The organism is Caulobacter sp. FW305-C-30-S16, assembly GCF_058783025.1.
This window is the reverse complement of record NZ_JBYSYH010000002.1, coordinates 391300-447200: the sequence shown is the minus strand read 5'-3', so window position 1 is coordinate 447200 and position 55901 is coordinate 391300. Positions and strand designations below refer to the sequence as shown.

53 protein-coding genes (2 of these 53 only partly in view) are annotated in these 55901 nt (G+C 68.5%); 41 read left to right on the top strand and 12 right to left on the bottom strand.

What is annotated here, in order from left to right; translation table 11 throughout:
- Window positions 1–330, top strand: partial view of a YciI family protein gene (locus tag AC3WJT_RS09100; RefSeq protein WP_492342789.1) — the 3' portion only. The gene continues 12 nt to the left of window position 1, outside the view; 330 of the gene's 342 nt are visible here — the last part of the coding sequence; the start codon falls outside the window, past its left edge; its stop codon occupies window positions 328–330.
- 16 nt (window positions 331–346) lie between these two features.
- Here AC3WJT_RS09100 and glmM read toward each other — a convergent pair whose 3' ends face one another.
- Window positions 347–1699: a phosphoglucosamine mutase gene (gene glmM / locus AC3WJT_RS09095; protein ID WP_492342788.1), complete on the bottom strand. Its 1353-nt coding sequence runs from the start codon at window positions 1697–1699 to the stop codon at window positions 347–349.
- A gap of 145 nt (window positions 1700–1844) precedes the next feature.
- Between glmM and glmS the strand changes: the two genes are divergently transcribed.
- From glmS to AC3WJT_RS09075, 4 genes are all read left to right on the top strand, one after another.
- Window positions 1845–3665, top strand: coding sequence for a glutamine--fructose-6-phosphate transaminase (isomerizing) (glmS, locus tag AC3WJT_RS09090; protein ID WP_492342787.1), 1821 nt, complete (start codon window positions 1845–1847; stop codon window positions 3663–3665).
- A 164-nt stretch (window positions 3666–3829) separates the two neighbouring features.
- A complete protein-coding gene (locus AC3WJT_RS09085; RefSeq protein ID WP_492342786.1) occupies window positions 3830–4696 on the top strand; it encodes a UTP--glucose-1-phosphate uridylyltransferase in 867 nt (288 codons plus the stop codon).
- Between the two features lie 139 nt (window positions 4697–4835).
- A complete protein-coding gene (locus AC3WJT_RS09080; protein ID WP_492342785.1) occupies window positions 4836–5714 on the top strand; it encodes an SDR family oxidoreductase in 879 nt (292 codons plus the stop codon).
- A complete protein-coding gene (locus AC3WJT_RS09075) occupies window positions 5711–6574 on the top strand; it encodes a patatin-like phospholipase family protein (RefSeq protein ID WP_492342784.1) in 864 nt (287 codons plus the stop codon). The genes AC3WJT_RS09080 and AC3WJT_RS09075 overlap by 4 nt, the downstream gene beginning before the upstream one ends.
- Window positions 6575–6721: 147 nt before the next feature.
- Here the strand turns inward: AC3WJT_RS09075 and AC3WJT_RS09070 are convergent, their stop codons facing one another.
- Entirely contained in the window at window positions 6722–7474 is a 753-nt protein-coding gene (locus AC3WJT_RS09070) for an alpha/beta fold hydrolase (RefSeq protein ID WP_492342783.1), read from the bottom strand.
- Window positions 7475–7540: 66 nt separating this feature from the next.
- Between AC3WJT_RS09070 and AC3WJT_RS09065 the strand changes: the two genes are divergently transcribed.
- The 3 genes from AC3WJT_RS09065 to infC all read left to right on the top strand — a co-directional run bounded on the left by AC3WJT_RS09065 (window position 7541) and on the right by infC (window position 10466).
- Entirely contained in the window at window positions 7541–8707 is a 1167-nt protein-coding gene (locus tag AC3WJT_RS09065; protein ID WP_492342782.1) for a glycosyltransferase family 4 protein, read from the top strand.
- Entirely contained in the window at window positions 8704–9675 is a 972-nt protein-coding gene (locus tag AC3WJT_RS09060; RefSeq protein ID WP_492342781.1) for a glycosyltransferase family 9 protein, read from the top strand. The genes AC3WJT_RS09065 and AC3WJT_RS09060 overlap by 4 nt, the downstream gene beginning before the upstream one ends.
- Window positions 9676–9932: 257 nt before the next feature.
- A complete protein-coding gene (infC, locus tag AC3WJT_RS09055) occupies window positions 9933–10466 on the top strand; it encodes a translation initiation factor IF-3 (protein WP_488899725.1) in 534 nt (177 codons plus the stop codon).
- Between the two features lie 76 nt (window positions 10467–10542).
- On the opposite strand, the gene AC3WJT_RS09050 is transcribed toward infC, so the two are convergent.
- Window positions 10543–11340, bottom strand: coding sequence for a hypothetical protein (locus tag AC3WJT_RS09050; RefSeq protein WP_492342780.1), 798 nt, complete (start codon window positions 11338–11340; stop codon window positions 10543–10545).
- Between the two features lie 143 nt (window positions 11341–11483).
- On the opposite strand from AC3WJT_RS09050, the gene AC3WJT_RS09045 reads away from it, so the two are divergent.
- The 11 genes from AC3WJT_RS09045 to AC3WJT_RS08995 all read left to right on the top strand — a co-directional run bounded on the left by AC3WJT_RS09045 (window position 11484) and on the right by AC3WJT_RS08995 (window position 19909).
- Complete coding sequence (locus tag AC3WJT_RS09045) at window positions 11484–12701, top strand: MFS transporter (RefSeq protein ID WP_492342779.1); 1218 nt, start codon at window positions 11484–11486, stop codon at window positions 12699–12701.
- Between the two features lie 254 nt (window positions 12702–12955).
- Window positions 12956–13156 (top strand): 50S ribosomal protein L35, encoded by a 201-nt coding sequence (gene rpmI, locus AC3WJT_RS09040; RefSeq protein ID WP_492342778.1) that lies wholly within the window; start codon window positions 12956–12958, stop codon window positions 13154–13156.
- A 16-nt stretch (window positions 13157–13172) separates the two neighbouring features.
- Window positions 13173–13529, top strand: a complete 357-nt coding sequence (gene rplT, locus AC3WJT_RS09035) for a 50S ribosomal protein L20 (RefSeq protein ID WP_492342777.1) — start codon at window positions 13173–13175, stop codon at window positions 13527–13529.
- 92 nt (window positions 13530–13621) lie between these two features.
- A complete protein-coding gene (locus tag AC3WJT_RS09030; RefSeq protein ID WP_492342776.1) occupies window positions 13622–14548 on the top strand; it encodes a polysaccharide deacetylase family protein in 927 nt (308 codons plus the stop codon).
- A 35-nt stretch (window positions 14549–14583) separates the two neighbouring features.
- On the top strand, window positions 14584–15696 hold the full coding sequence (pheS, locus tag AC3WJT_RS09025) for a phenylalanine--tRNA ligase subunit alpha (protein WP_492342775.1): 1113 nt from the start codon (window positions 14584–14586) through the stop codon (window positions 15694–15696).
- Window positions 15696–16085 carry a hypothetical protein gene (locus AC3WJT_RS09020; protein ID WP_492342774.1) on the top strand — a complete coding sequence of 130 codons (390 nt, stop codon included), beginning with the start codon at window positions 15696–15698 and terminating at the stop codon, window positions 16083–16085. The genes pheS and AC3WJT_RS09020 overlap by 1 nt, the downstream gene beginning before the upstream one ends.
- The gene (gene pheT, locus AC3WJT_RS09015; protein ID WP_492342773.1) at window positions 16082–18481 is read left to right on the top strand and encodes a phenylalanine--tRNA ligase subunit beta; all 2400 of its coding nucleotides are present in this window, start codon (window positions 16082–16084) and stop codon (window positions 18479–18481) included. The genes AC3WJT_RS09020 and pheT overlap by 4 nt, the downstream gene beginning before the upstream one ends.
- A 66-nt stretch (window positions 18482–18547) precedes the next feature.
- Entirely contained in the window at window positions 18548–18679 is a 132-nt protein-coding gene (locus AC3WJT_RS09010) for a hypothetical protein (protein WP_492342772.1), read from the top strand.
- A gap of 105 nt (window positions 18680–18784) precedes the next feature.
- Window positions 18785–19072, top strand: a complete 288-nt coding sequence (locus tag AC3WJT_RS09005) for a hypothetical protein (RefSeq protein WP_492342771.1) — start codon at window positions 18785–18787, stop codon at window positions 19070–19072.
- Entirely contained in the window at window positions 19069–19350 is a 282-nt protein-coding gene (locus AC3WJT_RS09000; protein WP_492342770.1) for an ACT domain-containing protein, read from the top strand. Before AC3WJT_RS09005 ends, AC3WJT_RS09000 begins: the two co-directional genes overlap by 4 nt.
- Before the next feature lie 22 nt (window positions 19351–19372).
- Window positions 19373–19909 carry a TIGR00645 family protein gene (locus tag AC3WJT_RS08995; protein WP_492342769.1) on the top strand — a complete coding sequence of 179 codons (537 nt, stop codon included), beginning with the start codon at window positions 19373–19375 and terminating at the stop codon, window positions 19907–19909.
- Window positions 19910–19999: 90 nt separating this feature from the next.
- Here the strand turns inward: AC3WJT_RS08995 and AC3WJT_RS08990 are convergent, their stop codons facing one another.
- The 3 genes from AC3WJT_RS08990 to AC3WJT_RS08980 all read right to left on the bottom strand — a co-directional run bounded on the left by AC3WJT_RS08990 (window position 20000) and on the right by AC3WJT_RS08980 (window position 24819).
- Window positions 20000–20581, bottom strand: coding sequence for a DUF1134 domain-containing protein (locus AC3WJT_RS08990; protein ID WP_492342768.1), 582 nt, complete (start codon window positions 20579–20581; stop codon window positions 20000–20002).
- 83 nt (window positions 20582–20664) lie between these two features.
- Window positions 20665–23766, bottom strand: a complete 3102-nt coding sequence (locus AC3WJT_RS08985; protein ID WP_492342767.1) for an efflux RND transporter permease subunit — start codon at window positions 23764–23766, stop codon at window positions 20665–20667.
- A gap of 6 nt (window positions 23767–23772) precedes the next feature.
- Entirely contained in the window at window positions 23773–24819 is a 1047-nt protein-coding gene (locus AC3WJT_RS08980; RefSeq protein WP_492342766.1) for an efflux RND transporter periplasmic adaptor subunit, read from the bottom strand.
- 205 nt (window positions 24820–25024) lie between these two features.
- Here AC3WJT_RS08980 and lepA point away from each other — a divergent pair, with 205 nt between their 5' ends.
- The 5 genes from lepA to AC3WJT_RS08955 all read left to right on the top strand — a co-directional run bounded on the left by lepA (window position 25025) and on the right by AC3WJT_RS08955 (window position 30409).
- Window positions 25025–26830 carry a translation elongation factor 4 gene (gene lepA, locus AC3WJT_RS08975; RefSeq protein ID WP_492342765.1) on the top strand — a complete coding sequence of 602 codons (1806 nt, stop codon included), beginning with the start codon at window positions 25025–25027 and terminating at the stop codon, window positions 26828–26830.
- 213 nt (window positions 26831–27043) lie between these two features.
- Window positions 27044–27451 carry a VOC family protein gene (locus tag AC3WJT_RS08970; protein WP_492342764.1) on the top strand — a complete coding sequence of 136 codons (408 nt, stop codon included), beginning with the start codon at window positions 27044–27046 and terminating at the stop codon, window positions 27449–27451.
- Window positions 27452–27503: 52 nt separating this feature from the next.
- A complete protein-coding gene (dcm, locus tag AC3WJT_RS08965) occupies window positions 27504–28736 on the top strand; it encodes a DNA (cytosine-5-)-methyltransferase (protein WP_492342763.1) in 1233 nt (410 codons plus the stop codon).
- Window positions 28729–29205, top strand: a complete 477-nt coding sequence (locus tag AC3WJT_RS08960) for a very short patch repair endonuclease (RefSeq protein WP_492342762.1) — start codon at window positions 28729–28731, stop codon at window positions 29203–29205. The genes dcm and AC3WJT_RS08960 overlap by 8 nt, the downstream gene beginning before the upstream one ends.
- Complete coding sequence (locus tag AC3WJT_RS08955) at window positions 29183–30409, top strand: type II restriction endonuclease (protein WP_492342761.1); 1227 nt, start codon at window positions 29183–29185, stop codon at window positions 30407–30409. The genes AC3WJT_RS08960 and AC3WJT_RS08955 overlap by 23 nt, the downstream gene beginning before the upstream one ends.
- Before the next feature lie 171 nt (window positions 30410–30580).
- Here AC3WJT_RS08955 and AC3WJT_RS08950 read toward each other — a convergent pair whose 3' ends face one another.
- Window positions 30581–31531 carry an HNH endonuclease gene (locus AC3WJT_RS08950; RefSeq protein ID WP_492342760.1) on the bottom strand — a complete coding sequence of 317 codons (951 nt, stop codon included), beginning with the start codon at window positions 31529–31531 and terminating at the stop codon, window positions 30581–30583.
- Between the two features lie 271 nt (window positions 31532–31802).
- On the opposite strand from AC3WJT_RS08950, the gene AC3WJT_RS08945 reads away from it, so the two are divergent.
- From AC3WJT_RS08945 to clpB, 3 genes are all read left to right on the top strand, one after another.
- On the top strand, window positions 31803–34037 hold the full coding sequence (locus AC3WJT_RS08945) for an arylsulfatase (protein ID WP_492342759.1): 2235 nt from the start codon (window positions 31803–31805) through the stop codon (window positions 34035–34037).
- A gap of 121 nt (window positions 34038–34158) precedes the next feature.
- The gene (locus tag AC3WJT_RS08940) at window positions 34159–34857 is read left to right on the top strand and encodes a DUF4893 domain-containing protein (protein ID WP_492342758.1); all 699 of its coding nucleotides are present in this window, start codon (window positions 34159–34161) and stop codon (window positions 34855–34857) included.
- A 217-nt stretch (window positions 34858–35074) separates the two neighbouring features.
- Window positions 35075–37657 (top strand): ATP-dependent chaperone ClpB, encoded by a 2583-nt coding sequence (clpB, locus tag AC3WJT_RS08935; RefSeq protein ID WP_492342757.1) that lies wholly within the window; start codon window positions 35075–35077, stop codon window positions 37655–37657.
- A gap of 166 nt (window positions 37658–37823) precedes the next feature.
- On the opposite strand, the gene AC3WJT_RS08930 is transcribed toward clpB, so the two are convergent.
- Complete coding sequence (locus tag AC3WJT_RS08930; protein WP_492342756.1) at window positions 37824–38072, bottom strand: hypothetical protein; 249 nt, start codon at window positions 38070–38072, stop codon at window positions 37824–37826.
- 159 nt (window positions 38073–38231) lie between these two features.
- Between AC3WJT_RS08930 and AC3WJT_RS08925 the strand changes: the two genes are divergently transcribed.
- Window positions 38232–39218 carry an alpha/beta fold hydrolase gene (locus AC3WJT_RS08925; protein WP_492342755.1) on the top strand — a complete coding sequence of 329 codons (987 nt, stop codon included), beginning with the start codon at window positions 38232–38234 and terminating at the stop codon, window positions 39216–39218.
- On the opposite strand, the gene AC3WJT_RS08920 is transcribed toward AC3WJT_RS08925, so the two are convergent.
- Window positions 39215–39742: a GNAT family N-acetyltransferase gene (locus AC3WJT_RS08920; RefSeq protein WP_492342754.1), complete on the bottom strand. Its 528-nt coding sequence runs from the start codon at window positions 39740–39742 to the stop codon at window positions 39215–39217. The genes AC3WJT_RS08925 and AC3WJT_RS08920 overlap by 4 nt on opposite strands.
- 130 nt (window positions 39743–39872) lie before the next feature.
- Here AC3WJT_RS08920 and AC3WJT_RS08915 point away from each other — a divergent pair, with 130 nt between their 5' ends.
- Together AC3WJT_RS08915 and AC3WJT_RS08910 are read left to right on the top strand one after the other, a co-directional pair.
- Entirely contained in the window at window positions 39873–40214 is a 342-nt protein-coding gene (locus tag AC3WJT_RS08915; protein ID WP_492342753.1) for a hypothetical protein, read from the top strand.
- Window positions 40215–40404: 190 nt separating this feature from the next.
- Entirely contained in the window at window positions 40405–40614 is a 210-nt protein-coding gene (locus AC3WJT_RS08910; protein WP_488899127.1) for a cold-shock protein, read from the top strand.
- Window positions 40615–40701: 87 nt separating this feature from the next.
- Here the strand turns inward: AC3WJT_RS08910 and AC3WJT_RS08905 are convergent, their stop codons facing one another.
- Complete coding sequence (locus AC3WJT_RS08905) at window positions 40702–41391, bottom strand: TorF family putative porin (RefSeq protein WP_492342752.1); 690 nt, start codon at window positions 41389–41391, stop codon at window positions 40702–40704.
- A 138-nt stretch (window positions 41392–41529) separates the two neighbouring features.
- Between AC3WJT_RS08905 and AC3WJT_RS08900 the strand changes: the two genes are divergently transcribed.
- The 5 genes from AC3WJT_RS08900 to AC3WJT_RS08880 all read left to right on the top strand — a co-directional run bounded on the left by AC3WJT_RS08900 (window position 41530) and on the right by AC3WJT_RS08880 (window position 47787).
- Window positions 41530–43197 carry a sensor histidine kinase gene (locus AC3WJT_RS08900; protein WP_492342751.1) on the top strand — a complete coding sequence of 556 codons (1668 nt, stop codon included), beginning with the start codon at window positions 41530–41532 and terminating at the stop codon, window positions 43195–43197.
- A 187-nt stretch (window positions 43198–43384) separates the two neighbouring features.
- Window positions 43385–45316: a cobaltochelatase subunit CobT gene (gene cobT, locus AC3WJT_RS08895; RefSeq protein ID WP_492342750.1), complete on the top strand. Its 1932-nt coding sequence runs from the start codon at window positions 43385–43387 to the stop codon at window positions 45314–45316.
- Window positions 45316–46314 carry an esterase-like activity of phytase family protein gene (locus tag AC3WJT_RS08890; protein ID WP_492342749.1) on the top strand — a complete coding sequence of 333 codons (999 nt, stop codon included), beginning with the start codon at window positions 45316–45318 and terminating at the stop codon, window positions 46312–46314. The genes cobT and AC3WJT_RS08890 overlap by 1 nt, the downstream gene beginning before the upstream one ends.
- Window positions 46311–47450: an L-lactate dehydrogenase gene (locus AC3WJT_RS08885; protein WP_492342748.1), complete on the top strand. Its 1140-nt coding sequence runs from the start codon at window positions 46311–46313 to the stop codon at window positions 47448–47450. Before AC3WJT_RS08890 ends, AC3WJT_RS08885 begins: the two co-directional genes overlap by 4 nt.
- 67 nt (window positions 47451–47517) lie before the next feature.
- Window positions 47518–47787 carry a hypothetical protein gene (locus AC3WJT_RS08880; protein ID WP_492342747.1) on the top strand — a complete coding sequence of 90 codons (270 nt, stop codon included), beginning with the start codon at window positions 47518–47520 and terminating at the stop codon, window positions 47785–47787.
- Window positions 47788–48087: 300 nt separating this feature from the next.
- On the opposite strand, the gene rpmB is transcribed toward AC3WJT_RS08880, so the two are convergent.
- On the bottom strand, window positions 48088–48387 hold the full coding sequence (rpmB, locus tag AC3WJT_RS08875; protein WP_492342746.1) for a 50S ribosomal protein L28: 300 nt from the start codon (window positions 48385–48387) through the stop codon (window positions 48088–48090).
- 433 nt (window positions 48388–48820) lie between these two features.
- Between rpmB and AC3WJT_RS08870 the strand changes: the two genes are divergently transcribed.
- The 5 genes from AC3WJT_RS08870 to AC3WJT_RS08850 all read left to right on the top strand — a co-directional run bounded on the left by AC3WJT_RS08870 (window position 48821) and on the right by AC3WJT_RS08850 (window position 54632).
- Window positions 48821–50482 carry an amidohydrolase gene (locus AC3WJT_RS08870; protein ID WP_492342745.1) on the top strand — a complete coding sequence of 554 codons (1662 nt, stop codon included), beginning with the start codon at window positions 48821–48823 and terminating at the stop codon, window positions 50480–50482.
- A gap of 90 nt (window positions 50483–50572) precedes the next feature.
- Window positions 50573–53080, top strand: coding sequence for a helicase-related protein (locus tag AC3WJT_RS08865; RefSeq protein ID WP_492342744.1), 2508 nt, complete (start codon window positions 50573–50575; stop codon window positions 53078–53080).
- A complete protein-coding gene (locus tag AC3WJT_RS08860; protein ID WP_492342743.1) occupies window positions 53077–53367 on the top strand; it encodes an RNA-binding S4 domain-containing protein in 291 nt (96 codons plus the stop codon). Before AC3WJT_RS08865 ends, AC3WJT_RS08860 begins: the two co-directional genes overlap by 4 nt.
- A gap of 118 nt (window positions 53368–53485) precedes the next feature.
- Window positions 53486–53827 carry a ferredoxin FdxA gene (gene fdxA, locus AC3WJT_RS08855; RefSeq protein ID WP_488899137.1) on the top strand — a complete coding sequence of 114 codons (342 nt, stop codon included), beginning with the start codon at window positions 53486–53488 and terminating at the stop codon, window positions 53825–53827.
- A 301-nt stretch (window positions 53828–54128) separates the two neighbouring features.
- The gene (locus AC3WJT_RS08850; protein ID WP_492342742.1) at window positions 54129–54632 is read left to right on the top strand and encodes a CarD family transcriptional regulator; all 504 of its coding nucleotides are present in this window, start codon (window positions 54129–54131) and stop codon (window positions 54630–54632) included.
- Between the two features lie 105 nt (window positions 54633–54737).
- On the opposite strand, the gene AC3WJT_RS08845 is transcribed toward AC3WJT_RS08850, so the two are convergent.
- Complete coding sequence (locus AC3WJT_RS08845) at window positions 54738–55343, bottom strand: transposase (protein ID WP_492342741.1); 606 nt, start codon at window positions 55341–55343, stop codon at window positions 54738–54740.
- Window positions 55344–55429: 86 nt separating this feature from the next.
- Between AC3WJT_RS08845 and AC3WJT_RS08840 the strand changes: the two genes are divergently transcribed.
- A protein-coding gene (locus AC3WJT_RS08840) for a DUF938 domain-containing protein (protein ID WP_492342740.1) crosses the window boundary here: on the top strand, window positions 55430–55901 show its 5' portion. It continues 125 nt past the right edge of the window; only the first 472 of its 597 coding nucleotides appear in the window; the start codon lies at window positions 55430–55432; the stop codon falls past the right edge of the window.

Genomic DNA, 55901 nt, shown 5'->3' with positions numbered 1-55901 from the left:
CTCGCCCTGTACATGGGCTCGATGTCGACCAGCGCGCCGACCCCTGCCGATCTCGGCGAAGAGACTATCGCCGCCGGGATGCAGGCCTGGAACGACTGGATGACCCGGCACGCGGACATCATCGTCGTCGCCGGCGGCCCGGTCGGCAAGACCCTGAAGGCCTCGGCGCAGGGCGTCGCCCCAACGCGGAACGCGGTGAGCGGCTACATCATTGTCCGGGCGGAGACGCATGAAGCGGCGACCGCCCTGTTCGAGGGCCATCCCCACTTCGCGATCTTCCCCGGCGAGTCGGTGGAGGTGATGGAATGCCTGCCCAATCCGGGAAGCTGACGGCGGATTCCGACGGCTAGGCCGCCGCCTTCACCGCGCCGGCGATGTCGCTGACCAGCTGCTGGACCAGGGCCTCGTCGTCGCCTTCGGCCATAACGCGGATCAGCGGCTCGGTGCCCGAGGCGCGGACCAGGACGCGGCCTGAACCGTTCAGGCGCGCTTCGGCGGCGGTGATCGCGGCCTTGACGGAGTCGTTGTCGAGCGGCTTGCGGCCCTTGGCGAAGCGAACGTTCTCCATCAGCTGCGGCACGGGCTCGAACTGACGGGCCAGGGCGCTCATCGGCTTGCCGGCCTGGACCAGCACGGCCAGCACCTGCAGCGCCGCGATCAGGCCGTCGCCGGTGGTCGAGAAGTCAGACAGGATCACGTGGCCGGACTGTTCGCCGCCGACGTTGAAGCGGCCGGCGCGCATGCGCTCCATGACCGCGCGGTCGCCCACGGCGGTGCGTTCCAGCGTCAGACCCTTGGCCGACATGAACCGCTCGAGGCCCAGGTTCGACATCACCGTGGCGACGATGCCGCCGCCGCTGAGACGGTCCTCGGCGGCCCAGGCCCCGGCGATGATGGCCATGATCTGGTCGCCGTCGACCACCTGTCCGGTCTCGTCGCAGATCGCCACGCGGTCGGCGTCGCCATCCAGCGCGATGCCGATGTCGGCGCCCTTTTCGCGAACCGCCGCGACCATCGTCGAGGGGTGGGTCGAGCCGCACTCGGCGTTGATGTTGAAGCCGTTCGGCCCGACCCCGACCGCGGTGACTTCAGCGCCCAGTTCGTAGAGCACTTCGGGCGCGACCTTGTAGGCGGCGCCGTTGGCGCAATCGATGACCACCTTCAGGCCGTTCAGGTTCAGCAGCCGGGGGAAGCTGGCCTTGGCGATCTCGATGTAGCGGGCCTGGGCGTCGTCGATGCGGCGCACGCGGCCGAGGTCGCCCGGCGCCACCAGGCCCTCCTGCAGGCCCTCGCCCATGTGGGCCTCGATCTCCAGCTCACGGGCGTCGCTGAGCTTGTAGCCGTCGGGGCCGAACAGCTTGATGCCGTTGTCGGTGAAAGCGTTGTGCGAGGCGCTGATCATCACGCCGAGGTCGGCGCGCATCGAGCGCGTCATCATCGCCACCGCCGGGGTCGGCAGCGGCCCGAACAGGCGCACGTCCATACCCATGCTGGTGAAACCCGCGACCAGCGCCGGCTCGATCATGTAGCCCGACAGACGGGTGTCCTTGCCGATCACCACCAGCGGCCGGCGGCCGTGGTCGCGGCGGAACAGCTTGCCGGCGGCGAGGCCCACCCGCAGCGCGACCTCGGCGGTCATCGGGTGGCTGTTGGCCTGTCCCCGGATGCCGTCCGTGCCGAAATAGGTCCGCTTGCTCATGAAAGGCTCCCCGCCCCGAAAAAACACGCAACAGTGTGCAACGCAGTTTTATGCCGTCTCAACCTTGGCCGATGATAAACGCCGACCCGGGGACGATCCGTTCCCGACAATTCTACCCCTTCTGGCAGCGACGGCGAAATCCAGCATGTGCGGCATCATCGGCATCGTGGGCAAGACGCCCGTCACGGACCGCCTCATCGAGAGCCTCAAGCGGCTCGAGTATCGCGGCTATGACTCGGCCGGGGTGGCGACCCAGACCGGCGGCAAGGTCGACCGTCGCCGCGCCCAGGGCAAGATCCGGGCGCTGGAAGCGGTGCTGGCCGAAAGCCCCCTGACCTCGACCGTCGGCATCGGCCACACGCGCTGGGCCACGCACGGCGTGCCGTCGGAGCGCAACGCCCACCCGCAGCGCGGCGGCCGGGTCAGCCTGGTCCACAACGGCATCATCGAGAACTTCGCCGAACTGAAGGCCGAACTGCAGAAGGCCGGCCGGGTGTTCGAGAGCGAGACCGACACCGAAGTCATCGCCCAGTTGATCGATTTCTACATTGAGGCGGGCCAGGCCCCGCTGGCGGCGTTCAAGTCGGCGCTCGACCGGCTGACCGGCGCCTACGCCCTGGCCGTGCTGGTCGAGGGGCAGGACAACGTCATCATGGGCGCCCGCAAGGGCAGCCCGCTGGTCGTCGGCACGGGCGACGGCGAAATGTTCCTCGGCAGCGACGCCCTGGCCGTCGGCCCGTTCACCAACAAGGTCACCTACCTCGAAGAGGGTGACTATGTGGCCATCGATCACGACCGCGCGCAAATCTACGACCAGTCCGGTCAACCGGTCGAACGGGCGATGAAGACCGTCTCGGCCTCGGCCGCCCTGGTCGAAAAGGGCAACTACCGGCACTTCATGGAAAAGGAGATCCATGACCAGCCGGAGGGCTGCCAGCACACCATCAGCGCCTATGTCGACGCCGTCAGCGCCCGCACGAAGATGCCGGGCGACATCGACTTCGCCGCGCTGGAGCGGATCCAGATCGTCGCCTGCGGCACCAGCTACATCGCCGGCATGATCGGCAAGTACCTGATCGAGCGGCTGGCCGATCTGCCGGTTGATATCGAGATCGCCTCGGAGTTCCGCTATCGCGAGCCGGCCCTGCGGCCGGGATCGCTGGCGATCGCCATGTCGCAGTCCGGCGAGACCGCCGACACCCTGGCCGCCCTGCGTCTCTGCCAGACCAAGGGCATGAAGACCGCCGCCGTGGTCAACGCCCAGGAGTCGACGATGGCCCGCGAGGTCGACGTCGTCTGGCCGATCCACTGTGGTCCGGAAATCGGCGTCGCCTCGACCAAGGCCTTCACCGCCCAGGTCAGCGTGCTGACCGCCCTGGCCGTCGCCGCCGCCCGGGCGCGCGGCAGGATCGATGCGGCCGAGGAGCAGCGGCTGGTCAAGGTGCTGCTGGAAGCGCCCCGCCTGATCGCCGAATCCATCGGCCTGGAGGACGCCGTTCGCGCCGTCGCCGTCGACATCGCCAAGGCCCGGGACGTGCTCTATCTGGGTCGTGGACCGATGTCAGCGCTGGCTCTAGAGGGAGCCCTTAAGCTGAAAGAAATCAGCTATATCCATGCAGAAGGTTATGCGGCAGGCGAACTGAAGCACGGACCGATCGCGCTGGTCGACGAACATACGCCGATCATCATCCTGGCACCCTACGACAGCTATTTCGAGAAGTCGGCCAGCAACATGAGCGAGGTCATGGCGCGCGGCGGCCAGGTGGTGTTCATCACCGATCCCGAGGGCGCGAAGCACGCGCCGGCCGGGGCCAAGGTGGTCATGACCGCCCCCGCCAGCGATCCGCTGATCTCGGCTCTCGTCATGTCCGCGCCGATCCAGCTGCTGGCCTATCACGTGGCCGTCCTGAAGGGCGCGGACGTCGATCAGCCGCGCAACCTGGCGAAGTCGGTCACGGTGGAATAGCGCCAGATCCTCCCCATCGGGGGCGGTGGCGCTGCGCAGCAGCGACGGAGGGGGTCCGCCCGGATTTCGGGTGACCCCCTCAGTCGTCCCTGCGGGCCGACAGCTCCCCCGATGGGGAGCATCTCAACTGGATTTACCCCCTACGCTCGGATAAGCCCGCACCCATGAGACCTGTCCGCAAAGCCGTCCTGCCCGTCGCCGGTCTGGGCACCCGCGTTCTCCCCGGCGCCAAGAACACGCCCAAGGAGATGCTCAACGTCGTGGATCGGCCGATCCTCAGCTACATCGTGGCCGAGGGCCGGGCCGCCGGGATCGAGCACTTCGTGTTCGTCACCGGCCGCGGCAAGGAGGCGATCGAGGACTACTTCGATCACCACCCCGAGCTCGAATCCCAGCTGGAAGCCAAGGGCAAGCTGGAGATGCTCGAGGAAATCCGCGCCGAACTGCCGCGTCCGGGCGAGATGAGCTTCGTGCGCCAGATGGCCCCGCTCGGCCTCGGCCACGCGGTCTGGTGCGCCCGCGACGTGATCGGCGACGAGCCGTTCGCCGTGATGCTGCCCGACATGCTGATGGACGCGAAGGTCCCGGCCCTCAAGCAGGTGGTCGACGCCTACAACAAGGTCGGCGGCAACATCATCGCGGTCGAGCCCTGCCCGCCCGGCGAGGCGCACAAGTACGGCATCGTCGCGCTGGACGGCCAGGAGGGTCGCCTGAACCGCATGACCGGCATGGTCGAAAAGCCCGCGCCGGGGACCGAGCCCTCAAACCTGTTCATCTCGGGCCGCTACATCCTGCAACCGGAAATCTTCAAGCTGCTGGCCGCCCAGCAGAAGGGCGCCGGCGGCGAGATCCAGCTGACCGACGCCATGGCGCGCCTGATGGCCGTGGAGAGCTTCCACGCGCTGGAATACGACGGCGTGACCTACGACTGCGGCGACAAGATCGGCCTGCTGCGGGCCAACGTGGCCTTCGCGCTGAAGCACCCGGACCTGGGCGCGGACGCCCGCGTGGCGATCGAGAAGCTGCTGTAGGTTTTTGCGTGGTTCGAGACGCTCGCCTGATGCTCGCTCCTCACCATGACGAACACTGTTGCAGTCCAGCCCTTTGCGTCATCCTGAGGAGCGATCCCTCAGGATCGCGTCTCGAAGGACGCACGGGCGCGCCGCAGCCATGACCCACCTCCTCACCTTCGGCTACGGGTTCACCGGTCAGGCGCTGTCCCGGCGGATGATGGCTGAGGGCTGGCGCGTCACCGCCGTGGTCAGGTCCGATGCGACCGCCACCAAGGCTCGCGCGCAGGGCGTGACGCCCGTCGCCACCGAGGACCGGGCCGGCCTGGTCGAGGCGCTGAAAACCGCCACCGCCATCCTGATCACAGCCCCGCCGAGCGAGGCCGGCTGTCCGGGGCTCAACACCCTGATTCCCGCGCTGGCCGAGGCCAACGCGTTTCCCGACTGGATCGGCTACCTGTCGACCACCGGCGTCTATGGCGACCGCGAAGGCCGCTGGGTGTTCGAGGCCGGGCCACTGAGCGCGCGATCGGTGGAGAGCGCGCGGCGGGTCTCGGCGGAGCGCGACTGGCGGCAGGTCGGCCGGGGCATGGGCCTGACCGTCACCGCCTTCCGCCTGCCCGGCATCTATGGTCCCGGCCGCTCGGCGCTGGACCGGGCGCGGGACGGCACCGCCCATGGCATCGTCAAGCCGGGCCAGATGTTCAGCCGCATCCATGTGGACGACATCGCCGCCGGCCTCGCCGCCTCGATCGCCCGGCCGCGCGCGGGCGCCAGCTACAATCTCTGTGACGACGAGCCGGCGCCTTCGCACGAGGTGAACGCCTTCGCCGCGAAGCTGGTCGGGATGCCGCCGCCGACGCTGGTCGCGTTCGACGACGCCGACCTGACGCCAGCGGCGCGACGGTTCTGGAGCGAGAACAAGCGCGTCTCCAATGCTCTGGCCAAGGCCGAGCTGGGTTGGCGTCCGCAATATCCGACCTATCGTGAAGGCCTGACGGCGATCCTCGCCGCCGAGGGCGGGGGAAACGCATCATGACGACACGGGCTCTGGTTCTGGGCGGCGGCGGGCCGGTGGGCATCGCCTGGGAGACGGGCCTGATCGCCGGTCTGGCGGAGTCGGGGGCCGACGTCAGCCACGCCGACTGGATCCTCGGCACCTCGGCGGGATCGGTCTGCGGCGCGCTGCTGGCGACGGGACATCGGCCGGCGCAGATGCTGGACGCCGAGTTCGCCAACGCCGCGCGGGCGAAGGAGGCCCAGGCGAAGGGCCCCGGCGCCGCGCCCGACATGATACCGCTGATGAGCGTGATGGCGCGCCGGCCGGCCCAGGGCGACATGCCGCATGAGCTGATGCTCGAGCTCGGCCAGATCTCGCTGAACGGCCAGACCGTCAGCGAGGAGGTGTTCATCAAGGGCTTCGGCCCGATCGCCGAGGAACAGCCCTGGCCGGCGCGCTATGCCTGCACCGCTATCGACACGGCCACCGGCGAGTTCGTGCTCTGGAGCCAGGACACCGCCGCGCCGCTGGGACGGGGCGTCGCCTCGTCCTGTTCGGTGCCGGCCATCTTCCCGGCCATCACCATCGACGGCCGCCGCTACATGGACGGCGGCATGCGCTCGGGCACCAACGCGGACATGGCCAAGGGCCACGACAAGGTGATCATCGTCTCGGTCATGCCGCCGGCCTTCGCGCCGATGGTGCTGCCCCGGCTCGAAGCCGAGGCCGACGTGATCCGCGCCCACGGCGGCGAGGCGCTGTTGCTGGTTCCCGATGCGGCGTGTGGAGAAGCGTTCGGCAGCAACCTGATGGACAGTTCCAACCGCGAGGCCGTCGCGCGGGCCGGCTTCGCGCAGGGGCAGGCGGAAGCGGCGCGGGTCGCGGCGTTCTGGGGCTAAGCCTTCCTCTCCGCGTAGCGGGGAGGGGGACCATGCGGCGCATGGTGGAGGGGCAGCTCCGGGCCAACCGGAAAGACCGGAGTTCAGGATGGGGCCGCTCGCGTCAGCGCCGCCCCTCCACCGCGCGCTGCGCGGTCCCCCTCCCCGCTACGCGGAGAGGACTTCCTGGACCGTCGCGATCAACCGCGCGATGTCCTGATCGCGGCTCAGCCGGTGGTCGCCGTCCTTGATCAGGGTGAAGACCACGTCCTCGCTGCGGATCGCGTTGGCCAGTTCGAGCGCGTGCAGCCAGGGCACGTCCGGATCCTCGCGGCCCTGCAGGATGCGCACGGGGACATCGATCGGCACGGGCGCGCCGAGGACCGTCCAGCGGGCTCCGTCTTCCAGCAGGGTGCGGGTGATCGGGTAGCCGGTCGGCTCGTAGAGCGATGGCCGGATCCACTCCCCGTCCCGCGCGAGCGCGTCGTGCGCCTCGGGCGGCAGGCCTGGCTTCATCAGGGCTTCGGTGAAGTCCGCGGCGGGGGCGATCAGCACCATGGCGTGCAGCCGCTCGGGCATCACGGCGGCGACGAGGCAGCTGATCCAGCCGCCCATCGAGGAGCCGACCAGCACCAGCGGCCCCTCGGTCAGGGCCTCGATCGCGGCGATGGCGTCGGCCCGCCAGCGGCTGATCGTGCCGTCGCGAAACGCGCCGCTCGATTCGCCGTGGCCCAGATAGTCGAACCGCAGGAAGGCCCGGCCCTCGGCCAGCGCCCGGTCGGCCAGAGCCTGGGCCTTGGTCCCGGCCATGTCGGACATGAAGCCGCCGAGCCAGACCACCGTCGGCCCGCGCCCCGCCACCCGCCGCCAGGCGACCTGCTGGCCGTCGCCGCGATCGAGGAATCCCGTGGTTTCGGCCATGCCGCTCCCCAATACGTGTTTAACGGCGACAGTTTACCTGACCGCGTTACGAGGTATGCAAGGGCGGTGACCAAACTCCCCCCCGATTTCACGCTCCTGCAGGTGACCCCCGAACTCGAAACGGGCGGGGCCGAGCAGACGACGATCGACGTCGCCGAAGCGGTGATCGCGGCGGGCGGCAAGGCGCTGGTCGCCTCGCGCGGCGGCCGGATGACCAGCCGGCTGCTGGCCGACGGCGGGCGGCTGCACGAAATGCCGGTCCAGTCGAAGAACCCGCTGGTGATTCTGGGCAACGCCGCGCGGCTGATCGACCTGATCCGCACCGAGAAGGTCAGCCTGGTCCACGCCCGCTCGCGCGCGCCGGCGTTCAGCGCCCTGTGGGCGGCCCACGCCACCGGCGTGCCGTTCGTGGCGACCTATCACGGGGTCTACAACGCCCGCAGCGGCCTCAAGCGCTGGTACAACGCGGTGATGACGCGGGGCGACCTGGTGATCGCCAACTCCGACTACACCCGCGACCATGTGCTGGCGCAGCACCATCTGGACCCGGGCAAGATCGTCACCATACCGCGCGGCGTGGACCAGACACGGTTCGACCCGCGCAAGATCACGCCCGAGCGGATCGAGTCGCTGCGCGTCGCCTGGGGCCTTCCGGCGGACCGGGCGAAGCTGGTCTTCCTGCTGGGCGGGCGGCTGACGCGGATCAAGGGGCACCTCCTGATCATCGCTGCGGCCGCGCGGATGAAGGCGGAGGGGCGCGACGACTTCGTCATCGTCTTCGCCGGCGACGACCAGGGCCGCACCGACTATCGCCAGGAGATCCTGACCGCCATCGCCGACGCCGGCCTCACGGATGTGGTGAAGGTGGTCGGTCACTGCGACGACATGCCGGCCGCCTTCCGCCTGGCCGACGTCGCGCTGCTGCCGACGCTGAAGCCAGAGTCGTTCGGTCGGGCCGCCGTCGAGCCGCAGGTGATGGAGCGTCCGGTGATCGTCTCCGACCATGGCGGCGCGCGCGAAACCGTGGTCGAGGGCGAGACCGGCTGGCGCGCCCCGCCGGGCGACCTCGAGGCCTGGGCCCGGGCCATGACCACCGCCATCACCGTCGGCGGCGCGCGTCGCCGGGCGATGGGCGAGACCGCCGCCTCCCGCGCGAGACGCCTTTATTCCGTCGACGCCATGTGCGAGGCCACGCTTGAGGTCTATGCACGCGTGCTGGAGGCGAGAGCGTGAGCCGCGACATCAAGAAGGTGCTGATCATCCAGGCGGGCTCCATCGGAGAGTTCGTCCTGTCGCTGGCCGCGATGAAGCGGATCCGGCTGGCGCACCCGCACGCCAAGATCACCCTGCTGACCGCGCCGCAGTTCGAGGCCCTGGCGAAGGCCAGCCCCTACTTCAACAGCATCGAGACCAACGCCCGCCCCGGCTCGCCCGGCGAGTGGCTGGCCCTGCGCGGCCAGATCAAGAGCGCGCGCTATGACCGGGTCTATGATCTGGAAAGCTCGTCGACCAGCCGGTTCCTGTTCCAGCTGCTGCGGCCGTTCCCGCCGGCCTGGTCGGGCGCGGCGCCGGGCGCGCGGCTGCAGCACCGCAATCCCGACCGCACCCGGATGCACACCCTGGAGCGGCACGCCGAGCAGCTGATGGTCGCCGGCGCCTGGCCCGACGCCCCGACCGCGCCGGGCGACGCCCCGCCGCCGGACCTGAGCTGGGTGCTGCGGCGCGCGACCGAGCCCCGGCCCGTGCCCGGCGCGGCGGCCCCCAGGCCGTTCGTTCTGATGGTGCCCGGCGGCGGCGAGAACCGTCCCGAGAAGCGCTGGCCGATCAACCGCTACGCCGAACTGGCCACCCAGCTGAAGGCGCGCGGCTATGACATCGTCATCATCGGCGGGCCGCAGGAAAGCGCCATGGCCCGCACGATCCAGAAGACCGTCGGCCAGGCCCGCGATCTGACCGGCCGCACCGACTTCGCCCAGATCGCCGTGCTCGGCGCGCGGGCGGCGCTGGCCATCGGCAACAATACCGGCCCGATGCATCTGATCGCCGCCGCCGGGGCGCCGACCATCGCGCTGTTCGACGGCGCGGCCGACACCCTGCTCAACGCCCCGCGCGGCCATGTGGCGGTGATCCAGTCGCCGACGCTGGCCGAATTGCCGGTCGAAACGGTCGCCACCGCGGCGTGGTCGCTGCTGCCGAGGTAGGGAGTAGGGAGTAGGGAGTAGGGAGTAGCCGATCGCGGTTGCGGAGACGGCGGCGTCAACCGCCCGGCCTCGATGCCGATCGCCCCACCGGCCAACTACTCCCTACTCCCTACGCCCTCCCCACCTGCATTTCCCCCTCCCCTGTGTCCTGACCACGCTTGATCGCAAACGGGGGGAGGGTCATATAGCAGGCAGGAGTCACGGAACGCTTCGGCGAGCCGCGCTCTATTGCGTAGATAGCCACCGGAGCACCGCCTATTCGCCGTCCCAATAATACGCCGCCCGTCAAGGACGGGCCGCGCATCAACGATGAGATCCGCGTCCCGCGCGTCCTGCTGATCGACCAGAATGGCGAGAAGCAGGGTGAGATGCCGACCTCCGCCGCCCTCGAGGCCGCCGAGGAAGCCGGCCTGGATCTCGTTGAGATCGTTCCGAACGCTGACCCGCCCGTCTGCAAGATCCTGGACTACGGCAAGTTCAAGTTCCAGGAGCAGAAGAAGAAGAACGAAGCGCGCAAGCGTCAGAAGGTTGTGGAAATCAAGGAGATCAAACTCCGTCCCAACATCGACGTGCACGACTACGAGGTGAAGGCGCGCTCGATGACCCGCTTCTTCGAAGAGGGCGACAAGGTGAAGGTGACCCTCCGCTTCCGTGGCCGCGAAATGGCGCACCCGGAACTGGGGATGAAGCTGCTCCAGAAAGTCCGCGCCGACTTCGAGATCGTGGCCAAGTGCGAGTACGAGCCCCGCATGGAAGGCCGCCAGATGATCATGATCCTCGCGCCGCGATAGGCGCGCGTTTCATCCGACAGCGCAGCGCCCCGGCCTCACCGCCGGGGCGTTTTGCGTTTGGGGCCCGCGAAGGCGCCTAAGCGGCCACCGAGAAGGTCATGCCGGCCGACGGGGCGTCGTGGCGGATCTGGCGTTCCATGTCGTTCATGGTTTCGTTCAGCTCCTTGAGCGCCTTGTCGGCCGCCTCGAAGGCCTCGTCGGTATCCTTGTCGCGGCGGCGGATGGCGGCCTGACCGCGCGCGGCCTCCAGCAGCTTTCGGATGTCGTCGACCATGCCGCGGACCTCCTTGAGGAAGTCGAGCCCGTCCTCGCCGAGCTGCTTGCGCACCTCCTCCACCACGGCGGCATACAGCGAGGCGCCTTCGGAGGGTCTGGTCGCGGGCCCGGCTTCCCCGGACTTTTCCCCTGCGTCCTCGACCTTTGCCACGGCGTCGTCACCCGCGGTCGCCGCGACGTCGGCCGCCTCGCCCTCTTCGGCGCCCACCGCCTTGTCGTCGCCGGCAGGCCGGGGCGGCGGCGGGGGCATAGCGACCGCCGCGCCGCTCGCGCCCATCGCCTGGCCGCCGGCGTCGCGATAGGCCGCGACCGCCGCCTTCAGGTCCTTGAACACCTGGGCGAGCGTCTTGGCCATGCCGACGGGATTCTGGGCATAGAGCTTGCGGACGATCTTCAGCCACTCGCGGACCTGCTGCAGCTTCGCCTTGGCCTGCTGCTTGCGCGACTCGGACGCCGCCATGCCGGGACCCGAGCGGACCCGCGTCGCCGCCTCGGAGACGGTCGCCGCACGGGCCTCTGCGGCCTCTTTCAGCGCGGCGCGGCTTTCGACCCGCGGCGCGGCCGTCGCCGTCGCGCGGACGGCGGAGGAAATGTTCATGCGCCGGAAGCCTTCTGCCTTGCGATGCCAGGAACAGCCTAGGCGCAGCGGCTTAACGGTCGGTGTCCCTGAAGCGCGGAGGGAAATCCGAAATCCCCGCCGGTTTGCCGGTCCGGCTGAACAGGCGTAAACCCCCGCCCCTCATGACCGAAGCCCCCACATCCCCCGCCGCCCCCTCGCAGGGGGACAGCAAGGCGCTCTACGTCCTGCTGGCGGTGGTGTTCGTGAACATCGCCGGGTTCGGGGTGATCATTCCGCTGCTGCCGTTCTACGCCAAGTCGTTCGGGGCGCCGGACTGGCAGGTGTTCGTGCTGTTCGCGGCCTATTCGGTCGGCAACTTCTTCGCCGAGCCGCTGTGGGGCAGGCTGTCGGACCGGATCGGGCGGCGGCCGGTGCTGATCATCACCATCTTCGGCAACGCCCTGACCTATGTGCTGCTGGCGTTCGCGCCGAACCTCTGGGTCGCCTGCCTGATCCGGCTGACCGGCGGGGTGCTGACGGGCAACATCTCGACCATCCAGGGCTATATCGCCGACGTCACCCCGCCCGACCGGCGCGCCGGTCGGCTGGGGCTGATGGGCGCGGCGTTCAGCCTGGGGTTCATGACCGGCCCGTCGATCGGCGGGCTGCTGGCGCGCGAGGACCTGGGCACCGTCGGCTTCCGCCCGCCGCTCTATTTCGCCGCCTGCCTGGCGCTGGCGGCCGGCATCGGCATTACCCTGTTCGTGCGCGAGACACGGCATGGCCACAAGGACGCGCCGCAACGCGGGCGGCTCGAGGGCCTGGGCGACGCCGTGGCCCATCCGGTGATCTGGCGCACCCTGCTGGTGACCCTGATCTCGATGGCCGGCTTCGCCGGAATGGAGGCGACGTTCGGTCTGTGGGCGCACGCCAAGTTCGCCTGGGGCCCGAAGGAAATCGGCTTCTGCTTCTTCGCCATCGCCATCACCGCCGCCACGGCCCAGGGGCTGCTGACCGGCTTCCTGGCGCGCCGCATCGGCGAGACGATGACCATGATGATCGGCCTGTCGCTGATCTTCGTCGGCTTCGCGATCCAGCCGCTGGTGCAGCACTGGCAGCTGGCCGTGGTCGGGATGGTGACGGTTGCGCTCGGCCAGTCGCTGGCCTTCCCCAACATCGGCGCGATCATCTCCAAATCGTCCTCGCCCGACCGGCAGGGCGAGATGATGGGCCTCAACACCGCCGCCGGCGCCCTGGCCCGGATCATCGGCCCGCTGATGGCCGCCCCGCTGTTCATGAACTTCGGCCCGAGCGCACCGTTCGCCGTCGCCGCCGGCCTGTGCATCCCGGCGCTGTTCATGGCCTGGCAGGTGAGCAAGGCCGTGCGGCGGAGCGCCTAGGCGCCATCAATCCTCCCCACGCAATGGGGTGGGGGACCGCCGGAGGCGGTGGAGGGGAGTCCGTGCACCGACTCCCCTCCACCAGCTTCGCTGGTCCCCCTCCCCGCGTTGCGGGGAGGATTGCTGCGGAGCATCCCTTGCCCCCGACGCTGCTTTCACGTAATAGCCGCGCCTTCGTGAACCGCCGGGCCAAAGGCATGCCTTGGCGGTTCCAATGCGTCTCTACAGAGGACAGGGTTCACACCCTGAGCAAAATGCCCAAACTGAAGACCAAGTCTGGCGCCAAAAAGCGCTTCAAACTGACGGCCACCGGCAAGCTGAAGGCCGGCGTCGCCGGCAAGCGCCACCGGCTCATCAGCCACAACGGCAAGTACATCCGCCAGCAGCGCGGCACGAAGGTCATGAGCGCTTCGGATACGAAGACGATCAAGTCCTACCTGCCCTACGGCCTGTAAGAAGGAGCGCTGAACAATGGCTCGCGTCAAACGGGGCGTCACCGCCCACGCCAAACACAAGAAGGTTCTTGAACAGGCCAAGGGTTTCTACGGCCGCCGCAAGAACACCATCCGCACGGCCAAGGCCGCTGTCGACAAGGCCGGCCAGTACGCCTACCGCGACCGCAAGGTCCGGAAGCGCAACTTCCGCAGCCTGTGGATCCAGCGCATCAACGCCGCCGCGCGTCTGGAAGGCTTCACCTACTCGCAGTTTATCCACGGCCTTGATCAGGCCGGGGTCGAAATCGACCGCAAGGTTCTCTCCGACATCGCCGGTCAGGACCCCGTCGCGTTCAAGGCCATCGCCGACAAGGTTCGCGCCGCGCTGGCTTAAGGTCACGGGACTTACGTCCCCGGAACTTGAAAGGCCCTCCGGTGTGAGCCGGGGGGCTTTTTGTTTTTCACCGACCCGACCGGATCACCGCCATGACCATCCGCATCGTTCTGGGACTGCTGCTCGCGCTGATGCTCGGCGCCGCCAATCCCGCCGCCGCCCAATCACGCGCCGTCGCCGTGACCTTCGACGACCTGCCCTACCAGGCGTCGGCGGCGGAGCTGTGTGATCCGGCCACGCTGGAAAAGCTCGCCGCCGACTTCGTCGCCATGCTGAAGCCTCTGAAGGCCCGGCCCACGCTGTTCATCAATCGCGGCAAGGTCTGCCTGCCGTCGTCGCGCCGCCTGGACACCTTGCTGGTCCGCTGGAGCGAGGCCGGGTTCGTGTTGGGCAATCACACCGCCAACCACCCCAGCATCCACCGGATGACGGTCGACGCCTGGTTGGCCGATGTCGACGCGGGTGATGTCGGCGGCCTGGACGATGCGCCGAAGTACTTCCGCCACCCCTTCCTCTTCACCGGCGAGACGCCGGAGAAGAAGGCCGCCATGTCCGCCGGCCTCGCCGCGCGCGGCTACACGGTCGCGCCGGTGACGATCGACAACAACGACTGGATGTTCGCCGCCGTCTATCGCAAGGCGGACCTGGCCGGCGACACGGCGCTGATGAAGCGCATCGGCGAGGCCTACGTCCAGCACATGGCCGACGTGCTCGATCACTACGAGCCCTACAGCGCCGAGCTGACCGGCGGCCGCGAGCCCGCGCAGGTTCTGCTGTTGCACGCCAACCACCTGAACCGCGACTGGTACCCGCAGATCCACGCCCTCTTCCTGAAGCGCGGATATCGTTTCGTGTCGCTGGACGAGGCGCTGAAGGATCCGGTCTACGCCCTGCCGGAGACCTATGTGAAAGCGAACGGCGTCTCGTGGCTGCATCGCTGGACCTTCAGCGCCGGTCGGCCGATCCGCTGGGAGCCCGACCCGCCGGACTGGATCGTCAAAGCCTACGAAGCCAAGTGACGAACCCCCTTTGGACCGCTAGACCACAGCCGCACATGACCGATCTCACCACACTCGAAGCCGAGCTTTCGGCACAGGTCGCCGCCGCGCCGGATGTCGCCGCGCTGGAGGCCATCCGCGTCGCCGCCCTGGGCAAGTCCGGCTCGATCTCCGGCCTGCTCAAGACCCTGGGCGCGATGAGCCCCGACGAACGCCGCGAGGCCGGGCCGGCGATCAACGGCCTGCGCGACCGCGTCGCCGCCGCCCTGGCCGAACGCAAGGCGGCCCTGGAGGCGGCCGAACTCGACGCGCGACTGGCCGCCGAGACGCTGGACCTCTCCCTGCCCGCCCCCGCCCGCCGCAAGGGCTCGGTGCATCCGACGATGCAGGTGCAGGACGAGATGATCTCGATCTTCGCCGAGATGGGCTTCGCCGTCGCCGAAGGCCCGGACATCGAGACCGACTTCAACAACTTCACCGCCCTGAACTTCCCCGAGAAGCACCCGGCGCGGGAGATGCACGACACCTTCTTCTTCAATCCGGGTCCGGACGGGGAGCGCAAACTGCTGCGCACCCACACCAGCCCGGTGCAGGTGCGCGCCATGCAGCGGACCAACGAGAAGGCGGCCGCGCCGTGGATCGCCACGACCATGGATCCGCCGATCCGCATCGTTGTGCCCGGTCGCACCTATCGCTGCGACAGCGACGCGACCCACACGCCGATGTTCCACCAGATGGAAGGCCTGGTGATCGACAAGGGCATTCACATGGGCCACCTGAAGTGGACCCTCGAGACCTTCATCGCCCGCTTCTTCGAGGTCGAGGGCGTGGTCAGCCGCTTCAGGCCGCACCACTTCCCGTTCACCGAGCCCAGCGCCGAGATGGACATCGGCTGCGACCGCTCGGGCGGAGAGATCAAGATCGGCACCGGCAGCGACTGGCTGGAAATCCTCGGCTGCGGGATGGTGCACCCCAATGTGCTGCGCTTCTGCGGCATCGATCCCGACGTCTACCAGGGCTTCGCCTTCGGCCTCGGGATCGACCGTCTGGGAATGCTGAAATACGGCATGCCGGACCTGCGAGACATGTTCGAAGGCGATACGCGCTGGCTGAGCCACTACGGCTTCTCCGCCTTCGCCGCCCCCAACCCTGCGACAGGACTGAGCTGATGTCGGACGATCAACAAATGCCGTGGACGATCGCCACGGACCTGACGGCCAAGACCTTCAACGGCAAGGCCATGACCCTGTCGGACCTGTACCGCGAGTGCGTACGGGGCGGTCAGACGATCATCGAGGACCGCATCTTCACCAACTGCCGCCTGGAAGGGCCGGCGGTGGTCGCGATCCTCGGCGGGGTCAAGTTCGACACCACCGACTTCGGCTACACCGGCGGCGACATCGGCCGGCTGGTCTGGCGGTCGGCCTCGTCGACCGGCGTGGTCGGCGCCATCCCGTTCCGCAACTGCGTGTTCAGCGGCTGTTCGTTCTTCGCCACGGGGTTCACGGGCCCCGAGTCCTTCCTGCAGCAAATCCTGGCGTTGAAGACCCTCTCATGAAGTTCACCCTCTCCTGGCTGAAGGATCACCTCGACACCGACGCCACGACCGCCCAGGTCGTCACGGCCATGACCATGGCCGGTCTGGAAGTCGAGCATGTGCTGGATCCGGCGACGAAGCTGGCCCCGTTCACCGTGGCGAAGATCGTCGAGGCCGTTCAGCATCCCAACGCCGACCGCCTGCGCGTCTGCCAGGTCGACACCGTCGACGGCCGCAAGGAAATCGTCTGCGGCGCGCCGAACGCCCGCGCGGGCCTGACCACCATCTATGCCCCGATTGGCAGCTATGTGCCGGGCCTGGGCGTCACCCTGGTCGAGAAGCCGGTGCGCGGCGTGGTCTCCAACGGCATGCTCTGCTCGGCCGCCGAGATGGAGACCGCCGAGGAGTCCGACGGCATCCTCGATCTGGACGACAGCCTGACCGTGGGCACGCCTGCCGCCGTGGCGCTGGGTCTGGAAGCGGTGATCGACTTCGAGGTCACGCCCAACCGCCCCGACTGGCTCGGCGTGGCCGGGATCGCCCGCGATCTGTCGGCTGCGGGTCTCGGGACCCTGCGCGACCTGTCCGTCACGCCGGTGCGGGGCAAGTTCCCCTCGCCGATCAGCGTGTCGGTCGACGGCGACGCCTGCCGCGTCTTCTCCGGCCGACTGGTGCGGGGCGTGAAGAACGGCCCCTCCCCCGACTGGCTGCAGGCGCAGCTGAAGGCCATCGGCCTGCGTCCGATCAACACCCTTGTCGATATCACCAACCTGATCAGCTACGACCGCGCCCGCCCGCTGCACGTCTATGATGCGGCCAAGCTGGTGGGGACGTCGGTCGTCGCGCGGCTCGGCCGTCACGGCCTGAACGGCGACGAGCACCTGATCGCGCTGGACGGCAAGACCTACGAACTGACGCCGGACATGAGCGTCATCGCCGACGCCGACGGCGAGCGCCCGGTGGGCCTCGGCGGCGTCATGGGCGGGGAGTCCACGGGCTGCTCGGACGAGACCACCGACGTCTTCATCGAGAGCGCCTGGTTCGACCCGATCCGCACGGCCCAGACCGGCCGGACGACCGGCATCACCTCCGACGCCCAGTACCGCTTCGCCCGCGGCGTCGACACCGGCTTCGTGGTCGACGGGCTGGAGCTGGCGACCAGGCTGGTGCTCGAGCTCTGTGGCGGCGAGGCCTCGCAGGTCGTCGTGGCCGGCGAAGCGCCCGCCGCGCCGGCGCCGGTGACCTTCGACCCGGCCTATGTGCAGCAGCTGTCGGGCCTGTCGATCGCGCCGGAGAAGACCCGCGAGATCCTCGAGAAGCTCGGCTTCGCGATCGAGGCCTCGGGCGCCGCCTGGACCGTCACCCCGCCGACCTGGCGCCGGGACGTCGAAGGCAAGGCCGACCTGGTCGAGGAAGTCGCGCGCATCGCCGGCTACGACGCCCTGCCCGCCACGCCGCTGCCCGAGACGCCCCGCGCCGCGAGCGGCGTGCTGACCGCCCGCCAGGGCCGCGCCCGCACCGCCCGGCGCGCGCTGGCGGCGGCCGGCTACAACGAGCTGCTGACCTGGTCCTTCACCCGCAACGCCATCGCCCGGATGTTCGGCGGCGGCGCGGACGAACTGGTGCTGGCCAATCCGATGTCGGCCGATATCGACACCATGCGGCCCTCGGTGCTGCCCGGCCTGATCGAGGCGGCCGGCCGCAACGCCCGTCGCGGCTTCGCCGACGCGGCGCTGTTCGAGGTCGGCCCGATCTTCGGCGGCGACCGTCCGCAGGACCAGCGGCTGGCCGTGGCGGCGATCCTCGCCCCGCATGCGCCACGCCGCTGGGACAAGCGTCCGCAGGACGACCTGTTCACCGTCAAGGCCGACCTGCTGGCGCTGCTGGAGGAGATGGGCGCGCCCGTCGCCTCGCTGCAGACCGCTCAAGGGTCCGCCGCCTCCTGGTGGCATCCCGGCCGCTCGGCCCGGCTGCAGCTCGGTCCCAAGGCGGTGATCGCCGAGTTCGGCGAGCTGCACCCGGCCGTGCTCAAGGCGCTGGATGTCGATGGACCGGTCTACGGCTTCGAGATCTGGGTCGAGGCGATCCCCGAGCCGAAGAGGAAGGGCAAGACGCGGCCCGCCGCCGACCTGCCGTCCCTGATGCCGCTCAGCCGCGACTTCGCCTTCCTGGTGGATGCGGCCAGGCCCGCGGGCGAACTCGCGAAAGCCGTGGCCGGCGCCGACAAGGCGCTGATCACCGGCGCCCGCGTGTTCGACGTCTACCAGGGCGCCGGCGTGCCCGAGGGCCAGAAGTCGGTCGCCGTCGAGGTGTCGATCCAGCCCCGCGAAGCGACCCTCGCCGACGCCGACATCGGCGCCCTCTCGGCGAAGATCGTGGCGGCGGCGGAAAAGGCCGGCGGGCGGTTGCGTTCCTGAACTCTCCTCCCCTCGTAGAGGGGAGGATTTGACGCGCCATGCTTCACGCCCTATCCCTCCCCGCACATGAGCAACCGCCTCACCACCGCTGACGCCGCCAACGCCCCGACCCGGGCGATGACGGCCTGCGCGCTCATGACCATGACCACCAAAATTATGACCGATCCGTCCGGACCGGAGCTTTGCCGCGCGACCTGACCTTCGCCGGCAGATCGCAAGATCAAAAAGCCCCGCTCCGGAAACGGCAGCGGGGTTTTTTGTTGTGCGGTCGGCCGGCTTCAAACCCAGCCAAGGACCACCACCATGCCTCTCTCAAGCTCACTCGACCTTTCTGATCATCCCGACGCCCGCCATGTGCTGCGGTTCACCGCCGACGACGTGGCCCAGGCGCTGGACGCCGCACGGCTGACCCTCGCGGCCAGTTCGGCGGAGGTCTGCACCCTGTCCATCAGCACCGTCGGCCGGCTTGTCGAGGGGGTGCTGCGCGTGCGCCGACTCGACGAGGCCGGCGCCGTCCGCCTCGCTGATCGGCTGGCCGAACGGCCCGGCGTGCAGTCCTCGCGCGTCGAGCATCAGTGGGGGCGGTCATGAGCCACGACGGCAAACGGCGGCTGTTCCTGCTGAGGGCGCCGGACGAGCCGGACGCGCTGGTGCGGGTTCTGAACGTCGTCACCCTGCTGCAGGCGCGGCTGACGCGGATCGAGGCCGAGCCGGTCGGCGGCGGGCTGTCCATCCGGCTGGAGATCGAGGACGCCGGCGAGGACCGGGCCGAGGCGCTGGCCCGCCGACTGGAAGCCTGCCCGTCCGTCCGGCGGTTGGCGTTCGGCTGGCAGGGCGGCCTTGCTCCCGCCACCGGTCCGGGCCACTAGAAGGACCAGACCGGAGAGACCCATGAGCCAGAAACCCGCCCTCGAGACCTTCCTCGAAAAAGGCCTGTTCGCGTCGCGCTGGCTGATGGCGCCGATGTATGTCGGCCTGATCGTCGCGCTGCTCGGCCTGGTGGTGATCTTCTTCCAGGAGCTGATCCATGTGATCCCGACCATCGTGTCGGGCAATGCCCACGCCGAGGACGCGATCCTGCTGGCGCTGTCGCTGATCGACCTGTCGCTGGCCGGCAACCTAGTGCTGATCGTGATCTTCTCGGGCTACGAGAACTTCGTCAGCAAGCTGGACATCGGCGAGACCGTGGACCGGCCGTCCTGGATGGGCACGGTCGACTTCTCGGGCCTGAAGATGAAGCTGGTGGCCTCGATCGTCGCCATCTCCGCCATCGCCCTGTTGAAGGCCTTCCTCGAAGCCAGCGAAAGCGCCGACGCGATCGACGCGACCAAGATGCTGTGGCTGGTGATCATCCACCTGACGTTCGTCGCGTCCGGGGTGCTGCTGGCGCTGATGGACTGGATCGCCAGCCTGACCGACAAGCACTGAGCCGATCGGGGACATGTACCCCAGGTACGTGTCCCTTAAACCGTGGCGGCTCGATTAGGGGACACGTACCTCCGGTACATGTCCCCGCTGTCAGAATGGCAGGATGTTGCGTTTGCGGCTGTAGGCCAGGTAGCCCATGTTGGCGCCCAGCCGCACGCCGACGCCCGCACGGATCGGGGCCAGGGTGATGCCGTCGGCGCGCTGATAGTTCACGCCCAGGCCCGCGATCATGTAGGCTGAGCCTTCGACGCCCGGGAAGCGGCGGTAGATCATGTCCGGGTAGTGCAGATTGTAGCAGAGGGTGAAGACCCGGCTGGCGTTGCCGCCTACGTCGAAGCCGATCGACGGCCCCTGCCAGAACACTTCCTGGGTCGGCTGTTCCTTCATGTACATCAGGCCGCGGCCGTAGCGGGCGCCGACCGAGATCGCGCCCGAGGCCTCCTGGCCGGCGATGTAGGCCGTCGGGCGGCCGTTCTGCTTGAAGATGCGTTCGATCGCCGCGCCGGCCGCCTCGGCGGTCACGCCGAGGAAGTCGGAGGTGGCGTTGACGATCTCGTCGGCGCTGTAGGTGCGGGGACCGTCAGCCGGGTCCGTGGCCTGGGCCAGGCTGTTGGTCGCCACGCCGCTCACGCCCGCGGCGAGACCGGAGAGGATCAGGGTGCGGCGGTCCATGGGAGTCACTCCGAGTCGCTTGGAAGCCCTGACAGGGTCCCATTCCAATACGTCCGGTTTGCGGCGCGAAGGTTATCGCAAGGTTAATCCGCCGCCCCGCCCAGGCTCGTCGCCGCCGGTGTTCCCGGCGTCGGGCTGAGCACCATCTGGCCGGCGAACATCCGCTTCAGCCGGCGATGCCCCCAGCCGCGGATATCGTCGATGATCGTGAAGATCGCCGGGATGTAGAGCAGCGACAGCAGGGTCGAGGTGATCAGGCCGCCGACCACGGACACGGCCATCGGCTGACGGAACTCGACGTCCGCGCCCCAGCCCAGGGCCACCGGCGCCATACCCGCGCCCATCGCCACCGTGGTCATCAGGATCGGCCGCGCCCGCTTGTGGGCGGCGTCCATCAGGGCCTCGTTCCGGCTCATCCCGCCCTTGATCGCCTCCAGCGCATACTCGACCAGCAGGATCGAGTTCTTCGCCGCGATCCCCATCAGCATCAGGATGCCGATCAGGGAGGAGATCGAGAAGGTGCTGCCCATGATCAGCAGGCCGACGAACGCCCCGCCGATGGCCAGCGGAAGCGCCGCCATGATGGTGATCGGGTGGGTGAAGCTTTTGAACAGCAGCGCCAGCACCGCGTACATCAGGATCAGGCCCGTGCCGAAGGCCCCGGCGAAGCCGACGACCATCTCCACCAGGAACTCGGCGTCCCCGGTCATGCCCTGTTTGACGCCCTCGGGCAGGTTCTTGACCGAGGGCAGGCGGCCGACCGCGATGGAGGCCTCGCCGCTGGTGATGCCGTTCAGTTCGGCGGTGATCGTCGCGACGCGCGAGCGGTCGAGGCGGTTCACCTGGGAAGGGCCGGCGCCGTAGCTGATCTCGGCGACGGCGCTGAGCGGCACCACGCCGCCACGGGCGGTGGGCACGCGCAGGTTCTCGATCACCGAGAGCTCCTGGCGGGCTTCCTCGCTGAGCTTCAGCCGGATCGGCACCTGGCGGTCGCCCAGATTGTACTTGGGCAGCAGCTGGTCGATGTCGCCGATCGTGGCGACGCGGATCGCCTGAGACAGCACGCCGGCCGACACGCCGAGACGCGCGGCCTCGTCGGCCTTGGGCGTGATCAGGATCTCCGGCCGCGCGATGGCGGCGGTGTTGACCACGTTGGCCAGGCCCTCGACGCCGCGCATCTCGCGCTCGATCGCTTGGGCGGCGGCCATCAGCTTGCCGCCGTCGTCGCTCTGGATCGAGTAGGAGAAGACGCTGCCGTCCGTCGGACCGCCGCCGAGCTGCGAAGGCACGCCGATGCGGGCGCCCGGCACGGCCTCGAAGAAGTCGACCATCTCGCGCACGAACTGCTTCTGCGTCACGTCGCGCTTGCTCTTGTGGACCAGTTCCGCGGTGACCGTCGCGGTGTTCACGTCATTGCCGCCGATCGAGGCGTAGACGTTGGTCACTTCCGGGCGCGCGCGCAGGTCGCGGGTCACCCGGGCGACCACTTCGTCGGTCTGCTCAAGGGTCGAGCCCGGCGGCAGTTCGACGGAGAAGGCCGCGCGGCCGATGTCGACCGACGGCTGGACCTCGACGGGAACCAGCGGCGTGACCATGGCGGTGAGGATGAAGACCACCACGCCCATGCCGAACACCTTCCAGCGGTTGGCCAGGGCCCAGCCCAGCCAGCGCAGGTAGCTGGTCATCCAGGGCGGATCCTTGTCGTCGTGCGGCTTGTGCTTGAGCAGGTAGGCGGCCATCAGCGGCGTCAGCATCCGCGCCACGACCAGCGAGAACAGCACCGAGACGCAGGCGGCCAGGGCGAAAGCCTTGAAGAACTGGCCGATGATGCCGGGCATGAACCCGACCGGCGCGAACACCGCCACGATGGTCGCGGTGGTGGCGACGACAGCCAGGCCGATCTCGTCCGAGGCCTCGATGGCGGAGGGGTACGGCGCCTTGCCGCCCCGCATGTGCCGGACGATGTTCTCGATCTCGACGATGGCGTCGTCGACCAGGATGCCGATGGTCAGGCTGAGCGCCAGCAGGGTGATCATGTTGAGCGACTGGCCCAGCGGCTCGAGCACCGCGAAGGTCGGGATCAGCGACAACGGCATGGCCACCGCCGCGATCAGGGTCGCGCGCCAGTCTCGCAGAAACAGCCAGACCACGATCACGGCCAGCAGGGCGCCCAGGCCGACCGCTTCCAGCGAGGCGATGTAGCTCTCCTCGGCGAACTCGACGGTGGCGTTGATCTGCTCGATCGTCAGCTCGGGGTGGGCCGCGTCGATCTTCGCGATCGCCTCACGGACCCGCTCGGCGGTCTTGACCTCGCTGGCATCGCGCGAGCGCAGGAAGTTGAAGGTGATGACCTCCTTGCCGTCGTAGCGGGCGCGGGCCCGGGGTTCGGTCCAGTTGTCCTCGATCCGGCCGAGGTCGCCCAGCCGGACGCTGCCGCCGGCCACCGGCACGCGCATGTCGGCCAGTTCCTGGATTGAGCCGGCTGAACCCAGGGTTCGGATCGAGCGCTCGGTGCCGTTGACCGTCACCCGTCCGCCGGGGAGGTCGTTGTTCACATTGACCAGCGCCTGGCTGACCGTCGCGGCGGTGACGCCCAGCGAGGCCAGGCGGTCAGGGTCCAGGTCGATGCGGATCTCGCGATCCACCCCGCCCAGCCGGTTGACCTCGCCGACGCCGGGGATCGCCAGCAGGGCACGGCTGGCCTCGTTGTCGACGAACCAGGACATCTGTTCCGGCGTCATCGTGTCGGACCGCACGACCCAGGTGATCAGCGGGTCGCCGGTGATGTCGATGCGCTGGACGATCGGTTCCTGCATGTCCTGCGGCAGGCTGCCCATCAGGCCGCTCATCGCGTTGCGGACGTCGTTGGTGGCCTTCTCGACCTCGGTGGACAGCTCGAACTCGATGACCGTCACCGAGACGCCGTCGGTCACCGTCGACCGCATGTGCCGCACGCCGCTGAGACCGGCGACCTTGTCCTCGATCAGCCGGGTGACCTGGGTCTCCATCTCCGTCGGCGCGGCGCCGGGCCGGCTGGCGTTGACGTAGATGAGCGGAAAATCGATGTCGGGGTTGTTGTTGATCCGCATGGCGTTGAAGCCGGCGGCGCCGGCCAACGTCAGCATGATGAACAGCATGATGACCGGGATCGGATTCCTGATCGACCAGGACGAGATGTTGCGCATGGCGGTCTACTTCGCCACGACGCGGACGTGGTCGCCGTCGGCGAGGAAGCCCGCGCCCTTGGCCACGATCTGCTCGCCGGCGTTCACGCCGCTTTCCACCTCGACCATGTCCTTCGTCCGCGAGCCGATGACGATCGGCCGGAAGCGGACCACCGCCTTGGGGCCCATCACGAAGACGCCCGGCTTGTTGTCGCGATAGACGACGGCGACCGAGGGGACGGTCACGGCCGGCTGGTCGCCGACATTGATGACGCCGCGGGCGAACATGCCCGGCCGGAAACCGCCGGCGGAGGACAGGGCGATGCGGGCGATGCCGACGCGGCTGGACGCATCGACCTCGGGCGTCACGATGCGCACCGATCCGGGAACCTCGCCGAGCTGGTCGGAGATCACCGTCGCGGGCATGCCGGCGCGGACCTGGGCCAGCACCGTCTCGGGCACCTCGGCGTTCAGCTCCAGCCGTCCGTCGCGGACGATGCGGAAAAGCTCGGTCCCGGGGGCGACGATCTGGCCCTGCACGACCTTGCGCGAGGCGACCAGACCGGCGACCGGCGCGCGGACGATGGCCTGGCCGAGCCGCGTGCGGATCTCCGAGAGGCCCGCCTCGGCGGCGGCGACCTGGGCGGCGGCCGTGGCCTGGCTGGCGGTGGCGGTGTCGAGGCCGGCCTGCGAGAGGTAGCCGCGCTCCTTCAGCTCGCGCGCACGGCCGAGCGCCGCCTGGGCCTGGGCCAGGGTGGCGCGGGCCGCCGCGACGCTGGCCTCCTGCTGGCGCACCTGGGCGCGCAGCAGGTCGTCGTTCATCTGCAGCAGCGGCTGGCCCTGACGGACCCAGACGCCTTCATCGACCAGCACGCGGACGGCGGTCAGGCCGCCGGTCTCGGCGCCGACGACGACCTCGTTCCAGGCGACGATATTGCCGCTCGCGGTCACGCGGCGGGCCATGCTGACCACGCTTACCGCCTGGACCGTCACGGTCTGGCTGGCGAGGGCGCCCTTGGGCTCCTCCTTGGGCTTGCCGCAGGCCGCGACCGCCAGCAGAACGAGTGCAAGCATCGCCATCGGCCGGACGCGCCGGTCAGTTCCGTGTCTCACTGTGCTCGTCCCCTGCAGGCATGCATCCATGCGCCCGGCGGCGCGCCGCGGGCGTGAGACCGTATCTAGGCGCAAAGCCCCTCTTCGCAAGTGCGAAATGGCCGCATTCGGCCCCCGCGGCGCCCCGGCCCTCGCCTTGACGGCGCAATGTGCTAGACGGGCGCGCATGACGACGCCTCTTTCCCGCATCCGCAATTTTTCAATCGTGGCCCATATCGACCACGGCAAGTCGACGCTGTCGGACCGGCTGATCCAGGAGACCGGCGGCCTGACCGCGCGCGAGATGACCGCCCAGGTGCTCGACTCGATGGAGATCGAGAAGGAACGCGGCATCACCATCAAGGCGCAGACCGTGCGGCTGGACTACAAGGCCGACGACGGCGAGACCTATGTCCTGAACCTGATGGACACGCCGGGCCACGTCGACTTCGCCTACGAGGTCAGCCGCAGCCTCGCCGCCTGCGAGGGTTCGATCCTGGTCGTGGACGCCAGCCAGGGCGTCGAGGCCCAGACCCTGGCCAACGTCTATTCGGCGATCGACAACAACCACGAGATCGTGCCGGTCCTGAACAAGATCGACCTGCCGGCCGCCGAGCCCGAGCGGGTGCGCGCGCAGATCGAGGACGTCATCGGCCTGGACGCCAGCGACGCGGTCCTCTGCAGCGCCAAGAGCGGCGTCGGCATCCATGACGTGCTGGAAGCCATCGTCACCCGCCTGCCCGCGCCCAAGGGCGACCCGGACGCGCCGCTGAAGGCCCTCCTCGTGGACGCCTGGTACGACGCCTACCTCGGCGTCGTGGTGCTGGTGCGGATCTTCGACGGCACCCTGCGCGCCGGCCAGAAGATCAAGATGATGCAGCACGGCTCGGTCCACCTCGTGGACCGCGTCGGCGTGTTCAAGCCCAAGAACACCCCGGTCGAGAGCCTCGGCCCCGGCGAGATCGGCTTCATCACCGCCCAGATCAAGGAAGTGGCCGACGCCGCCGTCGGCGACACCATCACCGACGAGAGGAAGGGCACCGCCGTCGCCCTGCCCGGCTTCAAGGACGTGCAGCCGGTGGTGTTCTGCGGCCTGTTCCCGGTCGACGCCGCCGACTTCGAGGACCTGCGCGCCGCCGTCGGCCGCCTGCGCCTGAACGACGGCAGCTTCACCTACGAGATGGAGTCCAGCGCCGCGCTCGGCTTCGGCTTCCGCTGCGGCTTCCTCGGCCTGCTGCATCTGGAGATCATCCAGGAGCGCCTCAGCCGCGAGTTCGACCTCGACCTGATCGCGACTGCCCCCTCGGTGGTCTACAAGATCAACCTGCGCAGCGGCGACCACGTCGACCTGCACAACCCCGCCGACATGCCCGACCCGATGGCCATCGAGAGCATCGAGGAGCCATGGATCAAGGCGACCATCTTCACGCCGGACGAGTACCTCGGCGGGGTGATCAAGCTGTGCCAGGACCGCCGCGGCCAGCAGCGCGAGCTCAGCTACGTCGGCAACCGCGCCATGCTGATCTACGACCTGCCCCTCAACGAGGTGGTGTTCGACTTCTACGACCGGCTGAAGTCGATCTCGAAGGGCTACGCCAGTTTCGACTACCAGATCGAGGACTACCGCGCCGGCGACCTGGTCAAGATGTCGATCCTCGTCAACGCCGAGCCCGTCGACGCCCTCTCGATGCTGGTCCACCGCGACCGCGCCGAGAGCCGCGGCCGGGGCATGGTCGAGAAGATGAAGGACCTGATCCCGCAGCACATGTTCGTCATCCCGATCCAGGCAGCCATCGGCGGCAGGATCATCGCGCGCGAAACCGTGCGCGCCCTGCGCAAGGACGTGACGGCCAAGTGCTACGGCGGCGACGCGTCGCGGAAGCGCAAGCTGCTCGACAAGCAGAAGGCCGGCAAGAAGCGCATGCGCCAGTTCGGGAAGGTCGAGATCCCGCAGGAAGCGTTCATTGCGGCGCTGAAGATGGACGATAACTGACCCTGACTTCCTTCTCCCAGAGGGAGAAGGAGGGGCCCACGCCAAAGGCGTGGGAGGTTGAGGGGTTAAGGTCGATCGAGGGCATGCGGCCGACGCCGTAACGCCCTCACCCTCCCGTCGCTTCGCAACGGGCCCCTCCCTCTCCCGATGGGAGAGGGTTTTCTCCGGCAACGCCGCCCCCTACCCTCTCCGCAAAAGAGGGGAACCCAGACCATGGCCAACAACCCGGGCGCCTACGTCGGCGCGGTCGGCATCGGCGTCAGCGACCTGAAGCGCTCCGGCGACTTCTACGAGCGGGTGCTGGGCATGAAGGTGCTGCAGACCTTCAAGCTGCCGCACATGGACGAGATCGTGCTCGGCTTCGAAGGCCGCGGCTCGGCCATCGTGCTGATGCACTGGACCGACGGCAGCCCGCGAAACTACGCCGACCTGCCGATCAAGATCGTGCTGTACGTCCCGGACCCTGTCGCCGCGGCCGACGCCATCCGCGCCGAGGGCCTGGAGATCGTGCGGGAGCCCACCCCGATCCCGTCGCTGGGCGGAGCGGTGGTGGGCTTCGCCAAGGACCCGGACGGGTATCTGGTGGAGTTGCTGCAGCGGCCTGAACCGAAGCCGAAATAGCCGCGCCTGTTCTCGACTTGTTCTCCTGAAGTCGGTCGGGCAATATGCGACCATGCTGGTCAGCGACTCGGAGACTCAGGTGTCGGAAAATGCGATCCTTGCGAAGCGCGCCGGGCAGCCTGGCGTAGACAGGCTCGTCGGCCTTGGCGTGCTTGATGATCCGGCGCCGGTGCAGCCGAAACTTGAGGTCATCAGGGGCGGCGCGCAGCCAGAAGGTGACTTCACCTTCATCGACCTGTTCGCAGGCATCGGCGGACTGCGTCGGGGCTTTGAGTCCATCGGCGGTCGCTGCGTCTTCACCAGTGAGTGGGACAAGTACAGCCAGAAGACCTACCGGGCGAATTTCCCCGACGACGATCACGAGATCAACGGCGACATCACGAAGATCGAGGCTGCCGACATCCCGGCCCACGACGTGCTGCTGGCCGGTTTCCCGTGCCAGCCCTTCTCGATTGCAGGCGTGTCCAAGAAGAACTCGCTGAACCGTCCACACGGTTTCGAGGACAAGACCCAGGGCACGCTGTTCTACGACGTCGCCCGGATCATTCGGCACCATCGGCCGGCGGCATTTCTGCTGGAAAACGTCCGCAACCTGCTCAGCCATGACAAGGGCCGTACGTTCGAGACCATCAAGGACGTTCTCGAGAACGACCTCGGCTATACGATTGACTATCGGGTGATCGACGGGCGTTCCTGGGTGCCGCAACACCGGGAGCGCATCTTCATCGTCGGCCTGCGTGACGAAAGCGGCTTCCAGTTCGACAAGATGACGCTTCCGGACAAGTCCACTGCACCGAAGCTTCGTTCGATCCTGCATCCGGAGAACGGTGACGAGGCGCCCGATCAGCGGTTCGTCGGGTCCGAGGTCGGTGACAACATCGGCAAGGTGAACCCCAGATACACCCTGACCAACCATCTCTGGACCTACCTCCAGAACTACGCCGCCAAGCACAAGGCTGCGGGGAACGGCTTCGGTTTCGGCCTGGTCGGGCCCGATGACGTCGCCCGCACCCTGTCGGCCCGCTACTACAAGGACGGCTCGGAAATCCTGATCAAGCAGGGTGACGGCGTCCCGCGCCGCCTGACACCCCGCGAGTGTGCTCGCCTGATGGGCTTCGATGACCCACAAGGATCCAGTTTCGTGATCCCGGTCTCCGACACCCAGGCCTATCGCCAGTTCGGAAATTCCGTTGTGGTGCCGGCCGTGAAAGCCGTGGCCGAGCACATGAAGCCGCACATTCTGAAAGCGGTTCGCAAACAGAAGCCGAAGACTGCCGTTGGCTGACATCGTCGATCCGGCCACGCGCAGCCGGATGATGTCAGGCATCCGGGGCAAGAACACCAAGCCCGAAATGATGATCCGTCGGGGGTTGCATGCCCGTGGCTTCCGCTATCGCCTGCACTGCAAGCTACCGGGCAAGCCGGATATCTGCCTGCCGAAGTATCGGGCGGTGGTCTTCGTCCACGGCTGCTTCTGGCACGGCCACGACTGTCACCTGTTCAAATGGCCGTCCACCAGGCCCGAGTTTTGGCGGGAAAAGATCGGGCGGAACCGGGCAGTCGATGAGCGAGCGCTTGTCGCTCTCCGCACGGACGGGTGGCGTACGGCCAGAGTCTGGGAATGCGCTCTCAAGGGCAAGCACCGCATTCCGGCGGACATGACCCTTGATTGCCTAGCAAGATGGCTCAACTCTGACGCGGTCGACCTGCAAGTCGAAGGGAGTTCCGACATTGCCGGTCTGCAGCCTTCCTGACTGGATTGCCGAGTTCGCCCGGCCGGAGAACGTCTGGTACGTCAAGCGGCTGTCGGGCAACGACACCTTGGCAAACAAGTCTCACCAGGCCGGCCCATACATTCCGAAGGAGCTTCTGTTCAGCGCTCTCCCGATGCTGAATAACCGGGACATATTGAATCCCCGGGTTCGATTGACCGCCTACGTGGATTCCCACCCGGAGGTCCGGCAGGTCACACCGATCTGGTATAATGGCAAGCTCTTCGGCCAGACCCGCAACGAGACCAGGGTCACAGGCTGGGGAGGCGCTGCGTCCGCACTGCTGGATCCTGACTCAACCGGCGCTCTCGCAGCATTTGTGTTCGTGAACGGAGCAACCGACGCCGGAACATCCAGCCTCCACATCTGGGTTTGCGAAGGCTACCAGGACGAGCTCATCGAAGATCAGGTCGGCCCTGTCGACCCAGGGCGCTCGGTCATCTGGCGCCCCGGCATTCCCGTTGATCTCTTCTCTCAAAAGCCAGCGACGAGCAGTTGCCGCCTTACCAGAGACCAGTTGCCTGAAAGCTGGCTTCACAAGTTTCCAACAGCATCAGAAATCGTTCGCAAGACGGTCGAACTCCGACCTCTTCAAAGCGAAACGCCGGATGCACGACTGGTGCGTCGCCGTGACTGCGAGTTCGAACTGTTCAAATCTGTTGAGGAAGCAGCGGAAGGCCCCCGCATTGCGCGGGGATTCTCATCAATCGACGAGTTCGTCACGCTGGCCCTGTCCGTCCTGCAAAGGCGAAAGTCGAGATCCGGGAGATCGCTCGAACTGCATACGCGCGAGATTTTCCTGGAGGAGGGCCTAATCGAGGGCGCCCAGTTCAGCCATAGCCCTGTCTCCGAGGGCGAAAAGCGCCCGGATTTCCTGTTTCCGTCCCAGGCGGCATACAGGGACCGCTCGATCCCGGACTCACAGCTCCGAATGTTGGGAGCCAAGACGACCTTGAAGGATCGCTGGCGACAAATTCTCAACGAAGCCGATCGAATTCCCCGGAAGCACCTTCTGACTCTTCAAGAGGGTGTTTCCGAGAACCAGTTCGCGGAAATGCAGGCTGCTGGAGTGCAGCTGGTCGTTCCATCGAGTTTGGTCGAGAGCTATCCCAACCCTGTTCGTGAGCACCTCACGACACTCGAACAGTTCATCGCGGAAGTACGCCTGCTTCCCGGAGGCTCGTAGCCACCCCTCCCCCTGACGCCTTGATGGCCAGCTTGCTCCGGCAGTCGGCCTGGTCAAGGACGGGCCCGGCGGGCCCGCCGCTGCGCGGCCGCCGGAGGCGGTCCTTGACGAGGCCGGCTGTCCGGAGCGGATCATTCCATCAAGGGCTTCAGGGTGAAATCCGTCCGGAGGTCACCGGATCAACACCCAGCGCCGGTGCCAGCCCAGATGCCCCGCCTGCGCCGGCGTGAACGGGCCCACGCACCGGGCGGCGAGCCCCTCCAGTCCCATGGCCGCCAGGTCCGCGGCGGCCAGCGCCGGGGAGACCAGCACATCGCCGTCGTCGCCGAAGCTGATCAGGCCGCGGTCGAACAGGCGGTCGACGTCGGGGGTCAGCATCAGGCCGTTGGCGCCGTCGAGCCGCTGGGCCGCCGTTTCGCAGCTGCGCCAGGGGCGGATGTGGCTGGCGATCAGCAGCCAGGGGTTGGTCACGCCGGTGACGCGGCAGCGCGGTTCGAGCGCCAGCACGCGCTCGCGGAAGATCCCCTGCCCCCGGCGGGCGGTGACCAGCTGCTGCTTCTGCGTGGCGGTCAGGTCGGGCTGCGCCAGCACGGCGGCGGCGATGGCGTCGTCGATCGCTTCGCGCTGGTCGGCGAGGGTCAGCCCTTGCGTGTCGGCGGCCGTGAGGGCCGCGAGGTCGATGCGGGCGCCCCGCAGCACGCGGCGGAAGGCGGCCTCGCCGATCTCGCTGAGGTAGGCCTTCTGTTCGCCGCGCCCCAGCCGGTTCAGCGGCGAATGGCGGGCCGGCAGCAGCGGGGCGAGGTCCGGGAACAGCGGGGCGACGGCGACCGGCGGATCGACCGGCGCCCAGAGCACCGGCAGGCGCCAGCCGTCCTCGCCGAACGGGGCGTCCGCCTGGCCGAAGCCGGCGGGCCGGGGCGCGGTGAAGGCGTGGTCGGCGACCTTGCCCACCGCCCCGATGACGCCGCCCGCATAGGAGAGGATCAGGTCGCCCGGCGCGGCGATCCGCAGGGTCTCGCGCGTGGCGTTGCGCGGCCGGCCCTCGCCGCGCGCCGCCCAGAGGAAGCGGCCGGCGATCTCCTCGCGCGCGGTCCGGCGATGACTGACCCACCAGTAGCGCATGGAGGGGCTCCTGCAGGCGGGAACTATATCTTCGGTTGTATTTCGGGCGCCAGTGCCGAGTGTCGCCGTCCGTCAATCCTCCCCAGCCTGGTTGGGGAGGGGGACCGCTCGAAGAGCGGTGGAGGGGGGCAAGAGCACCGACTCCCCTCCGCCATGCTCCGTATGGTCCCCCTCCCCACGTTGTGGGGAGGATCATGACTGGATGTTACCCACTGGTATGGCCCCCTGCCCCCGCCTATCCTTCCGGCAAAACGCTGCAGGGAAACGCGCCATGACCACCGGACCCGTCATCGGCAAGACGATCGCCGACTCCACGCCGTTCTGGCCGGAGCGGGCCAGGGCGCCCAAGGGCTCGCCGAACATCCTGGTGGTGCTGTTCGACGATGTCGGGTTCAGCGATTTCGGCTGTTACGGCTCGCCGATCGAGACGCCGACCATCGACCGGCTGGCGGAGGAGGGGCTGCGCTACACGGGTTTCCACACCACCGCGATGTGCTCGACCACGCGGGCGGCGCTGATGACCGGGCGCAATCACCACAGCGTCGGGATGGGCTGTCTGGCCAACTTCGACAGCGGCTTTCCCGGCTATCGCGGCAAGATCGCGCGCGAGGCCGGCATGCTGCCGGAGATGCTCAAGGGGCACGGCTACCGGAACTACATGGTCGGCAAGTGGCATGTGACGCCGCTGACCGAGAGCGGGGCGACCGGGCCGTTCGATGGCTGGCCGCTGGGGCGCGGGTTCGACCGGTTTTACGGCTTCCTCGACGCCGAGACCGACCAGTATTCGCCCGAGCTGGTGCGGGACAACACGCCGGTCGCCGCGCCGGGCACGTTCGAGACCGGCTATCACCTGACCGAAGACCTCGTGGACCAGGCGATCCGCTACATCGCCGACCACACCGCCGATGCGCCGGAGACGCCGTGGCTGACCTGGCTGGCGCTGGGCGCCTGTCACGCGCCGCATCAGGTGTCGAAGGACATCATCGAAAAATACGATGCTGTATTTTCTGACGGCTGGGACGTCGAGCGCGAGCGGCGGCTGGCGCGGCAGAAGGCGCTGGGCATCGTGCCGGCCGACACGGCGATGCCGCCGCGTAACGACCATGTGAAGGCCTGGGACGAGCATACGCCGGACGAGCAGCGGCTGTTCACCCGGCTGCAGGCGGCGTTCGCCGGGATGCTGGACCATGCTGACCAGCATCTGGCGCGGCTGGTCGGATTCCTCGAGGACGCGGGGCTGCGCGAGGACACCCTGATCCTGGTGCTGTCCGACAACGGGGCCAGCCAGGAGGGCGGGCCGCTGGGCATGATCAACGCCATGGGCCCCTACAACGGCAAGCCCGAGCCGATGGAGGAGAAGATCGCCCGGATCGACGACATCGGCGGGCCGGACACGCACAGCAACTTCCCGCTGGGCTGGGCGATGGCGTCGAACACGCCGCTGCGGCGGTACAAGCAGAACACCCACGGCGGCGGGATCCGCGATCCGCTGGTGATCAGCTGGCCGACGGGGATCCCGGCGCGGGGCGAGCTGCGCGGGCAGTTCACCCACGCCAGCGACGTGGCGCCGACGCTGCTGGAGCTGCTGGGCCTGACGCCGCCGGCCGTGATCGCGGGCGTGGCGCAGACGCCGCTGGAGGGGACCAGCTTCAGGGCCTCGCTGTTCGACAGCGCAGCGCCGGCCAAGGCCGGGCCGCAGCATTTCGAGATGTTCGGCCACCGCGGGATCTGGAAGGACGGCTGGAAGGCTGTGGCCTATCACCCGCCGGGCCGGCCGTTCGACGCCGACCAGTGGGAGCTCTACCACCTGGACAAGGACTTCTCCGAAACGCGCGATCTGGCGACCGAGCAGCCGGCGAAGCTGGAGGAGATGGTCGCCCTGTGGTGGACCCAGGCGGAGAAGCACCAGGTGCTGCCGCTCGATGATCGCTTCGCCGAGCGGTTCGCGGTCAACGCCAAACGCTTCCACGGCGCGCGCAAGAAGTTCGTGTTCCACCGGGGCATGGGTCACGTGCCGACCGACGTGGCGCCTGACATCCGCAGCCGCAGCTATTTCATCGAGGCCGAGGCGCGGCTGGCGGCGGGCGACGAGGGCGTGCTGATCGCCCACGGCGACATGACCTGCGGCTATTCGCTGTTCGTGCGGGACGGGCGGCTGGTGCACGACATGAACATCGGCGGCAGGCATGTGACCCTGACCAGCGACCGGCCGGTCGAGCCGGGCCACCGGCGTCTCGGCGTGGCCGTGCGGCCGGGTCCTGGCGGGCGGCGGGTGGTGCTGATGATCGACGGCGCGCCGGCCGGCGAACTGACCACGCCGCTGGGCTTCTACAACTTCATCAGCTGGTCGGGCCTCGACATCGGCCTCGACCGCGGCAGCCCGGTGGCCGACTACCCCGCCCCGTTCAGCTTCACCGGCCTGCTGAAAAAGGTCACCGTGACCATGGACGACGACCAGGACCTCGACGGCCAGGGCGTGGGGGATGCGGAGATGGCGCGGCAGTGATCCCGGGGACACGTACCGCAGGTACGTGTCCCCTAAAGTCGCGGGTCTCGATTGGGGGACACGTACCTGCGGTACATGTCCCCTACTGGACGGAACCGGCGCGGTGCGCGACGGTTCACCCATGATCACACGCGCCCTCCTCCTCTCCGCCGCCGCCCTCGCACTCGTCGCCTGTTCGCAGGAGCCGGCGCAGGAAACGTCCGGGCCGGCCGTCACCCCGCCGCCGGTGGTCGCGCCCGCTGAGACGCCTGCGCCGGCGCCCGATGCCGGCGAACAGGGCGGAACCGACCAGTGGCGGACCGTCGCCAACGCCGAGGACCAGGGCCGGATCGACCGGCTGGCCGACGCCTGGTCTACGGCCCTGCGCGAGGCCGACGCCGAGCATGGCGCGGTGATCGACGCCCTGGGCATGCTGGCCGTGCCCTCCGCCGGCCTGACCGGCAACCTGCAGCCCGGCCCGGGCAAGTACCGCTGCCGCACGATCAAGATCGGCGCGCTGGGCGAGGGCAACCTGACCTATGTCGCCTACGGCTGGTTCACCTGCAGCATCGAGCTGACGCCCGGCGGCGACCTGATCCTGACCAAGACGACCGGCAGCCAGCGCACGCGCGGCCTGCTCTATCCGGACAGCGACAAGCGGCTGGTGTTCATCGGCGCCCAGGCCTGGGGGGCGGACGAGACCGAGTATCCCGCCTACGGCCAGCGCGCCGAGCGCGACCAGGTCGGCGTATTCGAACGCGTCGGGACCGACCGCTGGCGGCTGGTGCTGCCCTGGCCCAAGCAGGAGTCCAAGCTCGAGATCCTCGAGCTGAAGAAGTAGGGACGTTGCGTCCTTCGAGACGCGATCCCGAGGGATCGCTCCTCAGGATGACGTGCATTTGTGCCACCCCTGTTCGTCATGGTGAGGCGCGAGGCGTCAGCCGAGCGTCTCGAACCACGCACACCCCTTGTGTGTCCCAGGGGCCACACCTACATCGGGGTGGTCCGGTTGTGCTTGATCAAGGCGACCGGTCGCAATCCGCCGTAACGGGGACAGCATGAACATCGATCTCTATTCCGACCGCGCCAAACAGGCGATCCAGTCCGCGCAGTCGCTGGCGCTCGCGCGCCGTCACCAGCACCTGACGCCCGAACACATTCTGAAGGTCCTGCTCGAGGAACGGGACGGCCTCAGCCGCGCCCTGATCCAGAGCGCCGGCGGCCGGCCCGACGCCGTCGACACCGCCGTCGAGGCCTTGCTGGCGCGCATGCCCAAGGTCGAGGGCGGCTCCGGCCAGCTCTACCTGAAGCCCGAGTCCGCCCGGGTGTTCGCCCGCGCCGAAGAGGACGCGAAGAAGGCCGGCGACGCCTTCGTGACCACCGAGCGGCTGCTGATCGCCCTGGCCGCCGAGGGCGGCGAGGCCGGCAAGGCGCTGAAGGACGCCGGCGCGTCCGAAAAGTCGCTGGAGGCGGCCGCCGCCGACGTGCGCAAGGGCCGCACCGCCGACAGCGCCAGCGCCGAGGAGGGCTATGACGCCCTCAAGCGCTACGCCCGCGACCTGACCCAAGCCGCCCGCGACGACAAGCTGGACCCGGTGATCGGCCGCGACGAGGAGATCCGCCGCACGATCCAGGTGTTGAGCCGCCGGACCAAGAACAACCCCGTGCTGATCGGCGAGCCCGGCGTCGGCAAGACCGCCATCGTCGAGGGCCTGGCGCTGCGTATCGTCAACGGCGACGTGCCCGAGAGCCTTAAGGACAAGAAGCTGCTGTCGCTCGACATGGGCAGCCTGATCGCCGGCGCGAAGTACCGCGGCGAGTTCGAGGAGCGGCTGAAGGCCGTGCTCGGCGAGGTCACCGCGGCCGAAGGCTCGATCATCCTGTTCATCGACGAGATGCACACTCTGGTCGGCGCCGGGAAGGGCGACGGGGCGATGGACGCCTCGAACCTGCTCAAGCCCGCCCTCGCCCGCGGCGAACTGCACTGCGTCGGCGCGACCACGCTGGATGAGTACCGCAAGCATGTGGAGAAGGACGCCGCCCTGGCCCGTCGCTTCCAGCCCGTGTTCGTCGGCGAGCCGACGGTCGAGGACACCGTCTCGATCCTGCGCGGCCTGAAGGAGAAGTACGAGCTGCACCACGGGGTGCGGATCAGCGACAGCGCCATCGTCGCGGCGGCCACGCTGAGCAACCGCTACATCGCCGACCGGTTCCTGCCCGACAAGGCCATCGACCTGATGGACGAGGCCGCCAGCCGCGTGCGGATGGCCGTCGACTCGAAGCCCGAGGAGCTGGACGAGATCGACCGCCGGCTGGTCATGCTGAAGATCGAGCGCGAGGCCCTGAAGAAGGAAACCGACGCCGCCAGCAAGCAGCGGCTGGAGGCCATCGAGGACGAGATCGACGAACTGCAGGTCGAGTCCGACGAGATGACCGCCCGCTGGAAGGCCGAGAAGGACAAGGTCGGCAGCGCCGCCCAGGTGCGCGAGGCGCTCGAGCGGCTGCGCGCCGAACTGGCCGCCGCCCAGCGTCGCGGCGACCTGCAGCGCGCGTCCGAGATCGCCTATGGCGAAATCCCGCAGATCGAGAAGCGCCTGGCCGAAGAAGACGGCAAGGCCGCCGAAAACCCGCTGTCCCCCGAGGTCGTCGACGCCGAGCAGATCGCCGCCGTCGTCAGCCGCTGGACCGGCGTGCCCGTCGACAAGATGCTCGAGGGCGAGCGCGAGAAGCTGCTGAAGATGGAGGACGCCCTGCGCGGCCGCGTGGTCGGTCAGGAAGAGGCGCTGGTCGCCGTGTCCGACGCTGTCCGCCGCGCCCGCGCCGGCCTGCAGGATCCCGGCAAGCCGATCGGCAGCTTCCTGTTCCTGGGCCCGACGGGCGTGGGCAAGACCGAGCTGACCAAAGCGCTGGCCGAATTCATGTTCGACAACGAGAGCGCGATCACCCGCCTCGACATGAGCGAATACATGGAGAAGCACAGCGTCAGCCGGATGATCGGCGCGCCCCCGGGCTATGTCGGCTACGACGAGGGCGGCGCCCTGACCGAGGCCGTGCGCCGCCGGCCCTATCAGGTGATCCTGTTCGACGAGGTCGAGAAGGCCCACCCGGACGTGTTCAACATCCTGCTGCAGGTGCTCGACGACGGGCGGCTGACTGACGGCCAGGGCCGGACCGTCGACTTCCGCAACACCATGATCATCCTGACCAGCAACATGGGTTCGGAGTTCCTGGCGGCGCTGGAGGACGGCGACGATGTCGAGGCCGTGCGCCCGCAGGTGATGGACGTCGTGCGCCGCAGCTTCCGTCCCGAGTTCCTCAACCGCCTGGACGAGATCATCCTGTTCAAGCGTCTGGGTCGCGGCGAGATGGGCTCGATCGTCAAGATCCAGCTGGAGCGGGTCGAAAAGCTGCTGGCCGACCGCCGGATGAGCATCGCCCTCGACGCCGGCGCCCTGCACTGGCTGGGCGAGCGCGGCTACGACCCCGTCTACGGGGCCCGGCCGCTCAAGCGGGTGATCCAGAAGGAACTGATGGACCCGATCGCACGGAAACTGCTGGCCGGGGATATGGCGGACGGCAGCGTCATCGAGGTGTCAGCCGATGCGGACGGGCTGGTGATCGGGAAGGCGCGGGTTCACTAGTCTTCCTTCTCCCCTTGCGGGAGAAGGTGGCCCGCGCAGCGGGTCGGATGAGGGGTTTCGCGGGCTTGCGGGCTTGCGGACCCCTTTTTCGCGTTTGCAGGATGGGTGAGACCCCTCATCCGTCAGGCTTCGCCTGACACCTTCTCCCGCAAGGGGAGAAGGACGATCACCCGTCCTCGAACGGCGGCGGCAGTCTGCCCGCCTTGAACAGGATCGTCGGCGTCTCGTCGAAGTCGCCCATTTCCATGTCGCCGGTGGCGCTGAAGGCGACGACGCCGAGGCGCAGGGGGGCGAGGCGTTCGGCGCGGCGGACGGCTTCCTCGGCGGTCTTGCAGACCACGGCCTGTTCCGACTTCAGGGCCTTGCCGCGGCCGGCGATGAAGGCCTGGACGAGGTGAACGGTCTGGACGGCCATGGGGAGCTCCGGCGCGCGGACGCCCGGTGCGGCTGCGGCCTGCGGGCTAACACAGGCGGCCGAGTCGTCCCTCATCACGTCGGCGGGTCTTGACCCCAATATAGTGACACATAGAGTGCCATTACATTCCCGGAGCCGTGCGGACCCATGACAGAGCTGATGACCACTGCCGGCGGCGTCGCCTTCCTGCGCACGCCCGACGAGGCCTTCGCCGGCCTGGACGGGTACGACTTCACGCCCCGCTATCTGACGGTCGAGGGCCTGCGGCTGCACTATGTCGACGAAGGCCCCCGCGACGGGCCCGTGGCGCTGCTGATGCACGGCATGCCCACCTGGAGCTATCTGAACCGGCACATCATCAAGGCGCTGACCGCCGCGGGCTGGCGCTGCATCGCCGCCGACCACATCGGCTTCGGGCGGTCGGACAAGCCGGTCGATGACGGCTGGTACTCGATTGCCCGGCACACGGCGGCGCACCGGCTGCTGATCGAGACCCTCGACCCGACGGGCGTGACGCTGTTCGCCCAGGACTGGGGCGGGCCGATCGGCCTGGCCCAGGCGGCGCGCATGCCCGGGCGGTTCAGCCGGCTGGTGATCATGAACACCTGGCTGCACCACGCGGCCTATGACTACACCCCGGCCCTGCACCGCTGGAACGCGGCCTGGCAGCCGGACGGGCTGTTCGGGGCCAGCGTGCCCGAGCGACTGACCATCGGCCGGTTCATGATGGTTCCGCTGGGCGCCATGGGCGCGCGGGATCTGTACGCCATTGCGCAGGGCGAGCCCGCGCCGGCCCTCACCGCCGCACAGGAGGCGGTACGGAGAGGTTACGATGCGCCGTTCGAGGGCCTGGGCCGCGCCGGTCATGCCGGGCCAAGGCGCTTTCCGCTCAGCCTGCCGTTCGACAATCCAGAGGGCGGCAACGCAGAGGCCCAGGCGAGAGACTTCGCGGCGCTGCTGACCTGGGACAAGCCGGTGAACTTCATCTGGGGTGGTCTGGACGACGTGTTCACCGAGGCCTGGGGTCGCGCCTGGGCGGCCCGCTATCCGCAGGCGACGTTCGATCTGCTGCCCGACGCCGGCCACTTCCCGCAGGAGACCCACGGCGCGGAGATCGCCCGGCTCGTGCTCGGCTATACGTCCTAGAGCCGCTTGCCCATCCGCAGCAGCGGCACCGGGGCGCCGCCACGGTCGTCCGTGAGTTGTTCGAGGACCGTGTAGCCGCAGGCCTCGTAGAGCGGCTGGCCCGCCAGGGTGCCGGCCAGTTCGACGCGGGCGAACCCGGCGTCGCGCGCCGCCGTTTCGCACAGCGACAGGATCAGGCGGCCGACGCCGCGTCGGGCGAAGTCCGGATGGGTGTACATCGCCCGCACGCGCGCCGCGTCCATCGCCGGGTTCAGGCCATGCGCGTCACGGCCGGGGCTGTGGTCGCCGCCGTAGAGGGTGGCCCGGGCGCTCCAGCCGCCGCAGCCGGCGATAACGCCGTCCGCCTCGACCAGGAAGTAGGTCCCGTCGGCGATCAGCTGGCTGTCCAGACCCATGAGCTTGCGCGAGGCGGCGATCTGCTCCGGCGTCAGGAACGGCTGCTGCAGGACGCCGATGGCCAGGTCCATCAGGGCGGTCAGCGCCGGCATGTCCGCCGGGGTGGCGAGGCGGTGGGTCAGGGTCATGGCGGCAGCCTAGCAAAGGCCTGTGTGACATTCCGTCCCCAATTTCACCCGATCCGTGTTATACAGTCTCTCCTTGCGCGCGAATGGCGTGCCGGCCGCCTCCGATTTCTGGCGGCAGATTGGAGACTCCATGATCGAGGAAGGCTTCGTGCGGATGTATGCGCACGACTTCGCCGCGCTGGCGGCCCGGGCTGAAGGCGGCTCGGACGTCGAGGCCCTCGTGCGCAAGCGCATCGACGAAGCGCGGTCACATGCCGCCCTGATGGACGCCCGCAAGGGTGAAGGCCACCTGCCCGCCGTCGCCGATCGCGTCGCCCATGAAGCCGAGCGCGAGGACGTGCGCTTTGTCCGCGCGGGCCAGGATGTCCCGGGCGCCCTGGCGCGCCGCAAGGAATTCCTGCTGCAGATCGTGGACCTGTTGCGCTCGCCGCCGGTCGCCGCCGGACGGATTTCAATCGCGGTTCGCGGCTAGCGCGACTCACCCATCTTGCCTGCCCGGCGAAAAAGTGCGACGAAATCGCCGTCGAAATTTCGCTTAGGTTCGGTCGCCATCCACCGCACGTCTTGAAGTCTTGCGCCGGACCTGCTCCTCGATCCTTCCGAATGACCGATGCTACCGCGCTCTTCGGGGCGCAATCAGACTGTTGAAAGAGGTTACATCCATGGCTACCGGAACCGTGAAGTGGTTCAACGCCACCAAGGGCTACGGCTTCATCCAGCCGGACGACGGCGGCGCCGACGTGTTCGTGCACATCTCGGCGGTTGAACGCGCCGGCATGCGTTCGCTGAACGAAGGCCAGAAGCTGAGCTACGAACTCGAGCGCGACCAGCGCTCGGGCAAGACCTCGGCGGGCCAGCTGCAAGCCTCCTAAGGGCTTGAAGCACCAAAGGTTGACGGGCCGGTCTCCTGACGGAGGCCGGCCCGTTTTCTTTGCGCGCTCCCCCGCGGGGGAAGATCATCAGAACGCCAGCGAGATCCCGCCCACGACCGAGGACTCCGAGCCGGGCCCGTCGCTGTCGGCATAGGTCACGCTGAGGCTGACCGGGCCGATGTCCTTCGCCAGGCCCAGCTGCCAGTCCATCTTGCCGTCGGCGAAGGCGCCGTCCTCATGGCCGATCTGGGCGCTGAGGCTGACCGGCCAGTGCTCGGGCGCATAGTCGCCGCCCAGAAACAGATAGAGATTGTCGTCGCCGCCGAGGTTGTCCTGGCTGGGCGCATAGCTGACGCCGAGCGTGGTGGTGAAGTCGCCAACGGTGCGCGCGGCGGAAACCGGAATTTCCAGATAGTCCAGATCGTCGCCGTCCGGGTAGCTGTAGTAGATGAGCCCGACATCCCAGTCCCAGCCGCCGGCCGAAAAGGTGCGGCCCGCCGACAGGTCGATCTCGATCAGGGCGCCGTCGCCGTCCGCCCCAATGCCGACTTCCTCGATCTCGGAGCCCCAGACGCCCGCGTAGAAGCCTTTCGGGGCCTCCAGCGTCAGCCCGCCCTGGATCGCCAGGTCGCCGCCCGACAGCGAGTAGCCCCGGTACTGGTAGTCCGAGACGACGCCGATCTCGCCGGACAGTTTCCAGGTGTCGTCCTCGGCCTGCGCCGCGCCGACCGTCGCCAGCGACACGCAGGTCGCCAGCAAGATGATGGATCGCTTCATGGTCGTCTCCCGCCCCGTTTGTCTGACCAGTCTGCGACGACAGGGTTAACAGGCAGCCAATCCGCTCCCCGAAGACCTGCGACAACTTGCCGGGCGAGGGTTCAAGTCCCGTTAGGTGTTCGCGGCGATTATGCCCGCATGACACTGATCGCGATCCAGAGCCGCGGCGAGCTCCAGCGCATCCTCATCCTGGGGCTGCTCGTGCTCGGCATCGTCCTGGCCGCCGGGCTGGGCGCCCTGGCGTTCTCGGCGCGCGCGGTCGACCAGGCGGTCGCGGCCGAGGAGCGGGACCTGGTGATCCGGACGCTGGACCGCCGCCAGACCGGCCTGGTCGGCGACATCGTCTCGGCCTCCGTCTGGGACGACGCCTACAACCTCACGGTCAAGGCCTTTGACGCCGCCTGGGCCGACGAGAACTACGGGGTCTACTACAGCACCTACATGCACCATGACCGCACCCTGGTGTTCGGGGCGGACGGAAAGGTGATCTACGCGTCCGAGGCCGGCGAGGTGGCGCCGCCGTCATCGCTCTCGACGTTCGCCCGCGACGCTGCGCCGCTGCTGGGCCGGCTGCGCCGCGAGGAGGCTCGCCGTCTGGCCGCCGGACCCGAGGCGCCGATCGGCGTGCAGGGCGTTACGACAACGACAGCCATCGTCGCCTCGGGCGGCGAACTGTGGATGCTGGCCCTGTCAACGGTGACCCCGGAAACCCGCGAGGTCGTCCAGACCGGGCGCCCGTCCTCAGTGATCCTGTCCGGCCGGCGCATCGACGGCGCCTTCCTGACCCAACTGCAGGACGACCTGGGCATCCGGGAGCTGCGCCTCCTGAAGGCCGGCGAGACGCCCAAAGGTCCTGCCGTACCGCTGGCGAACGCCGAGGGCGACGTGCTCGGCCGCCTCGCCTGGACCCCCAAGCAGCCGGGCGCCGGCATCCTGCGGGACGCGCTCGGCCCCGTGCTGCTGGTGTTCGCCGCGTTCGCGGTCGCCGCCTGGGCGCTCGCGCGGCGGGTCCTGGCGGCCCTGCACAGCCTGGCCGTCAACGACGCCAAGCTGGAGGCGGCGCTGGAGGACCTGACCGAAGCTCGCGACCGGGCCGAGGCGGCCAGCGTGGCCAAGACGCAGTTCCTCGCCAATATCAGCCACGAGATCCGCACGCCGCTCAACGGCGTGCTCGGCATGGCGCAGATCATGGACCGCGGCGAACTCGCGCCCGTTCAGCGCAAGCACCTGGCGATCATCAGGGAATCCGGCGCGACGCTGCTGACCCTGCTGAACGACGTGCTCGACCTGGCCAAGATCGAGGCCGGCAAGCTGGACATCCAGCGCGAGGACACCGATCTGGGCGCCGTCGTGTCGGGTGTCTGCGCCACCTTCACGGCGCTGGCGCTGGAGAAGTCCCTCAAGCTGGGCTTCGCGATCGAGCCGTCCGCCGCCGGCGTCTGGCGCCTGGACGCCATGCGCGTGAACCAGGTGCTGGCGAACCTGATCTCAAACGCCATCAAGTTCACCGCCGCCGGACATGTCTCTGTGCGCGTCTGGACCAGCACGCGGGGGGTCGAGTTCGCGGTGCTCGACACCGGCGCCGGGATCCCGGCCGACCGGCTCGCCGAACTCTTCGGCAAGTTCAACCAGCTCGACGCCTCGACCACCCGGCGGTTCGGCGGGACGGGCCTGGGCCTGGCGATCAGCCGCGAGCTTGTTCAGCTGATGGGTGGCGAGATGAGCGTCGAGAGCACCGTCGGCCAGGGATCCTATTTCAGCTTCTTCCTGCCCGCTGAAGCGAGCCGGAGCCGCGCCGCCGCCTGACCGGGCGCTGGACCGTTCCGACGCCGGCGGGCAGGATTGCCCCACCGAAAACCGGTGGAGCGGGGCAAACGACATGAAGCGCGCAGTGACCCCCGCGCATCACCGTGACCCTGCAGCAGTGCCGGCCGCGAACAAGGGCGTGAGGACGCTCTTCCATACCGTTGCGGCGCCGGAGTAAGACGGTTCCATGGCCAACAAGCCCGAGAGCCCCACCGAACCGTTCAAGCGCGCCCTGGCGCACGCCGCGCGATCGCTCGCCGAAATGGCCGACCTTGAGGTCGTGTTCTCCGGCGACGGCCCCTCACTGTCCGGCAACCGGGCGGTGCTGCCGCATCCGCCGCGGGACCTGACCTCGAAGGAGGCCTCGCGGATCCGCGGGATGGCCGACCAGATGGCCCTGCGGCTGGCGCACCACGACGCCGCCACCCATGCCCGGAACATGCCGTCCTCACCCGTCGCACGGGCGGTGTTCGAGGCCGTGGAACAGGCGCGGATCGAGGCCATCGGGGCCAACGCCCTGGGCGGGGTGCGCAACAATCTGACCGCCCTGCTGGAGCAGAGCGTCGAGCGCAAGGGCCTGTCGCGAAACATCGAGCAGCTGACCATGCCGGTGGCCGACGCGGTGGCCCTGATCATGCGCGAGCGCCTGACCGGCGACGCTCCGCCCGAATCCGCCCGCGCGCTGGTCGACTCCTTCCGGCCGAAGCTCGACGCCATGGCCTCGGCGGAACTCGACCAGATGGTCGCCGCCGCCGACGACCAGCAGGCCTATGGCAAGGCCGTCCGCGCCTTCCTGCGCGGCATGGAGCTGAGCGACGACGTCGACCCTTCCGAGTCCAGCAAGGACGAGGAAGAGGGCGAGGAAGACCAGGCCCAGTCCAGCGAGAGCGAAGACGGGGAAGGCGACGGCGAGACTCCGGAAGGCTCCTCGATGGACGAGTCCGACGGGTCCGACAGCGAGTCCCAGGACGGCGAGGAACAGATGGTGGAGTCCGACGAGGACGCCACCGAGATGAGCGAGGACGCGCCGGAGATGGGCGACGGCGCCAAGCCCGCCCGTCCCGACATCAAGGACGATGGCCGCGCCGAACCGCCCTACAAGGTGTTCACCACCGCCCATGACGAGATCGTCGGCGCCGAGGAGCTGTGCGACGCCGAGGAGCTGACCCGGCTGCGGGCCTATCTCGACCAGCAACTGGCCAGTCTGTCGAGCGTTGTGTCGCGACTGGCCAACAAGCTGCAGCGGCGACTGATGGCGCAGCAGAACCGGTCGTGGAGCTTCGACCTCGAGGAGGGGATGCTCGACGTCGCGCGCCTGCCGCGGATCATCACCGACCCGACCGCGCCGCTGTCGTTCAAGCAGGAAGAGGACATCCAGTTCCGCGACACCGTCGTGACCCTGCTGATCGACAATTCCGGCTCGATGCGCGGGCGGCCGATCATGGTCGCCGCCGTCTGCGCCGATATCCTGGCCCGCACGCTGGAGCGGTGCGCGGTCAAAACCGAGATCCTCGGGTTCACCACCCGCGCCTGGAAGGGCGGCATCAGCCGCGACGACTGGATCAAGAGCGGTAAGCCCGCCTCGCCCGGTCGCCTCAATGACCTGCGCCACATCGTCTACAAGGCCGCCGATGCGCCCTGGCGGCGGGCCCGGCGCAACCTCGGCCTGATGATGCGCGAGGGGCTGCTGAAGGAGAACATCGACGGCGAGGCGCTGATGTGGGCCCACCAGCGGCTGATCACCCGCACCGAACAGCGCCGCATCCTGATGGTCATCAGCGACGGCGCGCCGGTCGACGACTCGACCCTGTCGGTCAACAGCGGCCACTATCTGGAACGCCACCTGCGCAGCGTGATCACCGAGATCGAGACCAAGAGCCCGGTCGAGCTGCTGGCCATCGGCATCGGCCACGACGTGACGCGCTACTACAAGAAGGCCGTAACCATCGTCGACGTCGAGCAGCTGGGCGGGGCGCTGGTTGAGCAGCTGGCCGGCCTGTTCGAGGACGAGCCCCGGCGCGTCGCCAATGTGCGGGGGCTGCTGGCCGCACCGCCGGTGACCCAGCCGCCGCCGCCCAAGACCGTGACGTTCAAGCAGGTCAGTGAGGCCGTCGGCTGATGCGCCGCAGGGTGACAGCCGCCGCCGGCGCCCTGGTCGCCACCGCGCTGTCGCTGGCCGCCTGTGTTACCAGCCGGACCAGCCTGCCCGCCGCGCCCGTCGCGGCCGGACACGGCGTGACGATCAAGACCTCGACGGTGGCGCTCGATCCGTCCGACCCGGGCCGCAAGGCGGTCGGCGACTTTATCTACGCCGGCGGAATCGCCATCACCGGCGCCGACACCAGCCGGCTGCACGGGCTCTCGGATCTGGTCATCGAGCCGGACGGCGACGTCCTCTCCGTCACCGATGACGGCGCCGACCTGTTCACCGGGCGGCTGGCGCTGGACGAGACCGGACGGCTGATCGGGCTGACGGACGGCGCCCTGCGACCGCTGACCGGCCTCGACGCGCAGCCGCTGCAGGGCAAGAACTGGGGCGACGCCGAGGGCGTCACCCGGCTCGGCAACGGCGAGATGCTCGTCAGCTTCGAGCGGGAACACAGGATCTGGCGCTACGCCCCGTCCAGCAATCGCCCGCCGAAGCCTGTGGCCATGCCTGCCGTCGCGATGGCCGAGAACGACGGAATGGAGGGCCTGGCCGCCGCCCCGACCGTGATCGCCGACGGCTACTGGGTCGGCGTCGAGCCCGGCGGCATCTGGTTCTGCCGGCTGAATGTCTCCTGCGAGGAAAAGGCGGGCCTGCCGAAGCCGCCGCCCGGCTACCGCCTTTCAAGCCTGACCACCGGGCCGAAGGGTGAGCTGATCATCCTGCACCACAGCTACATCCCGGCGATCGGGTCGCGGATCATCGTTTCGGTGGTGCGGGATCCGCTGGGCGCCCGGAAGGTGATCGGCAGCCTGGCGATGACCCCGCCGATGAGCGTCGACAACTATGAAGGCGTGACCGTCGTGCCGAAGGGGAACGGCGGCTGGCGGCTCTATCTACTGTCGGATGACAACTTCAGCCCGACCCAACGCACCCTGCTGCTGGCCTTCGACTGGATGCCGCCCAAATGAGACCTGCCTGCGTCACCGACTACCGCGAGCTGGCGAAACGCCGGCTGCCGCGCGTGCTGTTCGACTATCTCGACGGCGGATCGTACGCCGAGGCGACCCTGCGGCGGAACGTCGAGGACTTCGAGGCCCTGGCCCTGCGCCAGCGGGTGATGCGGGACGTCTCATCCATCTCGCTCGAGACCGAACTGTTCGGCCAGAAGCTGGCCATGCCGATGGTCCTGTCGCCGATAGGGATGGGCGGCATGTACGCCCGCCGCGGCGAGGTGCAGGCGATGAAGGCCGCGCGTGGCGCGGGCATCAACATGTGCCTGTCGTCGCTGTCGATCTGCGATGTCGAGGAGGTCACGAAGGACGGTGGCGCGCCGCCCTGGTACCAGCTCTACATCATCAAGGACCGCGGCTACATGAAGGAGCTGCTGGCGCGGGTGACCGAGCTGGGCTGCCCCGTCGTGGCTTTCACCGTCGACCTGCCGGTGCCGGGCGCCCGCTATCGCGACGTGCGGTCCGGGCTGTTCGGGGCGCAGTCGCCGTTCGTGCCGCTGCAGCGGGCCTGGGACGGGATAACCCATCCGGGCTGGGCCTGGGACGTGATGGCCATGGGCGGTCCGCACAAGTTCGGCAACCTCGCGCCGGCGATTCCCGAGGCCAAGGGGGTGATGGAGTTCTGGCCCTGGGTGACCAAGAATTTCGATCCGACCCTGACCTGGAAGGACCTCGACTGGATCCGCGAGAACTGGAAGGGGCCGCTGGTCATCAAGGGCATCCTCGACGCCGATGACGCGCGCGAGTGCAAGCGCTACGGCGCGGACGGACTGATCGTCTCCAACCATGGCGGCCGGCAGCTTGACGGGGTGCAGAGCGGCATCCGCGCCTTGCCCGCGATCGCCGACGCCGTGGGCGATGACCTGACCATCCTGATGGACGGCGGCGTCCGGTCCGGCCTGGATGTCGTCAAGGCGCTGGCCAGCGGCGCCAAGGGCTGTTTCATCGGTAGAGCCTGGGCCTGGGCCCTCGCCGGCGCCGGCCAGGCGGGCGTCGAGCACGTGCTGCAGATCATGCGGCAGGAGATGATGATGGCCATGGCCCTGACGGGCTGCACGGATGTGCGGGATGCGGGACGGGAGCTGTTGGCTTAAGTCGAAATACGGGAAAATCGAACAAATACACTCTTTACGATTATACCCGGCATGCTACGCTCACGGCATGGACGACACGCTGGGCGAAGAGCCCGCCCCTACACCTCTGTCCGGAAGCAAGGCAGGCCGCAATGAACGCCGCAAGCTACTGGCCACCCTTGCCAACAACCTTTGCGCGGCATCTCTAATCGCCGCGATCCTGCAGCCTGCGGTGACGATCATCCGGCAGGAACGCCCCTTCACAACCAATGATTACATTGTGGTGTTGGTCTTCGGTCTGGTCGGGTTTATGTTGCACGCAGCTGGTCGGGGCGTTGCGGCTGGCTTGGAGGACTGAGATGCTGTTGCCCATCCTCGCAATCATCACCGTGCTGGTCATCGGCGTCGGCGGCCCGTTCTACCTCGCCTGGAAAGACGGGCTTCTCAAGAAGTAGGCTGGAGCGTTTCAGCCAGCTTGGAGGACTGAATGATGTGGGCCATCCTCTCCATCATCTCCACGCTGATCATCGGCGTCGGAGGTCCGATCTTCCTTCTCTGGAAGGACGGCCTGCTCAAGAAATAGCCCGACGCGGAACCCCCAACGCAAACGGCCCGCGAGTCGCCTCGCGGGCCGTCTGTCGTCTTGAAGCTTGTCGCCTCAGGCGGCGGGCGCTTGCTCGGCCAGCTTGGCCTTGATCTGGCGCTTGATCTTCAGGGCGCGCGGCGAGAGATTCTCGTCCTTCGCCTTGGCCATGAAGGTGTCCAGGCCGCCACGGAAGTCCAGCGTGCGCAGGGCGGCGTTGGTGATCCGGAGCTTGAAGCTCTGGCCGAGCACGTCCGACTGGAGCGTGGCGGGCGAGAGGGCCGGCAGGAACCGACGCTTGGTCTTGATATTCGAGTGGCTCACGTTGTGCCCGACCATGGGACCAACACCGGTGAGTTCGCAGCGGCGCGACATGTAAGCGACCTTCGCATAATGATTTCGGGCGCGCGGAAGAGCCTCCCGCACGGGAGCGGCGGGTATAGGGAAGAGAGCGCAAGGCGTCAAGGATTGGAGTCGGGGACCCGCGTTCCTCTCCCGCGAGGGAGAGGGGGACCAGCCGCAGGCTGGTGGAGAGGGAAGCGCGGCGCCCGGCAGGATATGCGGATCGATTGCGCCTGGCCGGCCATCGCGGGCGCTTCCCTCTCCACCCTGCTCCGCAGGGTCCCCCTCTCCCTAGCGGGAGAGGAATGGGAGCAACTTTCGAATTGTGGTTAATCGCCGTTAAGATACAATATGTTGCGGTGAACAAATGCCGAATCGGACGAAGTCACTGATTCGGTCCTGATTCGTTTCGCCCCTGTTCGCTGCTAAGGTCCCAGGGCGTTAACTCCCAATACCGAGGCCGCCCGTGATCCGTTTCCTGTCGCTTGTTCTGGCCCTGATCGCCCTGGCCGCCGTTCCCGCGGCGCGGGCTGATGAGGACGGATTCCTCATGTACGGCGGGCCGATCTACGTCGGCGCCGTAGGCGGACAGAGCAACCGGCCCGAAGCCCTGGTGGTGCGCGGAGATATCATCGTCTTCACCGGCTCGCTGGCCGCCGCGCGCGCCAAGGCGAAAGGGCTGCCCGAGATCGACCTGAAAGGCGCGGCCGCCTATCCGGGCTTCGTCGATTCCCATGTGCACCTGACCGGCGTCGGCCTGCGCGAGATGACGCTCAACCTCGACCAGGTGACCTCGGTCGCCGGGCTGGTCGAGGCCGTGAAGGTCTATGCCGCCGCCAACCCCGGCGATGCGCCGATCATCGGTCGGGGCTGGATCGAGACCCACTGGCCGGAGGGACGGTTTCCCAACCGCGCCGACCTCGACGTCGTCGCGCCGACCCGGCCGGTGATTCTGGAGCGGGCCGACGGTCATGCCGTCGTCCTCAACACCGCCGCGCTGAAGCTGGCCGGGATCGACGGGAGCACCCCCGATCCCGCCGGCGGCCGGATCGAGCGTACGCCGGAGGGCGAGGCGACCGGGATGCTGATCGACACCGCCGCCGGCCTGATCGGGGCGCGGCTGCCGCCGATGTCGATGGCCACCCGGCGCGAGGCGCTGCAACGGGCCGTCGCGCTCTATGCGGCGCGTGGCTGGACCACCGCCGTCAACATGAGCACCAGCGCCGACGACGTGAAGGTGCTGATGGCCCTGGCCGCCGAGGGCAAGCTGCCGATCCGCGTCGACGTCTTCATGACGCCCGAGGATTCCGACGAGGTGCTGGAACGCGGCCCCTATGAGGACGCCACCGGACGGGTGCGGGTGCGCGGCGTGAAGCTCTATGTCGACGGCGCCCTGGGTTCGCGCGGCGCGCTGCTGCTCAAGCCCTATACCGACCGGCCCGAGACGTCCGGCCTGCAGATCGCCGAACACGACGCGACCATCGCCATCCTGGAGCGAGCCAAGGCGGTCAAGGCGCAGGTCGCGTTCCACGCCATCGGCGACAAGGGCAACCGGCTGGTGCTGGACTGGTTCGCGGAGGTGCTGGGCGACGACCGCAACGCCGCCCGCGCCCTGAACTGGCGGATCGAGCACGCGCAGATCCTCGACCCGCAGGATATCGCCCGCTTCGCCAGGCTGGGCATTGTCGCGTCGATGCAGCCGTCCCACGCGATCGGTGACCTGTATTTCGCGCCGTCGCGGCTGGGCCCAAACCGGCTCGAGGGCGCCTATGCCTGGAAGACCCTGCTGGACCGGGTCGCCACCATCGTGTTCGGCACCGATGCGCCCGTCGAGGTCGGCGATCCGCGCATCGAGTTCTACGCCGCCGTGGCCCGCAAGGATCTGAAGGGCAAGTCCGGCCCGGACTGGCATCCGGAACTGGCGATCGACCGTCCGTCGGCGCTCAGCGCCTTCACCCTGACCGCCAACCAGGTCGGCGGCGGCGACTGCGGCGTGCTGGTGCAGTCCTGCCCGGCGGACATCACCGTCTTCTCGCAGGACGTCATGACCATTCCGCAGGCGGACATCCTGACGGTGAAGCCTGTCCTGACCGTGGTCGGCGGCCGGATCGTCCACGACGGGCGATAGTCGCGCCCCATCTGTCCAGGATCCGGGCAAGGCGCCGCAGATCGGTTCGGCGCCCTTGTCGCGCACCCGCGACTCCCCCACCTTTCCTGTATGAGTGACCGTTCCACAGGCCAGGCTGCACACAGGCTCGTGGCGGTGCTTGGCCCGACCAACACCGGCAAGACCCATCTCGCCGTCGAGCGGATGCTGGGTCACCATAGCGGCATGATCGGCTTGCCGCTGCGGCTGCTGGCGCGGGAGATCTACGACCGGGTGGTGCGGCTGAAGGGCCCGCGCGAGGTCGCGCTGATCACCGGCGAGGAGAAGATCGTCCCGCCCCGGCCGCAGTATTTCATCTGCACCGTCGAGGCCATGCCGCTCGGCCGCGAGGTCGACTTCCTCGCCATCGACGAGATCCAGCTGTGCGCCGATCCCGAACGCGGTCACGTGTTTACGCACCGGCTGCTGCATGCGCGCGGCAAGCAGGAGACCATGCTGCTGGGCGCCGGGACCATGGCGCCGCTGGTCCGGCGGCTGCTGCCCGGGGTCGAGATCGTCGAGCGGGAGCGGTTCTCGCAGCTGCGCTACACCGGGCCCAAGAAGTTGACCCGCCTGCCCCGCCGCAGCGCCGTGGTCGCGTTCAGCGCCGACAATGTCTACGCCATCGCAGAGCTGATCCGCCGCCAGCGCGGCGGGGCGGCCGTGGTCATGGGCTCGCTCAGCCCCCGCACCCGCAACGCCCAGGTCGCGCTCTACCAGTCCGGCGAAGTCGACTTCCTGGTCGCCACCGACGCCATCGGCATGGGCCTGAACATGGACGTCGACCATGTCGCCTTCGCCGGGCTGCGGAAGTTCGACGGCAAGAAAACGCGGTTCCTGCATCCGCAAGAGATCGGCCAGATCGCCGGCCGGGCCGGGCGGCACGTGCGGGACGGGACGTTCGGCGTCACCGGCGAGGCCGAGGAGATGGACGAGGACCTCGTCGCCGCCGTCGAGGAGCACGCCTTCCAGCCCGTGGCCTCGGCCGAGTGGCGCAACCACCGGCTCGACTTCGGCGCCCTGCCCTCGCTCATCCGGTCGCTGGAGGCGACGCCGCAGCGCGAGGGGCTGATGCTGTCGGCCCAGGCGATCGACGAGACGGCGCTGAAGCGGATGGCCGAGGACGACGACGTCGTCCACCGCGTCCGCGACAGGGTGGCGCTGGAGCGGCTGTGGGAGGTCTGCCAGACGCCTGACTTCCGCAAGCAGACCCCGGACGAGCATCTGCGGCTGATCCGGGCGCTGTTCGACAACCTGACCACCGGTCGGCGGCGGCTGCCGGAGGACTGGATGGTCGGCCAGTTCAAGGGGCTGGACCGCACGGACGGCGAGATCGACACCCTGGCCTCGCGGCTCGCGGGAGTCAGGACCCTGGCCTATATCGCCAACCGGCCCGACTGGCTGGTCGATCCGGCCCACTGGCAGGGGGTGACGCGCGGTCTGGAGGAGCGCCTGTCCGACGCCCTGCACGAGAAGCTGATGGCGCGGTTCATCGACCGCCGCACCAGCGTGCTGATGCGCCAGCTGGGCGATCGGAGCGAGATGCTGGCGGGCGTGGCCGAGGACGGCACGGTGACCGTCGAGGGGCATGTCGTCGGTCGCCTGCAGGGCCTGTCCTTCGAGGCGCCGAAGGCGGCCTCCTCGCTGGAGGAAAAGGCCCTGCGCGGCGCGGCCCAGCGGGCGGTCGGACCGGAGGTCACGCGGCGGCTGGGACGGCTGGCCGCGGAAGACGACGAGGCTTTCAGCGTCACGCCCGACGGCGCGGTCCTGTGGCGCGGCGAGGCGGCCGGCCAGATGACCGACGGCGGCAAGGTGCGGCTGCTCGGCGAGCTGGGGCCGGAAACGGCGCGGGAGCGCGCACGCCAGCGGCTGCAGGCCTTCCTCGCGGCGGAACGGGAACGACGCCTGGAACCGCTGGTGAAGCTCGAACAGGCCATGGCCAGGGGCCAGGTGAAGGGCCTGCCGCGCGGCATCGGCCATCGGCTGGTCGAGGCCGGCGGGGTGCTGGACCGTCGGCTCGTCGAGGCCGACCTGCAGGCGCTGAGCCAGGCGGAACGGCGCAGTCTGCGGATGCTGGGCGTGCGGATCGGCGCCTTCAGCCTCTACATGCCTGGCCTGTTGACGCCCGAAGGTCTGGCCTTCGCCCAGGCCATGGCCGGCGGGACGTGGCGGCCGCCCGTGGACGCGCTGTCCAGGCTGCCGACTCCGCCCCCGCCCGCGCGCGCGCTGGCGGCGCGGGGCCTGCGCGCCGTGGGGTCGCTCGCGGCGCCCGTCGAGCAGCTGGAACGCCTGGATGAGTTGCTCCGCGCCGGGTTCAAGCCGGGCGTCGGCGTGATCCTGTCCGACGCGGCGCGTGAGACGCTCGGCTGGAGCGCGGTCGAGACGGCCACCATCCTGCGGGCGCTGGGCTTCACCCCGGCCAGCCGGACCGAGCCGATCGCCTGGCGACGACGCAACGACAAGACGGAGGTTGTCGCCGCCCCGCCCCCGCCGAACTCGCCCTTCGCCGCGCTGGCCGGCTTCAAGGCCGCGCCGCCGCGCCGCAAGCGCCCGCGTCGCCGCAAGCCCGCCGCCGCATGAGCGAGGAGTCCTGTCGCGCGGATGTCTGGCTGTGGCGCGCCCGGTTCTTCAAGACCCGGTCGATGGCGGCCCGCTATGTGGACGAAGGCCGGGTGCGGATCACCCGGGCAGGCGCGGAGGGGCGGCTCGACAAGCCGTCGCGGGTCCTGAAGCTGGGAGACGATCTCGTCTTCGCCTTCGGCGGCCGGGTCATCGCCGTCCGCGTCGCCGCTTTCGGGGCGCGGCGCGGACCGCCCGCCGAGGCGCGAGGCCTCTACAATCCGCTCGATGCGGCGACCGAAGAATGAGCGCGGACGCGGCGTTGAGTTTTCCTGTGAGGGCCATGAGCCCTCGCCGCATTGACAAGCCGGCCCCTGCCTTTGAAAAGGCGCGCGCACTCAACCGTCTGGACCACCAAGTTTCCCGATGACCTACATCGTCACTGACGCCTGCATCAAATGTAAGTTCATGGACTGCGTCGAAGTCTGTCCCGTGGACTGCTTCTATGAGGGCGAGAACTTCCTGGCCATCAGCCCCGACGAATGCATCGATTGCGGCGTGTGCGAGCCCGAGTGCCCGGTCGACGCGATCAAGCCCGACACCGAGGACGAGCCCGACGGCAAATGGCTGAAGATCAATTCCGAGTTCGCCAAGATCTGGCCGAACATCACCCTCAAGGGTGAACCGCCGGCGGACGCCGCCGACTTCGAGCGCGAGACGGGCAAGTTCGAGAAATACTTCAGCGACAAGCCCGGCAAGGGTTCGTGACCCGCGGGTACTGAATCCCCAGCGGGTGAGCCGGATTTCGCAACCCTTTCTTTGCACTCATTTTTGTGGTAGGGTTTGTTCTGACGTGACGGGTCCGCCGTCGCGCCTTGGTTTCAAGAACAGCCGCATCCGAACGGCGCGCATGGCGAAGGCCAGGGTGTCCTAAAGGTCTACACAATCTGACACGGCGCACTCCGCGGCCCCACCGCGGTCGGAGACGCTTTCGCTGTCGTCAGAAGGCCTGGAACAGCGGCTCGCGGGGCAGAACCCCGCGGACAGGGTGCAAGAGAAGGACGAACATATGAGCAAGTCTGGTCTGGCGTTTTCGGTCAACGACCACGTGGTCTACCCCGCCCATGGCGTGGGCACGATCCGTGCTGTCGAGACCCAGGAAGTCGCCGGCATGTCGCTTGAGGTCTATGTCATCACCTTCGACCACGAGAAGATGACGCTGCGGGTTCCGACCAAGAAGGCGGTCACCTCCGGCCTGCGTCCGCTGGCCGAAGGCCTGGTCGTGACCAAGGCCCTGACGACCCTCAAGGGCCGCGCCCGGGTCAAGCGCACCATGTGGTCGCGTCGCGCCCAGGAATACGAAGCCAAGATCAACTCCGGCGACCTGATCTCCATCGCCGAGGTGGTGCGCGACCTGCACCGCGCCGAGAACCAGCCGGAACAGTCCTATTCGGAGCGCCAGCTCTATGAATCGGCCCTGGACCGCATGGCCCGCGAAGTCGCCGCGATCGAGAAGATCGACCGCGACGCGGCGGTGGGCATCCTGACCAAGTCCCTGCAGAAGGCCGCCTAGGCTTTTTCAGCCGATGTGATTTTGTGAAACGCCCGGCGGCAACGCCGGGCGTTTTGCTTTGTACGGAGCCTGATGTCGGGGACATGTACCGAAGGTACGTGTCCCCTAATCCCGAATGCGTTCGCCTGCTTCCGCGAGTGGTCGCCCCTCCCGAAGGCTGGCTCGGAGTCGTGCGAGATCATCCGCTCGCATATCGACGTCGAAGAACCCGTCGCCTTCCTCATCCAACACCGCGTTCACCGCAACCGGCGTTATCAGGCGATCCACCCTAAGGCCGAGATGCGCCTGAACACTCGACCACGGCCAGTCCAACGCCCTTTCCACAAGACCCGCGCGAACGGGATTGAGGCCAACGTATCTGACGCATCGCCGGAAATAGACGTCATCCATCGGCGATGACTGAAAGCGTCCTTGCCAGAGACACCCGGTCCAGGTCTCACGCGCGTTGATGTACCGGGTGTATTTCAGGTGCGTCCGGCCAACGGCGATCGCCAGGCCAGTCTCATCCCGCGGCGTGGCAATCAGATGCACGTGGTTGGGCATCAGGCAGTAGGCCAAGACCTCAACATCTGCTGCTCCGAACTGATCCTGCGCGATCGTCAGATAGGACGCGTAGTCAGCCGGTCGGAAGAAGGTGGGCTGGCGCCGGTTCCCACGCTGCATCACGTGGTGAGGCAACCCTGGAATGACGATGCGGGCTTGACGCGGCATAGTTTACCATAGCGCGCATCATTCGATTTACAATCTTTGGGATGGCATGATTTGGGGGACACGTACCTTGCAGGTACATGTCCCCGATGACCCTGCCCGCTTCCCCGTCCTCCGCCCGCAACCGTGAGCCGCTCCTCGCGGTGCTCCGACGCTGGCTGCCGCCGTCGGGAACTGTGCTGGAGGTGGCCAGCGGACTCGGCGAGCACGCGGCCTGGTTCGCCGAGGCGCTGCCGGGGATCACCTGGCAGCCGACCGACCGGAGCGAGGAGGCGCTGGAGATCCTCAGGGCGCGGCGGGATGCGGCGGGCTTGCCCAACCTGGCCCCACCCCTCGTCCTGAACGCCGCCGAACCGGACGGCTGGCCATTGATCCGGGCCGACGCAATCGTCTGCATCAACATGGTCCACATCTCGCCCTGGGCGGCGACACAGGGACTGATGGCGGGCGCCGCGCGGGTGCTGCCCGCCGGCGGGTCGCTGATCCTCTATGGCCCCTATGTCGAAGCGGGTGTTGAGACCGCGCCGAGCAACCTCGCCTTCGACGCCGACCTGCGCCGTC

Coding starts and splice junctions, on each gene's coding strand:
- glmM (WP_492342788.1), bottom strand. CDS start 1,699: ATGAGCAAGCGGACCTATTTCGGCACGGACGGCATCCGGGGACAGGCC.
- glmS (WP_492342787.1), top strand. CDS start 1,845: ATGTGCGGCATCATCGGCATCGTGGGCAAGACGCCCGTCACGGACCGC.
- AC3WJT_RS09085 (WP_492342786.1), top strand. CDS start 3,830: ATGAGACCTGTCCGCAAAGCCGTCCTGCCCGTCGCCGGTCTGGGCACC.
- AC3WJT_RS09080 (WP_492342785.1), top strand. CDS start 4,836: ATGACCCACCTCCTCACCTTCGGCTACGGGTTCACCGGTCAGGCGCTG.
- AC3WJT_RS09075 (WP_492342784.1), top strand. CDS start 5,711: ATGACGACACGGGCTCTGGTTCTGGGCGGCGGCGGGCCGGTGGGCATC.
- AC3WJT_RS09070 (WP_492342783.1), bottom strand. CDS start 7,474: ATGGCCGAAACCACGGGATTCCTCGATCGCGGCGACGGCCAGCAGGTC.
- AC3WJT_RS09050 (WP_492342780.1), bottom strand. CDS start 11,340: ATGAACATTTCCTCCGCCGTCCGCGCGACGGCGACGGCCGCGCCGCGG.
- AC3WJT_RS09045 (WP_492342779.1), top strand. CDS start 11,484: ATGACCGAAGCCCCCACATCCCCCGCCGCCCCCTCGCAGGGGGACAGC.
- rpmI (WP_492342778.1), top strand. CDS start 12,956: ATGCCCAAACTGAAGACCAAGTCTGGCGCCAAAAAGCGCTTCAAACTG.
- rplT (WP_492342777.1), top strand. CDS start 13,173: ATGGCTCGCGTCAAACGGGGCGTCACCGCCCACGCCAAACACAAGAAG.
- AC3WJT_RS09030 (WP_492342776.1), top strand. CDS start 13,622: ATGACCATCCGCATCGTTCTGGGACTGCTGCTCGCGCTGATGCTCGGC.
- pheS (WP_492342775.1), top strand. CDS start 14,584: ATGACCGATCTCACCACACTCGAAGCCGAGCTTTCGGCACAGGTCGCC.
- AC3WJT_RS09020 (WP_492342774.1), top strand. CDS start 15,696: ATGTCGGACGATCAACAAATGCCGTGGACGATCGCCACGGACCTGACG.
- pheT (WP_492342773.1), top strand. CDS start 16,082: ATGAAGTTCACCCTCTCCTGGCTGAAGGATCACCTCGACACCGACGCC.
- AC3WJT_RS09010 (WP_492342772.1), top strand. CDS start 18,548: ATGAGCAACCGCCTCACCACCGCTGACGCCGCCAACGCCCCGACCCGG.
- AC3WJT_RS09005 (WP_492342771.1), top strand. CDS start 18,785: ATGCCTCTCTCAAGCTCACTCGACCTTTCTGATCATCCCGACGCCCGC.
- AC3WJT_RS09000 (WP_492342770.1), top strand. CDS start 19,069: ATGAGCCACGACGGCAAACGGCGGCTGTTCCTGCTGAGGGCGCCGGAC.
- AC3WJT_RS08995 (WP_492342769.1), top strand. CDS start 19,373: ATGAGCCAGAAACCCGCCCTCGAGACCTTCCTCGAAAAAGGCCTGTTC.
- AC3WJT_RS08990 (WP_492342768.1), bottom strand. CDS start 20,581: ATGGACCGCCGCACCCTGATCCTCTCCGGTCTCGCCGCGGGCGTGAGC.
- AC3WJT_RS08985 (WP_492342767.1), bottom strand. CDS start 23,766: ATGCGCAACATCTCGTCCTGGTCGATCAGGAATCCGATCCCGGTCATC.
- AC3WJT_RS08980 (WP_492342766.1), bottom strand. CDS start 24,819: ATGCTTGCACTCGTTCTGCTGGCGGTCGCGGCCTGCGGCAAGCCCAAG.
- lepA (WP_492342765.1), top strand. CDS start 25,025: ATGACGACGCCTCTTTCCCGCATCCGCAATTTTTCAATCGTGGCCCAT.
- AC3WJT_RS08970 (WP_492342764.1), top strand. CDS start 27,044: ATGGCCAACAACCCGGGCGCCTACGTCGGCGCGGTCGGCATCGGCGTC.
- dcm (WP_492342763.1), top strand. CDS start 27,504: ATGCTGGTCAGCGACTCGGAGACTCAGGTGTCGGAAAATGCGATCCTT.
- AC3WJT_RS08950 (WP_492342760.1), bottom strand. CDS start 31,531: ATGCGCTACTGGTGGGTCAGTCATCGCCGGACCGCGCGCGAGGAGATC.
- AC3WJT_RS08945 (WP_492342759.1), top strand. CDS start 31,803: ATGACCACCGGACCCGTCATCGGCAAGACGATCGCCGACTCCACGCCG.
- AC3WJT_RS08940 (WP_492342758.1), top strand. CDS start 34,159: ATGATCACACGCGCCCTCCTCCTCTCCGCCGCCGCCCTCGCACTCGTC.
- clpB (WP_492342757.1), top strand. CDS start 35,075: ATGAACATCGATCTCTATTCCGACCGCGCCAAACAGGCGATCCAGTCC.
- AC3WJT_RS08930 (WP_492342756.1), bottom strand. CDS start 38,072: ATGGCCGTCCAGACCGTTCACCTCGTCCAGGCCTTCATCGCCGGCCGC.
- AC3WJT_RS08925 (WP_492342755.1), top strand. CDS start 38,232: ATGACCACTGCCGGCGGCGTCGCCTTCCTGCGCACGCCCGACGAGGCC.
- AC3WJT_RS08920 (WP_492342754.1), bottom strand. CDS start 39,742: ATGACCCTGACCCACCGCCTCGCCACCCCGGCGGACATGCCGGCGCTG.
- AC3WJT_RS08915 (WP_492342753.1), top strand. CDS start 39,873: ATGATCGAGGAAGGCTTCGTGCGGATGTATGCGCACGACTTCGCCGCG.
- AC3WJT_RS08910 (WP_488899127.1), top strand. CDS start 40,405: ATGGCTACCGGAACCGTGAAGTGGTTCAACGCCACCAAGGGCTACGGC.
- AC3WJT_RS08905 (WP_492342752.1), bottom strand. CDS start 41,391: ATGAAGCGATCCATCATCTTGCTGGCGACCTGCGTGTCGCTGGCGACG.
- AC3WJT_RS08900 (WP_492342751.1), top strand. CDS start 41,530: ATGACACTGATCGCGATCCAGAGCCGCGGCGAGCTCCAGCGCATCCTC.
- cobT (WP_492342750.1), top strand. CDS start 43,385: ATGGCCAACAAGCCCGAGAGCCCCACCGAACCGTTCAAGCGCGCCCTG.
- AC3WJT_RS08890 (WP_492342749.1), top strand. CDS start 45,316: ATGCGCCGCAGGGTGACAGCCGCCGCCGGCGCCCTGGTCGCCACCGCG.
- AC3WJT_RS08885 (WP_492342748.1), top strand. CDS start 46,311: ATGAGACCTGCCTGCGTCACCGACTACCGCGAGCTGGCGAAACGCCGG.
- AC3WJT_RS08880 (WP_492342747.1), top strand. CDS start 47,518: ATGGACGACACGCTGGGCGAAGAGCCCGCCCCTACACCTCTGTCCGGA.
- rpmB (WP_492342746.1), bottom strand. CDS start 48,387: ATGTCGCGCCGCTGCGAACTCACCGGTGTTGGTCCCATGGTCGGGCAC.
- AC3WJT_RS08865 (WP_492342744.1), top strand. CDS start 50,573: ATGAGTGACCGTTCCACAGGCCAGGCTGCACACAGGCTCGTGGCGGTG.
- AC3WJT_RS08860 (WP_492342743.1), top strand. CDS start 53,077: ATGAGCGAGGAGTCCTGTCGCGCGGATGTCTGGCTGTGGCGCGCCCGG.
- fdxA (WP_488899137.1), top strand. CDS start 53,486: ATGACCTACATCGTCACTGACGCCTGCATCAAATGTAAGTTCATGGAC.
- AC3WJT_RS08850 (WP_492342742.1), top strand. CDS start 54,129: ATGAGCAAGTCTGGTCTGGCGTTTTCGGTCAACGACCACGTGGTCTAC.
- AC3WJT_RS08845 (WP_492342741.1), bottom strand. CDS start 55,343: ATGCCGCGTCAAGCCCGCATCGTCATTCCAGGGTTGCCTCACCACGTG.